The sequence below is a fragment of the Streptomyces goshikiensis genome, from assembly GCF_014650555.1.
Lineage (GTDB): Bacteria > Actinomycetota > Actinomycetes > Streptomycetales > Streptomycetaceae > Streptomyces > Streptomyces goshikiensis.
The window spans coordinates 112,735-170,405 of record NZ_BMVE01000004.1 but is presented as its reverse complement, the minus strand read 5'-3'; the positions used below and the strand labels follow the sequence as shown (position 1 = coordinate 170,405).

At 71.6% G+C, this 57,671-nt stretch carries 48 protein-coding genes and 1 tRNA gene (2 of these 49 only partly in view); 24 read left to right on the top strand and 25 right to left on the bottom strand.

The annotated features are described in order from the left end of the window. Positions 1-742: the 3' portion of a phosphomethylpyrimidine synthase ThiC gene (thiC, locus tag IE248_RS14090; RefSeq protein WP_008741692.1), read on the top strand. 1,046 nt of this gene lie to the left of the window's left edge; only the last 742 of its 1,788 coding nucleotides appear in the window; its start codon lies off the left edge, out of view; its stop codon occupies positions 740-742. Between the two features lie 152 nt (positions 743-894). After that, on the top strand, positions 895-1,962 hold the full coding sequence (locus IE248_RS14085; protein WP_190031028.1) for an aldo/keto reductase: 1,068 nt from the start codon (positions 895-897) through the stop codon (positions 1,960-1,962). Positions 1,963-2,057: 95 nt separating this feature from the next. Here the strand turns inward: IE248_RS14085 and IE248_RS14080 are convergent, their stop codons facing one another. The 3 genes from IE248_RS14080 to IE248_RS14070 all read right to left on the bottom strand — a co-directional run bounded on the left by IE248_RS14080 (position 2,058) and on the right by IE248_RS14070 (position 5,626). Continuing rightward, complete coding sequence (locus tag IE248_RS14080) at positions 2,058-2,876, bottom strand: hypothetical protein (protein WP_190030889.1); 819 nt, start codon at positions 2,874-2,876, stop codon at positions 2,058-2,060. Positions 2,877-3,025: 149 nt separating this feature from the next. Beyond that, positions 3,026-4,279, bottom strand: a complete 1,254-nt coding sequence (locus tag IE248_RS14075; protein ID WP_100581428.1) for a metallophosphoesterase — start codon at positions 4,277-4,279, stop codon at positions 3,026-3,028. A 231-nt stretch (positions 4,280-4,510) separates the two neighbouring features. Continuing rightward, positions 4,511-5,626, bottom strand: coding sequence for a LacI family DNA-binding transcriptional regulator (locus IE248_RS14070; RefSeq protein WP_008741697.1), 1,116 nt, complete (start codon positions 5,624-5,626; stop codon positions 4,511-4,513). A gap of 362 nt (positions 5,627-5,988) precedes the next feature. On the opposite strand from IE248_RS14070, the gene hisC reads away from it, so the two are divergent. The 5 genes from hisC (at position 5,989) to IE248_RS14045 (ending at position 15,354) form a co-directional block, all read left to right on the top strand. Then, positions 5,989-7,071 (top strand): histidinol-phosphate transaminase, encoded by a 1,083-nt coding sequence (gene hisC / locus IE248_RS14065; protein WP_008741698.1) that lies wholly within the window; start codon positions 5,989-5,991, stop codon positions 7,069-7,071. 323 nt (positions 7,072-7,394) lie between these two features. Further along, positions 7,395-8,900, top strand: coding sequence for a cytochrome ubiquinol oxidase subunit I (locus IE248_RS14060; protein ID WP_008741699.1), 1,506 nt, complete (start codon positions 7,395-7,397; stop codon positions 8,898-8,900). An 18-nt stretch (positions 8,901-8,918) separates the two neighbouring features. Further along, on the top strand, positions 8,919-9,920 hold the full coding sequence (gene cydB / locus IE248_RS14055) for a cytochrome d ubiquinol oxidase subunit II (RefSeq protein WP_008741701.1): 1,002 nt from the start codon (positions 8,919-8,921) through the stop codon (positions 9,918-9,920). 58 nt (positions 9,921-9,978) lie between these two features. After that, entirely contained in the window at positions 9,979-13,548 is a 3,570-nt protein-coding gene (gene cydD / locus IE248_RS14050; protein ID WP_190030888.1) for a thiol reductant ABC exporter subunit CydD, read from the top strand. A gap of 24 nt (positions 13,549-13,572) precedes the next feature. Further along, positions 13,573-15,354: a GAF domain-containing sensor histidine kinase gene (locus IE248_RS14045; RefSeq protein ID WP_164496316.1), complete on the top strand. Its 1,782-nt coding sequence runs from the start codon at positions 13,573-13,575 to the stop codon at positions 15,352-15,354. 73 nt (positions 15,355-15,427) lie between these two features. On the opposite strand, the gene IE248_RS14040 is transcribed toward IE248_RS14045, so the two are convergent. Beyond that, positions 15,428-16,312 (bottom strand): Cof-type HAD-IIB family hydrolase, encoded by an 885-nt coding sequence (locus tag IE248_RS14040; protein WP_190030887.1) that lies wholly within the window; start codon positions 16,310-16,312, stop codon positions 15,428-15,430. A 148-nt stretch (positions 16,313-16,460) separates the two neighbouring features. On the opposite strand from IE248_RS14040, the gene IE248_RS14035 reads away from it, so the two are divergent. After that, the gene (locus tag IE248_RS14035) at positions 16,461-17,363 is read left to right on the top strand and encodes an LLM class flavin-dependent oxidoreductase (RefSeq protein ID WP_124289051.1); all 903 of its coding nucleotides are present in this window, start codon (positions 16,461-16,463) and stop codon (positions 17,361-17,363) included. Positions 17,364-17,417: 54 nt separating this feature from the next. Here IE248_RS14035 and IE248_RS14030 read toward each other — a convergent pair whose 3' ends face one another. The 3 genes from IE248_RS14030 to IE248_RS14020 form a co-directional block, all read right to left on the bottom strand. Beyond that, positions 17,418-20,408 (bottom strand): ATP-binding protein, encoded by a 2,991-nt coding sequence (locus tag IE248_RS14030; protein WP_190030886.1) that lies wholly within the window; start codon positions 20,406-20,408, stop codon positions 17,418-17,420. Next, positions 20,405-22,300, bottom strand: a complete 1,896-nt coding sequence (locus IE248_RS14025) for an HSP90 family protein (RefSeq protein ID WP_190030885.1) — start codon at positions 22,298-22,300, stop codon at positions 20,405-20,407. Before IE248_RS14025 ends, IE248_RS14030 begins: the two co-directional genes overlap by 4 nt. A 191-nt stretch (positions 22,301-22,491) precedes the next feature. Continuing rightward, positions 22,492-23,031 carry an RNA 2'-phosphotransferase gene (locus IE248_RS14020; protein ID WP_073774029.1) on the bottom strand — a complete coding sequence of 180 codons (540 nt, stop codon included), beginning with the start codon at positions 23,029-23,031 and terminating at the stop codon, positions 22,492-22,494. A gap of 130 nt (positions 23,032-23,161) precedes the next feature. Here IE248_RS14020 and IE248_RS14015 point away from each other — a divergent pair, with 130 nt between their 5' ends. Then, positions 23,162-24,001 carry an aquaporin gene (locus tag IE248_RS14015; protein ID WP_229895308.1) on the top strand — a complete coding sequence of 280 codons (840 nt, stop codon included), beginning with the start codon at positions 23,162-23,164 and terminating at the stop codon, positions 23,999-24,001. A 51-nt stretch (positions 24,002-24,052) separates the two neighbouring features. Here the strand turns inward: IE248_RS14015 and IE248_RS14010 are convergent, their stop codons facing one another. The 3 genes from IE248_RS14010 to IE248_RS14000 form a co-directional block, all read right to left on the bottom strand. Continuing rightward, the gene (locus tag IE248_RS14010) at positions 24,053-24,967 is read right to left on the bottom strand and encodes a MerR family transcriptional regulator (RefSeq protein WP_008741710.1); all 915 of its coding nucleotides are present in this window, start codon (positions 24,965-24,967) and stop codon (positions 24,053-24,055) included. Between the two features lie 159 nt (positions 24,968-25,126). Then, a complete protein-coding gene (locus tag IE248_RS14005; RefSeq protein WP_073797738.1) occupies positions 25,127-26,899 on the bottom strand; it encodes an SDR family oxidoreductase in 1,773 nt (590 codons plus the stop codon). After that, positions 26,896-27,753: a M24 family metallopeptidase gene (locus tag IE248_RS14000; protein WP_037793389.1), complete on the bottom strand. Its 858-nt coding sequence runs from the start codon at positions 27,751-27,753 to the stop codon at positions 26,896-26,898. The genes IE248_RS14005 and IE248_RS14000 overlap by 4 nt, the downstream gene beginning before the upstream one ends. Positions 27,754-28,000: 247 nt before the next feature. Between IE248_RS14000 and IE248_RS13995 the strand changes: the two genes are divergently transcribed. The 5 genes from IE248_RS13995 (at position 28,001) to IE248_RS13975 (ending at position 32,235) form a co-directional block, all read left to right on the top strand. Then, positions 28,001-28,984: an ABC transporter ATP-binding protein gene (locus IE248_RS13995; protein ID WP_008741715.1), complete on the top strand. Its 984-nt coding sequence runs from the start codon at positions 28,001-28,003 to the stop codon at positions 28,982-28,984. Then, entirely contained in the window at positions 28,974-29,861 is an 888-nt protein-coding gene (locus IE248_RS13990) for an ABC transporter permease subunit (RefSeq protein ID WP_008741716.1), read from the top strand. The genes IE248_RS13995 and IE248_RS13990 overlap by 11 nt, the downstream gene beginning before the upstream one ends. Then, positions 29,858-30,769 carry an ABC transporter ATP-binding protein gene (locus IE248_RS13985; protein ID WP_008741717.1) on the top strand — a complete coding sequence of 304 codons (912 nt, stop codon included), beginning with the start codon at positions 29,858-29,860 and terminating at the stop codon, positions 30,767-30,769. The genes IE248_RS13990 and IE248_RS13985 overlap by 4 nt, the downstream gene beginning before the upstream one ends. A gap of 13 nt (positions 30,770-30,782) precedes the next feature. After that, the gene (locus tag IE248_RS13980; protein ID WP_008741718.1) at positions 30,783-31,502 is read left to right on the top strand and encodes an ABC transporter permease; all 720 of its coding nucleotides are present in this window, start codon (positions 30,783-30,785) and stop codon (positions 31,500-31,502) included. A gap of 85 nt (positions 31,503-31,587) precedes the next feature. Further along, positions 31,588-32,235: a rhomboid-like protein gene (locus IE248_RS13975; RefSeq protein WP_008741719.1), complete on the top strand. Its 648-nt coding sequence runs from the start codon at positions 31,588-31,590 to the stop codon at positions 32,233-32,235. A gap of 183 nt (positions 32,236-32,418) precedes the next feature. Here IE248_RS13975 and IE248_RS13970 read toward each other — a convergent pair whose 3' ends face one another. From IE248_RS13970 to IE248_RS13930, 9 genes are all read right to left on the bottom strand, one after another. Next, a complete protein-coding gene (locus IE248_RS13970) occupies positions 32,419-33,231 on the bottom strand; it encodes an HAD family hydrolase (protein WP_008741720.1) in 813 nt (270 codons plus the stop codon). Further along, positions 33,228-34,505, bottom strand: a complete 1,278-nt coding sequence (gene serS, locus IE248_RS13965) for a serine--tRNA ligase (protein WP_008741721.1) — start codon at positions 34,503-34,505, stop codon at positions 33,228-33,230. The genes IE248_RS13970 and serS overlap by 4 nt, the downstream gene beginning before the upstream one ends. A 527-nt stretch (positions 34,506-35,032) precedes the next feature. After that, positions 35,033-35,968, bottom strand: coding sequence for a prephenate dehydratase (gene pheA / locus IE248_RS13960; RefSeq protein WP_073797735.1), 936 nt, complete (start codon positions 35,966-35,968; stop codon positions 35,033-35,035). Positions 35,969-36,010: 42 nt separating this feature from the next. Then, on the bottom strand, positions 36,011-37,387 hold the full coding sequence (efeB, locus tag IE248_RS13955; protein WP_073797734.1) for an iron uptake transporter deferrochelatase/peroxidase subunit: 1,377 nt from the start codon (positions 37,385-37,387) through the stop codon (positions 36,011-36,013). Next, complete coding sequence (locus tag IE248_RS13950; RefSeq protein ID WP_190030883.1) at positions 37,312-39,285, bottom strand: copper resistance CopC/CopD family protein; 1,974 nt, start codon at positions 39,283-39,285, stop codon at positions 37,312-37,314. Before IE248_RS13950 ends, efeB begins: the two co-directional genes overlap by 76 nt. A 22-nt stretch (positions 39,286-39,307) precedes the next feature. Continuing rightward, the gene (locus tag IE248_RS13945; protein WP_100581308.1) at positions 39,308-39,805 is read right to left on the bottom strand and encodes a copper chaperone PCu(A)C; all 498 of its coding nucleotides are present in this window, start codon (positions 39,803-39,805) and stop codon (positions 39,308-39,310) included. Continuing rightward, the gene (locus IE248_RS13940) at positions 39,802-40,452 is read right to left on the bottom strand and encodes an SCO family protein (RefSeq protein WP_190030882.1); all 651 of its coding nucleotides are present in this window, start codon (positions 40,450-40,452) and stop codon (positions 39,802-39,804) included. The genes IE248_RS13945 and IE248_RS13940 overlap by 4 nt, the downstream gene beginning before the upstream one ends. Before the next feature lie 54 nt (positions 40,453-40,506). Continuing rightward, the gene (locus IE248_RS13935; protein WP_037792839.1) at positions 40,507-41,238 is read right to left on the bottom strand and encodes a YcnI family copper-binding membrane protein; all 732 of its coding nucleotides are present in this window, start codon (positions 41,236-41,238) and stop codon (positions 40,507-40,509) included. Positions 41,239-41,348: 110 nt separating this feature from the next. Continuing rightward, a complete protein-coding gene (locus IE248_RS13930) occupies positions 41,349-42,170 on the bottom strand; it encodes a hypothetical protein (RefSeq protein WP_008741034.1) in 822 nt (273 codons plus the stop codon). A 218-nt stretch (positions 42,171-42,388) separates the two neighbouring features. Between IE248_RS13930 and IE248_RS13925 the strand changes: the two genes are divergently transcribed. Then, positions 42,389-42,877 (top strand): ATP-binding protein, encoded by a 489-nt coding sequence (locus IE248_RS13925; protein ID WP_073774045.1) that lies wholly within the window; start codon positions 42,389-42,391, stop codon positions 42,875-42,877. Between the two features lie 127 nt (positions 42,878-43,004). On the opposite strand, the gene IE248_RS13920 is transcribed toward IE248_RS13925, so the two are convergent. After that, positions 43,005-44,471, bottom strand: a complete 1,467-nt coding sequence (locus IE248_RS13920) for an aminopeptidase P family protein (protein ID WP_073797729.1) — start codon at positions 44,469-44,471, stop codon at positions 43,005-43,007. A 102-nt stretch (positions 44,472-44,573) separates the two neighbouring features. After that, positions 44,574-46,115, bottom strand: a complete 1,542-nt coding sequence (locus IE248_RS13915; protein ID WP_078489096.1) for a PP2C family protein-serine/threonine phosphatase — start codon at positions 46,113-46,115, stop codon at positions 44,574-44,576. A 605-nt stretch (positions 46,116-46,720) separates the two neighbouring features. Here IE248_RS13915 and IE248_RS13910 point away from each other — a divergent pair. Then, on the top strand, positions 46,721-47,350 hold the full coding sequence (locus tag IE248_RS13910) for a bifunctional DNA primase/polymerase (RefSeq protein WP_073797985.1): 630 nt from the start codon (positions 46,721-46,723) through the stop codon (positions 47,348-47,350). Positions 47,351-47,471: 121 nt separating this feature from the next. Then, positions 47,472-48,113, top strand: coding sequence for a hypothetical protein (locus IE248_RS13905; protein ID WP_229895307.1), 642 nt, complete (start codon positions 47,472-47,474; stop codon positions 48,111-48,113). Positions 48,114-48,294: 181 nt separating this feature from the next. On the opposite strand, the gene IE248_RS13900 is transcribed toward IE248_RS13905, so the two are convergent. The 3 genes from IE248_RS13900 to IE248_RS13890 form a co-directional block, all read right to left on the bottom strand. After that, entirely contained in the window at positions 48,295-49,269 is a 975-nt protein-coding gene (locus IE248_RS13900) for a DUF5926 family protein (RefSeq protein ID WP_008741027.1), read from the bottom strand. A 203-nt stretch (positions 49,270-49,472) separates the two neighbouring features. Beyond that, a complete protein-coding gene (locus tag IE248_RS13895; RefSeq protein ID WP_008741026.1) occupies positions 49,473-50,075 on the bottom strand; it encodes an ATP-binding protein in 603 nt (200 codons plus the stop codon). An 85-nt stretch (positions 50,076-50,160) separates the two neighbouring features. Next, on the bottom strand, positions 50,161-50,961 hold the full coding sequence (locus IE248_RS13890) for a glycerophosphodiester phosphodiesterase (RefSeq protein ID WP_073797725.1): 801 nt from the start codon (positions 50,959-50,961) through the stop codon (positions 50,161-50,163). Positions 50,962-51,205: 244 nt separating this feature from the next. Here IE248_RS13890 and IE248_RS13885 point away from each other — a divergent pair, with 244 nt between their 5' ends. The 6 genes from IE248_RS13885 (at position 51,206) to IE248_RS13860 (ending at position 56,746) form a co-directional block, all read left to right on the top strand. Beyond that, a complete protein-coding gene (locus IE248_RS13885; RefSeq protein WP_073797724.1) occupies positions 51,206-52,810 on the top strand; it encodes a S1C family serine protease in 1,605 nt (534 codons plus the stop codon). A 79-nt stretch (positions 52,811-52,889) separates the two neighbouring features. Continuing rightward, complete coding sequence (locus tag IE248_RS13880) at positions 52,890-53,795, top strand: LysR family transcriptional regulator (RefSeq protein WP_073797723.1); 906 nt, start codon at positions 52,890-52,892, stop codon at positions 53,793-53,795. Positions 53,796-53,892: 97 nt separating this feature from the next. Next, positions 53,893-54,447, top strand: a complete 555-nt coding sequence (locus tag IE248_RS13875) for a cysteine dioxygenase family protein (RefSeq protein WP_008741022.1) — start codon at positions 53,893-53,895, stop codon at positions 54,445-54,447. Beyond that, positions 54,447-55,499, top strand: coding sequence for a YeiH family protein (locus IE248_RS13870; protein WP_073797722.1), 1,053 nt, complete (start codon positions 54,447-54,449; stop codon positions 55,497-55,499). The genes IE248_RS13875 and IE248_RS13870 overlap by 1 nt, the downstream gene beginning before the upstream one ends. 172 nt (positions 55,500-55,671) lie before the next feature. Further along, a complete protein-coding gene (locus IE248_RS13865) occupies positions 55,672-56,622 on the top strand; it encodes a trypsin-like serine peptidase (protein ID WP_190030881.1) in 951 nt (316 codons plus the stop codon). A gap of 39 nt (positions 56,623-56,661) precedes the next feature. Continuing rightward, positions 56,662-56,746, top strand: a tRNA-Ser gene (locus IE248_RS13860). 110 nt (positions 56,747-56,856) lie between these two features. Here the strand turns inward: IE248_RS13860 and IE248_RS13855 are convergent. Next, positions 56,857-57,225 carry a hypothetical protein gene (locus IE248_RS13855; RefSeq protein WP_079196200.1) on the bottom strand — a complete coding sequence of 123 codons (369 nt, stop codon included), beginning with the start codon at positions 57,223-57,225 and terminating at the stop codon, positions 56,857-56,859. 304 nt (positions 57,226-57,529) lie between these two features. Here IE248_RS13855 and IE248_RS13850 point away from each other — a divergent pair, with 304 nt between their 5' ends. Further along, positions 57,530-57,671, top strand: the start of a protein-coding gene (locus IE248_RS13850) for a DUF6344 domain-containing protein (protein WP_073797719.1). 299 nt of this gene lie beyond the right edge of the window; the window shows 142 of its 441 coding nt (coding positions 1-142); its start codon is at positions 57,530-57,532; the stop codon falls past the right edge of the window.

Here is a 57,671-nt window from a genome sequence, read left to right as displayed (position 1 = left end):
CACGTACTCGCTGGGCGACGGCCTGCGCCCCGGCTCCATCGCGGACGCCAACGACGCGGCGCAGTTCGCGGAGCTGAAGACGCTGGGCGAGCTGAACACGATCGCCAAGCGCCACAACGTGCAGACGATGATCGAGGGCCCGGGCCACGTCCCGATGCACAAGATCAAGGAGAACATCGACCTCCAGCAGGAGATCTGCGAAGAGGCGCCGTTCTACACGCTCGGCCCGCTGACCACGGACGTCGCGCCCGCCTACGACCACATCACCTCCGGCATCGGCGCGGCGATGATCGCCTGGTGGGGCACCGCGATGCTCTGCTACGTCACGCCCAAGGAGCACCTGGGCCTGCCGAACCGCGACGACGTGAAGACCGGCGTCATCACGTACAAGATCTCGGCGCACGCGGCCGACCTGGCCAAGGGCCACCCGGGCGCTCAGGAGTGGGACGACGCCCTGTCGGACGCGCGGTTCGAGTTCCGCTGGGAGGACCAGTTCAACCTGGCCCTCGACCCGGACACCGCCCGCGAGTTCCACGACGAGACCCTGCCGGCCGAGCCGGCGAAGACCGCGCACTTCTGCTCCATGTGCGGTCCGAAGTTCTGCTCGATGAAGATCTCGCAGGACATCCGCCGGGAGCACGGCGGCGACCTGAAGGCCGACGAGATCCAGGCGGGCATGGCGGAGAAGTCCGCCGAGTTCGCGGCGAGCGGCAACCGCGTGTACCTGCCGCTGGCCGACTGACCCGGCCGGCATGCGCGCGGTGAGCGCCGCACCGGGGGGTGGAGGGGACTCCCCGGAGCGGCGCTCCCGCATGCCCGGGCCCGGGCGGGACGCGCGGCCCGCGGCCCTTGCGCTGGAGTGCGCTCCAGCTCCTACAGTGCGTGCCCATGACCATGCGCTATAGAAATCTCGGTGGGACCGGCATTGAGGTGAGCGCCCACTGCCTGGGCACGATGATGTTCGGGGCGGTCGGGAACCCGGATCACGCGGAGTGCGCGCGGATCCTCCACGCCGCCCTCGATCGGGGCATCAACTTCGTCGACACCGCGGACATGTACTCCGCCGGGGAGTCCGAGGAGATCGTCGGGAAGGCGCTCAAGGGGCGCCGGGACGAGGTCGTCCTCGCGACCAAGGTCCACTTCCGGATGGGGGAGGGACGCAACCGCAGCGGGAACTCCCGGCGTTGGATCGTGCGCGCGGTCGAGGACAGCCTGCGGCGGCTGGACACCGAGTGGATCGACCTCTACCAGGTGCACCGGCCGGACCACTCGACCGACATCGAGGAGACGCTGTCCGTACTGGGCGATCTGGTGCGGGCCGGGAAGATCCGCGCCTTCGGGTGCTCTACGTTCCCCGCCGAGGACATTGTTGAGGCGCACCACGTCGCCGAGCGGCGGGCGCTGGCGAGGTTCCGGACCGAGCAGCCGCCGTACTCGATCCTCGCGCGCGGCATCGAGGCCGATGTGCTGCCCGTCGCGCGGCGGTACGGGATGGGTGTGCTGACCTGGAGTCCGCTCGCCTCCGGGTTCCTGAGCGGCAAGTACCGGCTCGGCGGGCCCGTTGACCTGACCCAGGGCCGAGCGGCGTTGACGCCGGCGCGGTTCGATCCGGCGATCCCGGGCAACGTCGCGAAGCTGGAGGCGGTGGAGCGGCTCGTCGAACTCGCCGACTTCATCGGCTGCACCCTGCCCGAGCTGGCCGTCGCCTTCCCGGTGGCGCACCCGGGGGTCACCTCGGTCATCATCGGCCCGCGGACCATGGAGCAGTTGGAGGCCCTGGTGAAGGGCGCCGATCTGGTGCTCGACGACGCGGTCCTCGACCGGATCGACGAGATCGTCCCGCCCGGCACGAACCTCTACCGCCCGGACGGGGTCTGGCAGCCGCCGGCTCTGACGGACCTGGCGCAGCGGCGCAGGCCGCTGGGGGACCGATCGGCCGGTGAGGCGGTCCAGCCGGCGTAGGCGGGCCGAGCGGTCCCCGAGGAGGCGTTCAGGCGCTTCCCGGAGGCCTCCTGGAGGCTCCCGCGCCGATGTTTCACGTGAAACAGGGGCCGGCGCTACTCCGGTTCGCGGTCCGGGCCTCCGAAGTCCGGGCTGGTGAAGTCCGGCGGTGTGTAGCCGGGCCGGGGCCCCTGTGAGGTGGAACCCGGGCTGGTGAAGTCGGGCCGGGTGTATCCCAGATCGGGGATGCGCCCGGCTCGCGGCGTACGTGGCACCGGATAGCCCGGCCCCGCGCTCGGGTCGGCCAGCGCGTCCCGCAGGAACGGCACGATGCCCCGCTCCAGGAGGGCGTGGCGCCAGGCTTCCCGGGCCCGCGAGAGCTCGTCGGGTATGGACACCGTCTCCTGCGCCGGCACCTCGGTGGAGCCGTTGCGGACGGCCGTCACCAGCAGTCCGATCACCGCGAAGAGCAGCCCGGCGACGGTGAGGGCGCCGAACAGCCAACCCGCCGTCAGCATCGTCTCCGCGAAAGCCGGTTCGGGCTCGATCAGCTTCAGGCTGTAGCCGATCAGCAGGAAGATCAGCATGGCGGTGCCGGCGAGGACCGGCGCGAGGACCGCGACGACCGCTCCGGCGCCGGCGCCACCGCCGGCGTCCAGGCCGGTGTCCTCGTCCCCCGTCGTACGGGGGGCCGACAGGGCCTCGTCGCGCAGGTCCTCACGGACCTTCACGTAGTGGTCGTACTCGGCCGCAGCCGCGGCGGTCAGAAGCGCCCGGGCCCCCATGGCCATGGTGCGCAGCTGTTCGGCGTTCAGACGTTCGCCGAGCGTGGCGAGCTCGGGCCGGTCGTGCGCGGTGCGCAACGCCTCGTCGAGGAGCCGATCGAACTCCGGTCGGTCTTCGGACAGCAGGTGCGGAGCGCTGGTCATGTGCATCCCCCGATGCTCCGTAGATGCCGGTTTGCCCGCGTAGAACCCGGGCGCCGGCACAAACGGAGGAGAGCCTGCTACGGATAGAGCGATGGTAGAGCGACCATGCCACGAGGTGACAGGGGCTTTGCTGAAATACCCCGCCCCGACGACGCTCAGTCACTCAGGGGGAGTTGCACGACGAGGAGCTTCCCGGCCATCGTCACACCGCCGTCCATCGCGATGGCGAGGCCCTGCGCGTACACGTGCGGGCCGTCCACCGCCTCCGGGCCGCGCGGCTCGTCGCCGTCCTCGGTGCCCACCTCGCCGAGCAGGTACGGGATGGGGCTGTGCCCGTGCACGACGCGGCCGCCGCCGTAGGTGTCGAGGAGTTCACGTACGGCCCCCGGGCCGGTCTCCTCGTCGCGGAAGGCGAACCGCTTGGTGAACTTGCGGAACAGGTCCCAGGTGATGTCGGCGTCGTTGCGGTTGAGCAGCTCGTGGATGGTGTCGTTGACGTCTTCGACGGAGTCGCCGTAGTCGAGGTAGGCCGTCGTGTCGGAGTGCAGCAGCAGGTGCCCGTCCTCCAGGACGGCCGCGTCGAGCCGGGACATCCACTGGAGGTGGACGTCCTCCAGACGCTCCATGTCGGTGCGCTGGCCGCCGTTGAGGAGCCAGGCGGCCTGGAAGGTGGCGGTGCCCGCGCCGGAGGCCACGGGGGCGTCGCCGAACCGCTTGGCGCCGATCAGGAGCAGCTCGTGGTTGCCCATGAGGGCCTTGCAGTAGCCGCCGGAGGCGGCGGCCTCGGCGGACAGCCGCATCACGAGGTCGATGACGCCGATGCCGTCGGGGCCGCGGTCGGTGAAGTCGCCGAGGAACCAGAGCCGGGCGTTGCCGGCCGACCAGTGGCGATCGGCGTCGATCAGGTTCTGGGCCTGGAGCTCGGTGACGAGTTCGTCCAGATAGCCGTGCACGTCGCCGACCACGTAGAGCGGCCCGGGGCCGGCGGCCGCGGTCTCCTCGGGGACGTACTGGACCTGGACGGTGTCCCCCGGTCCACCGCGGCCGATGATCGGCAGGTCGCGCTGGGTGGGGGTGTAACCCTCGAAGTCCTCGTCCTCGTCCTGGTCCGCGGACTCGGGCGCGGCGGGCGGCGCGACTGGTGCGGGCGGCACGGCTGGCGCCGGCGGTGCGGCTGGCGCGTGATCGGGCTGCGCGGGCACGGAGGCGGCGTAGCCCGGGCGTGCGGGCACGACGGGGCTCTCTCCGTAGTACGCCGGGTACTCGCCGTAGACGGGAACCTCCCCGTCCAGACCGGCGGACCCGGCGTACGGGGCGGGTTCGGTGACCGGAACCCGGAAGTCCCGCAGCGTCTCCGTCCGCATCGCGGGTCCCTGACCGGCCCCCTGAGTCATCGACCCCTCCACCACCGTCGCGCTGCCGTACACCTGCGGACCCTCCTGACCTCCGGGTCGGAGGGTCCGTGATGTCGTGCGCCCATCATAGGAATGCGGCTCGCGCTCTGTGACGCACCAGGGGTGGTGAATCCTGGCCGGAGCCGATCGTTCCTGCCGATTTCTCCCGATATCGGTATTGCGGAAATCTCGGCGGGGCCATCAGCCCCGCCTTTGCGGTGCCCAAATCCGGGTCGGAGAGGGCGGTCAGTCCTGCGCAGGAGAGCGGGGTGGGCTGACGGTCGTGCGGGTCTGCCTGCGCTGCGAGGAGGTACGGATGATCAATTCGGTCGGGACGACCTGTTCGACGGGGCGCCCCGTTCCGACCCCCTCGATGGCGTCGATCAGCAACTGCACGACGGCGGTGCCGATGCGACGGGGTTTGAGGGACAGGGTGGTGATGGGCGGTTCGGTGTTGGCGTACACGGTGGACTCGCTGCAGCAGACGAGCAGCAGGTCCTCGGGGACGCGCAGGCCGTAGCGCCGGGCGGCGGCGAGCAGGTCGGTGCCGTTGGGGTCGAAGAGCCCGTACACGGCGTCGGGCCGGTCGGGGCGGGCGAGCAGGCGGTCGGCGGCGACGGCTCCCGCACACGGGTCGTGGGCGGGGTAGGACTCGTACACGGGGTCCTGGCCGACGCGCTCGCACCAGTTGAGGTAGGCGGTGGTGGAGAGCCGGGTGTAGGTGTCGGTGGTGGTGCCGGTCAGCAGCCCGATACGGCGGGCGCCGGCGGCGGCGAGGTGGTCGAGCAGGTTGAGGACGGCGGCCTCGTGGTCGTTGTCGACCCAGGCGGTGACGGGGAGGGAGCCGGCCGGGCGGCCGTCGGACACCACCGGCAGGCCCTGGCGGACCAGCTCGGTGACGACGGGATCGTGGTCGGAGGGGTCGATGACGACGGTGCCGTCGAGGGCCACGTTGGACCAGACGTCGTGTCGGGAGGTGGCGGGGAGGATGACGAGGGCGTAGCCGCGGGCGAGCGCCGCGGAGGTGGCGGCCCTGGCCATCTCGGCGAAGTACGCGAATTCGGTGAAGGTGAAAGGTTCATCCCCGTACGTCGTCACGGTCAGGCCGATGAGGCCGGACTTGCCGGTACGGAGGGTGCGGGCCGCGGCGGACGGGCGGTAGCCCAGTCGGTCGGCGACCTCGCGAACGTGGCGGCGGGTGGCGTCCGGCAGTCGCCCCTTGCCATTGAGCGCGTCGGAGACGGTCGTGATCGAGACGCCCGCCGCGGCGGCCACGTCCCTGATGCCTGCCCGGCCCTGTCGGCCGGCGGCCCGCCGGGTGGTCTCGGTCCGGCTCACCTGATGCTTCCCTGCTGCTGTCATGGCGAGCCGATAGTAGGGCTCGGGGGGCTGGGTGGTCCGGATGCATATGCACGCGTTGACAGGCACGTTTCTGCATGGTTCGCCACCCCCAATGACCTTGGAAACAAAGGTTCTTGGTCGCCCAGGGTGATTGGGGCGCTTGTCGGCGGGTCCGAGCATGCCAAAACGGAGCGGTTTGGGGCCGGTCTCAACTCACCTGCACGAGGGATGCGCGCCACGGCGCAGGCCACCGGCGCGCGCATATATGCGTGCGCTCCCCCGCATTCCTGGCGCCCTCCATTCTCCGAACGACGGAATCCTCATAAGGTGAGAAGTATTGAGTCGACGGCGACGTCGGACGGGACGGTCGAGGAGGACCTGCGGTGAGCGAGAAGAGCCCCAAGCTGCGCGCCGAGCTGGACGGCATTCCCACCTACAAGCCGGGCAAGCCCGCGGCTGCGGGCGGGGCGATTGCGTACAAGCTGTCCTCGAATGAGAACCCCTATCCGCCGCTGCAGGGGGTGCTGGAGACCGCCGTCGCCGCGGCCGGTCAGTTCAACCGCTACCCCGACATGGCCTGCACCGGCCTGGTGAACGAGCTCGCGGAGCGCTTCGGGGTGCCGGTCGAGCACATCGCCACCGGCACCGGCTCGGTGGGTGTGGCGCAGTCGCTGATCCAGTCGACGGCCGGCCCGGGCGACGAGGTCATGTACGCCTGGCGCTCTTTTGAGGCTTACCCGATCATCACGCAGATCTCGGGTGCGACGTCCGTTCAGGTCCCGCTGACCGACGGGGACGTGCACGACCTGGACGCGATGGCCGCAGCGATCACCGACCGGACCCGGCTGATCTTCGTCTGCAACCCCAACAACCCCACCGGCACCGCGGTGCGCCGTGCGGAGCTGGAGCGGTTCCTGGACCGGGTGCCCTCGGACATCCTGGTGGTGCTGGACGAGGCGTACCGCGAGTTCGTCCGCGACACCGATGTGCCGGACGGCATCGAGCTCTACCGCGACCGCCCGAACGTCTGCGTGCTCCGGACCTTCTCGAAGGCGTACGGGCTGGCCGGCCTGCGGGTCGGCTTCGCGGTGGCGCACGAGCCGGTGGCCGCGGCGCTGCGCAAGACGGCCGTGCCCTTCGGCGTCAGCCAGCTCGCGCAGGACGCGGCGGTCGCCTCCCTGCGGGCCGAGGACGAGCTGATGGGCCGGGTCGGGTCGCTGGTGAGCGAGCGGACGCGGGTCCACGCGACGCTGCTCGCCCAGGGCTGGACGGTGGTTCCCGAGACGCAGGCGAACTTCGTGTGGATGCGGCTGGGGGAGCGGACCGCCGAGTTCGCGGCGGCCTGCGAGAAGGCCGGTGTGGTGGTCCGGCCCTTCGCGGGCGAGGGCCTGCGGGTCACGATCGGCGAGACCGAGGCGAACGACCTCTTCCTGCACACGGCGGCGGCGTTCTTCAAGGAGCTGTAGACCGGTAGGGACCTGTTGCGCCGGTTTCACGCGGACGGGATCGCCAGGCGGCGGCTCTCGCCGCCGCGGGAGACGGGCGTCGGGCCGTAGGGGAGCGCGAGGGCGTTCCCCTACGGCCCAGAACGCGACGGTGCCCGGGTCGCCGGCCTGCCGGGCGCCGTTCTGCCTAGAGGGACCCCCCCCGCGAAAGATCCGAAACCTTGTGCGCCATAATGCTTGTGAATGTGAACGCGTTCACAAGCGCGTCCTGTTTGTCCCGTACTGGGCGGGACATCACAGGCAAACTTCGGCTGTGACCGTGGCGACCCGAAGGAGACGACGACGTGGATCTGGCTCTGGCGCCGGAGACCCTGGCGCGATGGCAGTTCGGCATTACGACCGTCTATCACTTCCTCTTCGTCCCGCTGACGATCTCGCTCGCCGCGCTGGTCGCGATCCTGCAGACCGCGTGGGTGCGGACGGAGAAGGAGAAGTACCTCAAGGCGACGAAGTTCTGGGGCAAGCTCTTCCTGATCAACATCGCGATGGGTGTCGTCACCGGCATCGTCCAGGAGTTCCAGTTCGGCATGAACTGGTCGGACTACTCGCGGTTCGTCGGTGACATCTTCGGGGCGCCCCTGGCCTTCGAGGCGCTGATCGCGTTCTTCTTCGAATCGACCTTCATCGGCCTGTGGATCTTCGGCTGGGACAAGCTGCCGAAGAAGATCCACCTGGCCTGCATCTGGATGGTCTCGATCGGCACGGTCCTCTCCGCGTACTTCATCCTCGCGGCGAACTCCTGGATGCAGCACCCCGTCGGTTACCGCATCAACAAGGAGACCGGGCGCGCGGAGCTGACCGACTTCTGGCACGTGCTCACCCAGAACACCGCCCTCGCGCAGGTGTTCCACACCCTGACCGCGGCCGTCCTGACCGGCGGCGCCTTCATGGTCGGCATCGCCTCCTACCACCTGCTGCGCAAGAAGCACATCCCGGTGATGCGCACCTCGCTGCGGCTCGGTCTCGTCGCCGTCGTCATCGGCGGCCTGCTCACCGCGATCAGCGGCGACACCCTCGCCAAGGTCATGTTCAAGCAGCAGCCGATGAAGATGGCCGCCGCCGAGGCGCTGTGGGACGGCGAGAACAGCGCGCCCTTCTCGGTCTTCGCCTACGGAGACGTGGACAAGGGCCACAACAAGGTCGCCATAGAGGTGCCCGGTCTGCTGTCCTTCCTGGCCGACAGCACCTTCGACTCGTTCGTGCCCGGCATCAACGACGTCAACAAGTCCGAGCAGGAGAAGTACGGGCCCGGGGACTACCGGCCCAACATCCCCGTCGCGTACTGGGGCTTCCGCTGGATGATCGGCTTCGGCATGGCCTCCTTCGCCATCGGCGCCGTGGGGCTGTGGCTGACCCGGCGCAAGTTCCTGCTGCCGCCGGCCCTGCGGACCGGCGAGGACGAGCGGCCGCACCTGGTCCCGTTCCACAAGCCGCTCAGCCCGCGCCTGACCCGGCTGTACTGGCTCACCGCGATCTGGACGCTCGGGTTCCCGCTGATCGCCAACTCCTGGGGCTGGATCTTCACCGAGATGGGCCGCCAGCCGTGGGTGGTCTACGGGGTCCTGCGCACCCGGGACGCCGTCTCGCCGGGTGTCTCCCAGGGTGAGGTCATCACCTCGATGGTCGTCTTCACCCTGCTGTACGCCGTGCTCGCGGTGATCGAGGTCCGGCTCCTCGTGAAGTACGTCAAGGCCGGCCCGCCGGAGCTCACGGAGGCCGACCTCAACCCGCCCACCAAGATCGGCGGGGACGACAACACCGCCGACAGGCCGATGGCCTTCTCGTACTGAGGCTGAGGAGACCACACCATGCAACTCCACGACGTCTGGTTCGTACTCATCGCCGTCCTGTGGACCGGCTACTTCTTCCTGGAGGGCTTCGACTTCGGCGTCGGCGTCCTGACCAAGCTGCTCGCCCGTGACCGCACCGAGAAGCGGGTTCTGATCAACACGATCGGACCCGTGTGGGACGGCAATGAGGTCTGGCTGCTCACGGCGGGCGGCGCGACCTTCGCCGCCTTCCCCGAGTGGTACGCCACCCTCTTCTCCGGCTTCTACCTGCCGCTGCTGCTCATCCTGGTCTGCCTCATCATCCGCGGTGTCGCCTTCGAGTACCGGCACAAGCGGCCCGAGGACAAGTGGCAGACCAACTGGGAACACGCGATCTTCTGGACCTCGCTGATCCCCGCGTTCATGTGGGGTGTGGCCTTCGCCAACATCACGCGCGGCGTGAAGATCGACGCGGACATGGAGTACGTCGGCAGCCTCTTCGACCTGCTGAACCCGTACGCGCTCCTCGGCGGCCTGGTCACCCTCACCCTGTTCACCTTCCACGGCGCGGTGTTCACCTCGCTCAAGACGGTCGGTGACATCCGGGACCGCTCGCGCGCCCTGGCCACCCGGCTGGGCGTGGTCACCGCGGTGCTGGCACTCGGCTTCCTGATCTGGACCCAGCTCTCGCGCGGTGACCGCTGGAGCCTGATCGCGATGATCGTCGCCGTGGTGGCCCTGCTGGGCGCCCTCGGCTGCAATCTGGCGGGCCGCGAGGGCTGGTCGTTCGCCCTGTCCGGGGTGACCATCGCGGCCGCCGTCGCGATGCTGTTCCTGACGCTCTTCCCGAACGTCATGCCCTCCTCGCTGAACGACGCCTGGAACCTCACGGTCACCAACGCCTCGTCCAGCCCGTACACCCTGAAGATCATGACCTGGTGCGCGGGCGTGGCGACCCCGGTCGTCCTGCTCTACCAGGGCTGGACCTACTGGGTGTTCCGCAAGCGCATCGGCACACAGCACATCGCCGACGCGCACTGAGCCCCGCCCCGCACTGATCGCCGTTGCCTGATCCTTCTGCCTGACCCTGCTCTGGGGGATGTTTCACGTGAAACCGATCGACCCGCGCCTGCTCCGGTACGCCCGCTCCACTCGCCTCTTCCTGGCGGCAGTGGTGGCCTTGGGGCTGGCCGGGGCGGGGCTGGTCGTCGGCCAGGCGATGCTCATCGCCGAGATCGTGGTCGGGGCCTTCGAGGAGGGCCTGGACGGAGCGGCGTTGCGGACGCCACTGCTGCTGCTCGCCGCGGTGGCACTGGGGCGGGCCCTGGTCGCATGGGTGACCGAACTGGCCGCCCACCGGGCGAGCGCGGCGGTCAAGTCGGAGCTACGGGGACGGCTGCTGGACCGGGCCACGGAGCTGGGGCCCGGCTGGCTCAGCGGGCAGCGGACCGGATCCCTGGTGGCCCTGGCCACCCGGGGTGTGGACGCGCTCGACGACTACTTCTCCCGCTACCTGCCCCAGTTGGGGCTCGCGGTGGTCGTCCCGGCGGCGGTGCTCGCCCGGATCGTCACCGAGGACTGGGTGTCGGCGGCCATCATCGTGGTCACGCTGCCGCTGATCCCCCTCTTCATGGCCTTGATCGGCATGGCTACCCAGTCGCGTATGGACCGCCAGTGGCGGCTGCTGTCGCGGCTGTCGGGCCACTTCCTGGACGTGGTGGCCGGGCTGCCGACGCTGAAGGTGTTCGGACGGGCCAAGGCGCAGGCCGAGTCCATCCGCAAGATCACCGATGACTACCGGCAGGCCACGATGCGGACGCTGCGCATCGCTTTTCTGTCGTCGTTCGCGCTGGAGCTGCTGGCGACCCTGTCGGTGGCGCTGGTGGCGGTCACCATCGGGATGCGGCTCGTCCACGGTGAGCTGGACCTCTACACCGGGCTGGTCATCCTGATCCTGGCGCCCGAGGCGTACCTGCCGCTGCGGCAGGTCGGGGCGCAGTACCACGCGGCGGCCGAGGGCCTGGCGGCAGCCGAAGAGATCTTCGAGGTGCTGGAGACCCCGGCCGTGAGTACGGGCGGCTCCGCCGTCCTGCCCGCCGGGGCCCCGCTGCGGATCGAGCTGGACGGGGTCGCCGTCCGGTACGAGGGGCGCGGCGAGGACTCGCCCGGCCCGGTGTCGCTGACGGTGGAGCCCGGCGAGTGCGTGGCGCTCACCGGGCCGAGCGGGGCGGGCAAGTCCACGCTGCTGCACGTGCTGCTGGGGTTCGTGGCACCGACGGCCGGCCGGGTCAGGGTCGGGGGCGTGGACCTGGCGGAGCTGTCGCCGGAGCAGTGGCGGGAGCGGATCGCCTGGGTGCCCCAGCGGCCGCACCTGTTCGCCGGGACGATCGCCGAGAACGTACGACTGGCCAGGCCCGGGGCGTCCGACGCCGATGTGGCCGAGGCGCTGAAGGACGCCGGGGCGTGGGCCTTCGTGGCCGCGCTGCCCCGGGGTGTGGACACCGCGTTGGGCGAGGGCGGTGCCGGGCTGTCCGCCGGGCAGCGGCAGCGGCTGGCGCTGGCACGGGCGTTCCTCGCGGACCGGCCCGTGCTGCTGCTGGACGAGCCCACGGCGGCGCTGGACGGGGAGACCGAGGCCGCCGTGGTGGACGCCGTCCGGCGCCTCGCCGTGGGGCGCACGGTCCTGCTGGTCGTCCACCGGCCGGCCTTGCTGGCCGTCGCCGGCCGGGTGGTCACGGTGGGTCCCGCGGACGCCGGAGCGGACCCCGCCGAGCGCTCCCCCGACGCCTCCCGCCCCGCCGCCGGGGCGGCTCTCAGGACGCCGCCCGCGCGCGCGGCGGCGGATCCCGGGGAATGGATCCTCGGGGCGGCGCCGGAGCAGCCGTCCCGGGCCGCCGGAAGCGTCTCGGGCGCGGGCGATCCGCTCCGCAGGGTCCGGGACGTGGCCAGGGCCTGGCGGGGACGGTTCCGGCTCGGTCTGCTGCTCGGTGCGCTGGCCGTCGGATGCGGGGTCGGACTGATGGCCGTCTCGGGCTGGCTGATCTCGCGGGCCTCCGAACAGCCACCGGTGCTCTATCTGATGATGGCGGTCACCGCCACCCGGGCCTTCGGCATCGGGCGGGCCGTCTTCCGGTACGCCGAGCGGCTCGTCTCGCACGACGCCGTCCTGCGGATGCTCGCCGACCTGCGGGTCTCGGTGTTCCGGCGGCTGGAGCGGATCGCGCCCGCCGGGCTGCGGGAACAGCGACGCGGGGATCTGCTGGCCCGGCTGGTGGCCGACGCCGACGCCCTCCAGGACTACTGGCTGCGCTGGCTGCTGCCGGTCGGCACCGCGCTGATCGTCGGAACCGGCTCGGTCGCCTTCACCGCCTGGCTGCTGCCGCAGGCCGGGGCCGCCCTCGCCCTCGGGCTGCTCGCCGCCGGGGTCGGAGCGCCGCTCGTCAGCGGGGCCTGCGCGCGCCGTGCCGAGCGGCGGCTGGCACCCGCCCGCGGCGAACTCGCCACCCGCGTGACCGACCTGCTGACCGGAACCGCCGAGCTGACCGTCGCCGGCGCCCTGGAGGAGCGCAAGGGCCGGGCCCGCGAGAGCGACCGCACGCTGACCGCCATCGCCGCGCGCGGGGCGGCCGCCACCGGGCTCGGCAGCGGACTGACCGCCCTGGTGTGCGGGCTGACGGTGCTGCTGGCCGCGGCCGCCGGAGCGGGCGCCGTGGCCGACGGCAGGCTCTCCGGGGTGGCCATGGCGGTGGTCGTGCTGACCCCGCTCGCCGCCTTCGAGGCCGTCAACGGGCTTCCGCTGGCGGTCCAGTACCGGCAGCGGGTGCGCCGCAGCGCCGAGCGGGTCTACGAGGTCATCGACGCGCCGGTCCCCGTCGCCGAGCCGGAGCAGGCCGCCGAGGCGCCCGAGTCCCTCTTCCCGGTGCGGCTGACCGGGATCGCCGTCCGGCACCCCGGACAGGAGCGCGACGCGCTGCACGGGCTGGACCTGACGCTGGAGGCCGGCCGGCGCATCGCCGTCGTGGGCCCCTCGGGCTCGGGCAAGACCACGCTGGCGCAGCTCCTGCTGCGTTTCCTCGACCCGCACGAAGGCTCGTACAGCCTGGGCGGGACGCAGGCGCGTGCGCTCGACAGCGACGACGTACGCCGGTTCGTGGGGCTCTGTGCCCAGGACGCGCACATCTTCGACAGCTCGGTGCGGGAGAACCTGCGCCTCGCCCGGACCGGCGCGAGCGAGGGGCAGCTGCGCGACGCGCTGGCGGCGGCCCGGCTGCTGGACTGGGCCGAGGGGCTCCCGGACGGGCTGGACACCCTGGTCGGCGAGCACGGCGCGCGGATCTCCGGAGGGCAGCGTCAGCGTCTGGCCCTGGCCCGGGCGCTGCTCGCCGACTTCCCCGTGCTCGTTCTGGACGAGCCGGCCGAGCACCTGGACCTGGCCACCGCCGACGCCCTGACGGCGGATCTGCTGGCGGCGACCGAGGGCCGCACCACTGTCCTGATCACGCACCGGCTGGCCGGTTTGGAGGCGGTGGACGAGGTGATCGTGCTGGATCATGGTGAGGTCGTACAGCGCGGCGCGTACGAGGAGCTGGCCGCCATCGAGGGGCCGCTGCGCAGCCTGCTGGAGCGCGAACGCGCCGCGGACAGGACGTTGGCCGACTTTCCCCGGTAAATGGGACTAACTACGCTCAAGGGCATGTCAGTGCAGGAGTCGCAGGAATCACCCGAGCCCTCACCGGGCTCATCGGATTCACCGGACGGGCCGGACGCCGGGGAGCCGGGGGCGGCTCCGGACACGCTGGAGGCCGCCACCCGGGCCGCCCACAGCCTTCAGGGGCTGTCCACCGAGCTCACCGCCCGCGTCCCGCAGCTGCTGGAGGCCATGCGGTCGGTCGGCACCGGCCTTGAACTGCACTCCACCCTGGACCGCATCTGCGAGACCGCGGCCGAGCTCGCGGACGCCCGCTACGCGGCGATCGGCGTCGTCGACACGGAGGGCCGCGGGCTCTCCGACTTCGTCACCCACGGCATGAGCACCGAGCTGGCCCGCAAGATCGGGCACCGCCCGGACGGCAAGCGGGGCCTGCTCGGCGCACTGATCTCGCACCCCGACACGGTCCGGCTCCCCGATCTGACGAAGGATCCCCGCTCGGCCGGCTTCCCGGCGCACCACCCGCCCATGAAGACGTTCCTCGGCGTCCCCATCCGCGTGCAGGGCGAGATCTTCGGGAACCTCTACCTCGCGGAGAAGAACGGCGGCGGCGAGTTCAACGACTACGACGTCCACATGGTCCGGGTACTGGCCACCGAGGCCGGTATCGCCATCGGCAACGCCCGCCTGTACGAGGCGGCCACGCAGCGCGAGCGCTGGATCGACGGCTCGGTGGCCGTCACCACCGCCCTCCTGTCGGGCGGGGACGCGGACGACGCGCTCGCCGTCGTGGCCGAACAGGCCCGCCATCTCGCCGACTCCTCCGCCGGAATCGTGCTGCTGCCCACCGAGGACGGCGGGATGGAGATCGTGGCCGTTTCCGCCGACAACCCGGCCACCTCGCTCGGCGTGGTGATCCCGGCCGGGAGTCCGGTGGTGGAGAAGCTGCTCCAGGGCGATGCGGTCTTCGCGGACGACGCCGCTTCGGATCCCCGCATGATGAGCCCGCTGACCAGCCAGTACGGGCCCTGCATGATGCTCCCCCTGCAGAGCGGCGGGCGGGTCCTGGGCGCCCTCGTCACCCCCCGGGCCCGTGGCAAGCGACCGTTCACCGAGTCCGAGCGGACCCTGGCCACGCAGTTCGCCTCACAGGCGGCGCTCGCGCTGATGATGGCCGAGGCACAGCGCGACCGGGAGCGGCTCGCGGTGTTCGAGGACCGCGACCGGATCGCCCGCGACCTGCACGACCTCGTCATCCAGCGGCTGTTCGCCACCGGGATGATGCTGGAGGGCGCCCAGCGCCGGTCCATCGTCCCCGAGGTGCGTGACGGGGTCGGCAAGGCCGTGGACGAGCTGGACGTGACGATCCAGGAGATCCGGACCGCGATCTTCGCGCTCCAGCAGGGCCCCGCGGAAGCCCCTTCGGGGCTGCGCACCCGGGTGCTCAGGGAGATCAACATGGCCGCGGTGCCGCTGGGGTTCAAGCCCGCGCACCGCTTCCTCGGCCCCATCGACGCGGTCGTCGGAGAGCTGGTCGGCAAGAACCTGATCGCCGCGCTGCGCGAGGCCCTGTCGAACGCCTTCCGGCACGCCGAGGCGACCCGGATCGAGGTGGTCGTGGACTGTACGGCCACTCTGTCCGACGGCCGGCCCGGGGTACGGCTGGAGGTCGCCGACGACGGGGTGGGCATCGTGGAGGGCGGCCGCCGCAGCGGGCTGCGGAACCTGCGCCGCCGGGCGGAATCCCTGGGCGGCTCCAGCTCGCAGCGCCCCGGCATCGGCGAGGACGGCGGCGGCACCACCCTGGTCTGGGAAGCGCCGCTCTAGCGGATGGCCCTGTGGCCCGGGCTTACCGCCGGGGCTTACGGCCGGGCTTAGGGGCGCGGCTTACGGGCTGGGCTCAGGGCCGGGCCGCAGCCCGCTCGGCGATGATGCGCTCGATGACGACGGCGACCCCGTCCTCGTTGTTGGCGACGGTACGGCCGGACGCGGCCGCGATCACATCCGGATGGGCGTTGCCCATCGCGTACGAGGTGCCCGCCCAGCGGAGCATCTCCACGTCGTTCGGCATGTCCCCGAAGGCCACGACCTCCGCCGGGGAGATCCCGCGCTCGGCGCAGCACAGCTCCAGGGTGCTGGCCTTCGAGATGCCGAGCCCGCTGATCTCCAGCAGGGCGGTCGGGCTGGACCGGGTGATGGAGGCGTGGTCGCCCGCCGCGGAGCGGGCCAGCGTCAGGAACTCGTCCGGCGACAGTTCGGAGTGGTGCGCGAGCAGCTTCAGCACGGGTGCCGCGGTGGTGTCCGGCTCCTCGTGCAGCAGCTTCTCGACGGTCGCCACCGTGGCGCCCGGGTCCTGGAAGAAGGGCGGGTAGTTCGGCTCATAGTTGATGCCGGTGGTGCGCTCCACGGCGAAGGACGTGCCGGGGGCGGCGGCCCGGAGCGCGTTCACCACGGTCAGCGCGGTATCCCGGGGCAGCGCCCGCACCTGCACGAATTCCCGGCCGGCGTGCAGATCGACGACGGCGGCCCCGTTCGCGCAGATCGCCAGGCCGTGCCCGTGTACATGGTCGGCGACCACGTCCATCCAGCGTGCCGGTCGGCCGGTGACGAAGAAGACCTCGATCCCGGCCTCCTCGGCGGCGGCGAGGGCGGCGACGGTGCGCGGCGAGACGGATTTGTCGTCGCGGAGCAGGGTGCCGTCAAGGTCGGTGGCGATGAGCCGGGGTGCGGGGGTCTGCCCGTCCGGGCGCTGGGGAGCCGAGGTCACAGCTCCATCTTCGCCCATGGCCCCGGACCACCCGGACAGGTGTTGGCAAGATCCGTTCGAGGCTCCCGTGTTTCACGTGAAACATTCGCTTCGGGGCGCGTGTTTCACGTGAAACATCGTCGGCGTGGCGCACGGCCGGCGCAGCACGCGCCGTAGGCTCGGTGACATGAGTCTGCGTCTGAGCACTGTGATCCTGCCGGTACGTCCGTGGCGCGAGGGAGGCCGCGACCAGTGGGTGCGGGCCGAACGGCTCGGGTTCCACACCGCCTATACCTACGACCACCTCTCCTGGCGGACCTTCCGCGAGGGTCCGTGGTTCGGGGCGCTGCCGACCCTCACCGCCGCGGCCACAGCCACCGAGCGGCTGCGCCTGGGAACGCTGGTCACCTCGCCGAACTTCCGGCACCCCGTGACCTTGGCCAAGGAACTCATCTCCCTCGACGACATCTCCGGCGGCCGGGTCACCCTCGGCATCGGAGCGGGCGGCGACGGCTTCGACGCGACCGCGCTGGGTCAGGAGGCCTGGACCCCGCGCGAGCGGGCCGACCGCTTCGCCGAGTTCGTTCCGCTGCTGGACCGGCTGCTGACCGAGGGCGCGGTGACCCAGCAGGGCACCTTCTACTCCGCGGAGGAAGCCCGCACCATCCCCGGCTGCGTGCAGGAGCCGCGCCTGCCGTTCGCCGTGGCCGGCAACGGACCGCGCGGGCTCAAGCTCGCCGCCCGGTACGGCCAGGCCTGGGTGACCACCGGCGACCCGAAGGTCTTCGCGCACGGCACGCCCGAGGATTCGCTGGAGGCCATCCGCGGCCAGCTCGCCAAGCTCGACAAGGCGTGCGCGGAGATCGGGCGGGACGCGGCGCAGATGGAGAAGATCCTGCTCACCGGGTTCACCCCGGAGCGCAACACGATGCTGGAGTCCGTGGACGCCTTCGTCGACTTCGCGGGACGCCACCGCGAGCTCGGCTTCACCGAAATCGCGATCCACGCGCCCATCCCGGACTCCGACTTCGCGGCCGACGAGACCGTCTTCGAGAAGATCGCCACCGAGGGGCTCGCTCAACTGGGCTGATGGCAGGCCCCCGCCACCACGAGGTGGCGGGGGCCGGTCGCCCGCTCGCTCCGGTCAGTCCGTCAGGTGCGCGACGGTCCGCTCCGCGCGGGGCAGGATCCACTCCGGCACGCTGCCCTCGGGCCAGGTGCGGAGTTCCTCGATCAGAGCCGAGAGCCGGGCGGCGCCCGCCTCGGGGCGGCCCAGCTCGCGCTCCGTCCAGGCCGCGTTGTTCAGGCACTGGAAACGCTCCGTCAGATGGTCGCCGCCGAGGTCGGCGTAGACACCGGCCGCGCGGTCCCACAGCAGGACCTCCTCCAGCCGCAGCGCGGTCAGCTCGGCGTCGCCCAGCGCCTCCGCGGGGCCGGAGTCCTCGTCCTCGTCATCGTCCTCCTGGACGTGGACGGAGACCCACCGGTCCAGCACCTGCGCCAGCTGATGCCAGGTCTGGGCGAGCTCGGAACGCAGCTCCGGCGACTCCGGGGCATCACCCTGCGGCGTCTCCAGGATCCCGGCCGCCTCGGCCATCAGCGTCCGGGCCCGCGCCACGCCCGTGGCGCTGACCTCCTCGCGGATCGCCAGCCAGGCCAGGGACCGCAGTACGCGGACCTCGGCCACCGGCGCGTCCCCCGAGAGCCGGTGCAGTTCCAGGGCCCGCTCGTACGCGGCGACCGCCTCGGGTGTCAGCCGCGCCTCGCTCAGCTGGTCGGCGGCGGACTGCGCCAGGCCCGCCTGCGGACGCGGGTCCTCCCAGCCCTTCACCAGCTCCGCCGCCAGCAGGTACTGCTCCGCCGCCTCACGCGGCTCCCCGAGTTCGCGCAGCAGGTCCCCCAGGAACTCCCGTACGGCCAGGGCCTGCTGCTCACCGTGTTCCAGCAGGTCCGGCAGCGTCGACCGCAGCACCTCGGCCGCGTCCGCGTTGCGGTGCTGGTGCGCGTACGCCCGCGCCAGCAGCAGCCGGGCCTGGGCGCCGCCGTCGGCAGTGAGGCCGGCCTGGTCGAACCAGTGCGCCGCCGTGAGCGCGAGCTCCGCCGCCTCCGCGGCGTCGGCCCGCTCCAGCAGGATGTCAGCGAGGGTGAGCCGTACGACGGCCTGCTGCTCGGCGTCGGTCAGCTCCCCGGCGTGCGCCAGCCCGGAACGGGCGTCCTCCTCCGCCTCCTCGGGGCGGCCGAGGGACATCAGTACCCCGGCCCGCAGCACCAGCGGGTCCACCGCCTGCCAGGGCCGGCCCGCCGCGATCGCCCGGGCGGCGGCCGCGGCCAGCAGGGGCACGGCCCGCTCCGGGTCACCCTCCGACAGGGCGATCCTGCCGAGCGTCTCCTCGGCCTCCGCCACCAGGTCGGGCAGTGACTGCGCATAGGAGGCGACGAAGGCGGTGAGCTCTGCCGCCAGCTCCCCGTGCGCACGCTCCTGGCCGTGGCCGTGGCCGTGATCGTGGGCGTCGGTGGCCTCCAGCGAGCGCAGGTACGACTCCAGGCGGATCGCGCACAGTTCCGCGAGCGCGATCCGGCGGCCCCGCAGCGGCTCGTCGGCCTCCAGCGCCTCGGCGGCCCGCAGGGCCACGGCCAGCAGTTCCCGGATCTCCCCCGGAGCGGCGCCCGACTGTGCGGCCACGCTCGCCAGCCGGAGCTCCGACAGCGCCGCACGCTCCTCCTGGCCCAGCGCCCGGTAGCCGTCGCGGACCGCCGTCACCAGCGCCGCGGCGTCGCCGGCCCCGGCGCGTGCGGCCGCCAGGGCCCGGTGGTCCGCCACATCGACCCGCACCAGCGGATCCACCGCGTCGGCCGTGCCCACCCGTGCGGCCACCTCGGCCCAGAGGCCGTCCGAACCCGGATGCCCCAGGTCACGCGCCGCCCGGGCGCGCCGCACCAGCTCGGCGAGAGCGGCGCCGTCCGTGGCCGGGGCGGGAACCGGTGCCGCCACCGGCGCGGCGGCGGGCTCCGGCTGCGGCAGGGCCGCGCTGCGCACCCCCAGCGGGAGTACGTCGACCAGCGGCGCCCCGCCGATCCGGGCGAGGAACCGCTCCGAGACCCGGGTGGTGCCGTTGCGCGCGTCGAACCGCCTGGCGATGTCGAGGGCGTCCGCGCGCAGCACCTCGTACAGCTCGGCCACGGTGCGCGGCACGCCCTCGTAGGGGACGGCCGACAGGTGGCCGTGCCCCAGGTCCTTGAGCCGGCGCAGCAGGACGAGGACGCCGCCGTGGAAGGACAGCCGGTCGTCGAGATTCGCCAGCGGCGCGACGTGCGCGGCGTGTTCGGCCAGGATCTCCAGGCCGCGCGGTTCGTTGCCGGTGAGGGCGCAGAACTCGATGTGCTTGCCGACCGAGGGCAGCAGGCTCTCCTTGCCCCGGGCCATGCGGTAGCCGCGCAGGTGCTGGGCACGGGCTTCCTCGAACCGCCCGAGCCGCAGCAGTGGCAGCAGCGCGGTGGCCAGCACCCGGTGCGGTTCCTCGGCGCAGGTCTTGTCGCCGGCCAGCACCGGCTGCCAGACCTCCAGGGCCCGGGCGTCGTCGCCGCGCAGCATCGCGTAGTGGCCCTGGCCGTTGAGCTCGCAGGCGTGGCAGTCGCTCATGTCGTCGCGGTCGGCGGCCTGCCAGCGCGCGTAGGCCCGCTCGGCCCGCTCGTCGTCACCGATCACATCGGCGAACCACAGCTCGGACTCGCGCACGGGCCGCTCGCTGTAGCCCGCGATCCGGTAGCGGCGCTCCATCTCGTCCAGCCAACTGGTGGCGGACTCCAGGGGGATCTCGGGGGATTCGCTGATGGCTGTGGCCACCCACTTGAACTGCCAGAACAGGGAGTGGGCGTCCCCCTTGGAGAAGGCGCCGGGGTCCTTGTCGTACTCCTGGAGCAGCCGGGCGAAGGGCACCAGCATCTTCGTCGACTCGGAGCTGTACAAGTACGAGTTGATGAGGTTGTCCAGCGCGTCGCGGAACAGCTCGGAGTCCCCGCTCGCCTCGGCGGCGGCGGCCAGCACCTCCGCGTGCGCGTTGCGGGCGGTGCCGCCGGGCGCGAAGCGGTTCTCCTGGAGGCCCTGCTCGATCTCCTCGCGCGTCATCGTGCTCACTTCGGTCCCTCCTGGGCCTCGGCGGGGTGGGTCGCCCATTCCAGGAGCCCGAGGAAGGCCCGGTTGAGCAGGGTGGAGTCGGCGGGGCGCAGCGGCCGCTGGGACATCAGCAGGGCCTGCCCGTACAGCGATTCGACGGCGGTGCCGGTCAGGGTCTCGTCGGGCAGCGAGGCGATCCGCCGGATCAGCGGGTTGTTGTGGTTGAGGACCAGGCGGGCGCGCGGCGCCGAACCGCGCAGTGCGCCGAGGATGCCGGTCCACAGGGAGTCGGCGCTCTCCAGCGCGGCGGTGCGGTCGCGTTCCTGCCGGGCCTGCCGGTCGTCCAGGTAGAGGGCCGGGACGGAGACGGGCTGGAAGGCACGCAGCACCACATCGCAGCCCTGCGGCTCCAGGCGGGTGCGCGCGGTGGACAGGAAGGCGGCCAGGGCCAGTTCGGCCGAGCTCGGGACGGGGTCGAGGCGCTCGGTGACGGCTCCCGCGTCCAGCTCGGCGACCTTGAGGTCGGGTCGTACGGAGGGCAGCAGGGCCAGCAGGTCCGCGTCGTAGGTGTAGCCGGCGTTGATGACGCCGAGGCCGTGGGCCGCCGCGATCGGGGCGATCTGGCGGAACTCCTCGACGGTGCGCGTGAAGTGGATCTCGGTGTGGGCGGCCGCGAACTCCTCCAGGCTCATCGAACCGTCGCTGGTCTCGAACGGCAGCCAGGGCAGCATCAGGCCGAGCAGCTCCGCGTCGTGCCGGGCCAGGGACTTCACCCCGAGGTGGTGGACGCCCAGGAACGCGGCCAGGCGCTCCGGTTCGCTCGCCGCGAGTTCGGCGAGCCAGCCCCGTACGCGGGCGCCGAGGGCCTCCCGTACGGCGGCCAGGGTCTCGTCGTCGTACAGGTTCTCGCGGGATGCGGTGGGCCGCAGGGTGTCCGTGTCGATGACGGCGCGGACGAAGAAGGCCCAGTCGGGCAGCAGGTTGTCGGCCTGGTCGGTGAGCAGCATGCCCTTGAGGTGGACGCGGTGTCCGGCCCGATGGGCGGGGCTGGTCGGCTCGGGCAGGACGTACGCCACGCCGCGCACTCCGGCGACCGGCAGGTCGAGGTCGATGCTGTCGAGCGGGGTGAAGCCGAACAGCTGCGCGCAGTGGCCGGCGAGCGCGACCCGTCGGGCGGCGGGGGTGGGGTGGGGGCGGTCCCAGACGGCGGGCCGGTCGGTGATCGGGCGGGGCTCGCCGCCCTCTCCGTCGTCGAAGGTGATGTCGTACGGGAGCAGCGAGCCGTAGTCGCGGGCCAGCTGCTCGACCTTGGCCGGGGTGGTCCACTCCCAGGCGCCCGGGCGGGACTCCAGGATGACGGTGGTGCCGGGCTCCGGGCGGGCCTCGTGGGGGAGTTCGCGGACGGTGTACGAACCGTCGTCCGTGGCCAGCCATTCGACGGGCGCGGCGTGCGGGTCGCGGGCGGAGCGGGTGACCACACGGATCTGGCGGGCCACGACGAAGCAGGCGAGCAGGCCGATGCCGAACTGGCCGAGGAACTCCTGACGGGCGCTCTCCAGGCCGCGCTCCGCCAGCTCGCGGTCGCCGCGCTTGGAGCTGCGGCCGATGGTGGCGAGGAAGGAGTGGGTCTCGGCGGCGGTCAGGCCGATGCCGGAGTCCTCGATGGTGACGCGGCCGGCGGAGGCGGACAGACGGATGCGGATCCGCGCGCCGGGCTCGTGCGCCTGCCGGGCGGTGACGGCGTCCACGGCGTTCTGCAGCAGCTCGCGGACGTAGACGCGCGGGCTGGAGTAGAGGTGGTGGGAGAGCAGGTCGACCAGGCCGCGCAGGTCGACCTGGAAGGTGCCGGCGGCTCCGGCGGCTCCGGCGGATGCGGGGGCCTCGGGTGTCTCGTTCGGGGATGTGGATGTCATGGGGCGTCACCTCGCGTGCTCGCATGGAAGGTTCGGCGATCGCGAGGTACCCCCCCTCACAGATCCCGGAATGAGGACAGAGTAGGGCGATGATCTGACAATCTCCCTGTGAATTCCCCCGCCCCGGGGCATGTCGGCTGCTGCATGGCGCCACGCCGCATGCAGCCCACCGCACGCCGCCACGCCGCCCGCTAGGAGAAGCGCAGGAACTCGGGCGGTACGGCGTCCGCCAGCCACACCCCGTTGGCGCTGATCCGGAAGACGTGCCCGGCCGCCCGCATCGCCCCGGCGTCGACGCTGAGCACGACCGGCCGTCCGCGCCGCGCGCCCACCCGGGTCGCGGTCTCCCGGTCCGGGGAAAGGTGGACGTGGTGGCGGGCCATCGGGCGCAGCCCTTCGGCGCGGATCGCGTCCAGGGCGGAGGCCACGGTGCCGTGGTACAGGTACGCGGGCGGCTCGGACTCAGGGAGGTCGAGGTCCACCGCGACGGTGTGCCCCTGGCTGGCCCGGATGCGGGTGCCCTCGACGGCGAAGCGCTTCTTGTCGTTGGTCGCGACGACGTGGTCGAGCTCGGCGCGGCTGACGTGGAAGCCGTGCGCGGCGGCCGCCCGCAGCAGGTCGTCGATCTCCACCCAGCCCTGGGCGTCGAGCACCAGTCCGATGCGATCCGGCTGATGCCGCAGGTGTTTCGAGACGTATTTGGACACCTTCACGGTGCGTCTGTCGTCCATGTCCCCAGCGTGCCGGGTCGCGGGGGTTCCCGGCAGGGAATTTCCGCTGGCGCCGAGGCCCGGACCCCTCTATCGCACTTCCAAGATACGGAATACATTTTCCACTGTAGTGCTGCCCAGAGGGGGAACCATGACAGTCCGCGTATCTCTGCCGCGCCGCGCGGCCGCCGAGCTCATCGGTACCGCCGGCCTTCTCGTGGTCGTGATCGGATCCGGAATCCAGGCCGCGGCCCTCAGCCGCGACACCGGCGTCGCCCTCGTCGCCAACTCCGCCGCCTCCGCGATCGGCCTCGGCCTGATCATCACCCTGTTCGGGCCGCTCTCCGGCGCCCACCTCAACCCGGTCGTCACCCTCGCCTCCTGGTGGGGGCGGCGCAGTGGCGGTGAGGGGGTCGGCGGCGGGGAAGCCCTCGTCTACACCGCCGCCCAGACCGCGGGGGCCGTCGGCGGCGCCGTCCTTGCCGAGGTCATGTTCGGGCGCGTCCCCGGCACCTTCGCCACTCAGGTCCGCGCCGGCGGTCACCTGCTGGTCGGCGAGGTCGTTGCCACCGCCGGACTCGTCCTGGTCATCCAGGGGCTGGGCCACATCGGCCGGCCGAAGCTGATCCCGGCCGCGGTCGCCGCGTACATCGCCGCAGCGATCTGGTTCACCTCCTCGGGCTCCTTCGCCAACCCGGCCGGCACCGTCGGGCGCGCGTTCAGCGACTCCTTCACCGGGATAGCCCCGCAGTCGCTGCCCGGGTTCGTCGCCGCCCAGCTGGTCGGCGGGGTGGTCGGACTGGTTCTCGCCGGCCTCCTGTACGGGAATCCCCGCCAGGGAGTACCCGACGGCGCCGTCGGGCCGGTGCCCGTGTCCGCGGTGGCCGAAAGTACCCGCACCGACGAGGCGCACGAGCCCATCGGCCCGGACGCGACCGCGGTTGCCCACAAGGAACCCCGGGTTGTCCACAGCCGGTTGGCCCGGTTTTGATGCCAAACGCGTGATCCGCCCTGTGGACTACTGAGCGAGACCGAGCGAGCCTTACCGGCCGCCCCGGCTTGCCAAGTCGTTCATCGTCCGGGCCTGGAGTTCCCGCTCCGTCGCGGCCCGGACGAACTCCGCCACGTGGTCGGGGCCCACGAGCTCCTGCACGGCCCGCACCGTCTCGGCCGGCAACGCCACCGGCGACGGCCCGGACGGCTGCGCGGAGCCGACGGCGCCCAGGTGCCGCTGCAGATGCCGGGTGGCGAACAGGCGCATCGCCCGCGCCAGCTCGGCGTCCACCGTCTGCTGGGCCAGTGGCCGCAGTCTCCGTACCATCGTCGCCGCCTCCGCCGCGTCCGCGTCCGTCGGCGGTACGTGCCCGAGGTAGCGCGCGAAGACGTGCTCGGTGGTGAACTCCAGGAACCGCGAGGCGATGTGCTCCACCTGCCCGCGCAGCTCCCGAAGGTGCCCGGTGATCGCCACCAGCGGCACTCCGGCCGCGTACAGCTCGGCGGCCACCGCCAGTTCCTGCGGTGAGGGCACCAGGAATTCGTCCGGGCGCCCCGCGATCCGCTCCAGCACGCCCAGCTCGCACGCCTCGCCCACCGCGTCGTCGTCGGGCCTGCCGCCGAACCGCTCGTTCAGCTCGTCCCGGCTGATCCGGTCCGCCTCCTCGTCGGTCCACGGCCCGTGCACCTCGGCGACCAGCCCCAGTACGCCGCCCAGTCCGCGGCCCGCGTCCCAGGCCTCCAGCAATTCCTTGATGGAGGCCAGGGTGTAGCCGCGGTCGAGCAGGTCCGCGATCTGGCGCAGCCGCGCCAGATGCGTGTCCCGGTAGACGTTGGAGCGGCCTCGCCGTTCCGGCTTGGGCAGCAGACCGCGGTCCTGGTACGCCCGGATCGTGCGCACCGTCGCCCCGCTGTGATGGGCCAGATCCTCGATCCGGTACTCGGCTACCGCCTGATCGGACAATCCCGGCTCCCTACGACATGACGGCTCGGCCGACCGCGCCCGCCGCGGCCCGGGCGGCACGTGCAGCCGCCAGGTACTCGACGGCCTTGCGCGGCGAGCCCTCCTGCGAGGGATGGTACGACCGCCGGGAGGAGCGGGGTATGGCCGTGCCGGGCTCACTCACAGCCTGGGCTCCAGCCTCGCGAGCCGCCGCAGCGTCCCCGGCGCGAAACGGGACATCCACAGCGCACCTTTGGACTCCGGAGTCACCGGTACCACGGCCTGGTTGCGCACCACGGCGAGCACGATCGCGTCGGCGACCTTCTCCGGCGGGAAGTTGCGCAGCCCGTACAGCCGGGACGAACGCGCCTGGCGGCGCTTCTCCTCTGCCTCGTCCACCCCGGCGAACCGCGAGGTCGCGGTGATGTTGGTGTTCACGATGCCGGGGCAGATCGCTGAGACCCCGATGGACTGCGAGGCGAGCTCGGCGCGCAGGCACTCGGACAGCATCAGCACCGCCGCCTTCGAGGTGCTGTACGCGGGCAGGGTCCGGGACGGCAGATAGGCCGCGGCGGAGGCGGTGTTGACGATGTGGCCGCCCTGGCCGCGCTCGGCCATCTGCTTGCCGAAGATCCGGCAGCCGTGGATGACGCCCCACAGGTTGACGTCGAGGACCTTCTTCCAGTCCTCGGACGTGGTCTCCAGGAAGGGCCCCGACAGCCCGATGCCGGCGTTGTTGACCAGCACGTCCACGATGCCGTACTCGGCGGCGACCTTCGCCGCGAGCTTCTCCATGGCCTGCTCGTCGCTGACGTCGACGCACTCGCCCCAGGCCTCGGCGGCCCCGACGAGCCGGGCCATGTCGGCGGTGCGCGCCGCGCCCTCCGCGTCCCGGTCCACGCACACCACCCGGGCGCCGGCCTCGGCGAAGGCGAACGCGGTGGCCCGCCCGATGCCGCTGGCGGCGCCGGTGACCAGGACCAGCTGGCCGCCGAAGCGGTCGGCGTACCGCCCCGGCGCCCTCTGCTCCGGCGCGCGGGTGGCGGGCTCCTCCCGCGAGGTGACGAAGTCGGTGATCCACGCGGCCAGCTGGTCGGGCCGGGTCCGGGGCACCCAGTGCTTGGCGGGCAGGGTGCGGCGCAGCAGGTCCGGCGCCCACAGCTCCAGATCGTCGTAGAGCCGCTCGGACAGGAAGGCGTCGCCCGTCGGGGTGATCAGCTGGACCGGTACGTGGGCGTAGGCGTCGGCGCGCGGCCGGCGCATCCGCGACCGGACGTTGTCGCGGTAGAGCCAGGCTCCGTGCGCCGCGTCCGAGGGCAGCGAGGCCGTCGGGTAGGAGCCGGACGGGACCTTCTCGATCCGCTGGAGGATCTTGGGCCACCGCTTGCCGAGCGGACCGCGCCAGGCGAGCTCCGGCAGGACCGGCGTGTGCAGCATGTAGACGTACCAGGACTTCGCGCCCTGGTTCAGCAGCTGGGCGGCCCGGCGCGGGGTGGGCCGCGCCATCCGCTTCTTGATCCAGTGCCCGAAGTGGTCGAGGGAGGGGCCCGACATCGAGGTGAAGGAGGCGATCCGGCCCTCGGTGCGGGCGGTCGTCGCGAACTCCCAGCCCTGTACGGAGCCCCAGTCGTGGCCGACGAGGTGCACCGGCCGGTCCGGGCTGACCGCGTCCGCGACCGCGAGGAAGTCGTCCGTCAGCTTCTCCAGCGTGAAGCCGCCGCGCAGGGGAACCGGAGCCGTGGAGCGCCCGTGCCCGCGTACGTCGTAGAGCACCACGTGGAAGCGGGCGGCGAGCCGCTCGGCGACCTCCGACCAGACCTCCTTGCTGTCCGGGTAGCCGTGCACCAGCACCACGGTGGGCCGGTCCGCCTCGCCGAGCTCGACGACGCACAGCTCGACCCCGCCCGTGCTCACCCGGCGCTCTCGCGCCCCCGCGAATGCAGTCCCGCTCATGCCGTCTTCTCCTCAGCCCAGCGCCGCACGTGCGGCAGCTCCTCGTCCAGCCAGAACGCGCTCTCCTCGGGGTCCCGTGAGTCGGTGACGACGAGGATCTCCTCGAACTTCGCGCCGGTGCCCCGGAAGCCCAGGTGCGGCTCCACCGCCCACAGACCGGGCTGCGGCGGATGGTCGGAGAAGCGGTACGGGCTCCACAGCGGGGACCAGCCTTCGCGGTGTCCGTGCAGGACATCGCCGGCCAGGCCCTTCAGGGACTGGGTGCCGAACCCGAACGCGGTCGGCGACCAGCGCCGCTCCTTGACCCTGTCTATTTTGTGCGCGATCACACCGAAGGGGTAGGCGCGGTGCCGGTTGGCGTAGCCCTGCCGCGTCATCAGCCGCTCGACGTTCTCGTAGATCTCGCGCAGGGAGCGGCGCTCGCGCGCCTGCTCCAGGATCAGCGCGCGGTGGTGGCGCAGGTCGGACATGAGCCGGTCCTGCACCGGGTTGAGCCCGAGGCTGCCCGAGTACCCGATGTCGGCCGCGTACCCCTGGTGGACGGGCGCCATGTCGAGGATGAAGGGCATCCCCGGCTCCAGCTTCCGGTTGGTGGGGAAGAACTGGAGGGGGATCTTGAAGTTCGCGAAGGCGGTGCGGTCCCCGAACCAGGCGAACGGCAGGTGGAACCAGTCCCGCACCCCGCGCTCGCGCAGCCAGTCGCGCTGCATCCGGGCCGCCTCGCGCTCGGTGACCCCGGGCCGCAGCTGCGCCGCGACGGTCTCCGCGCACGCGTAGGCGAGGCGCTGGACCTCCCTGAACCCGCGCAGTTCGGCGGAGAGTTGCCCCGTGCGTCGCTTGGTGTCCCCAGCCATGCCAGCCGTCCGTCCGTAGAGCCGTACGCGCCCGTAAGTTGACACTGATGAATGTGACAATGACCGGAGATCACGTCAAGGGTCGTGCGCGCACCTGTGGACAAAGTTGGCCGGACCCGGCCCCCGCGCGGGCCGAAGCCACGCTGTCCCGTCAGCCTCCAGTACGGGTGTGTACGCCGGAAGGCGGAGACGGGATCCAGCTCAAGGTCTGACGATTCCCGGGGATCGCGCCGATAACGTCGGACTCGTGACTGTCATTGCGACCGAAAGCCTGAGCAAGCGGTACCCCCGAGTAACCGCACTCGACCGGCTCTCCCTGGACATCGGGCCCGGCGTTACCGGACTCGTGGGTGCCAACGGAGCCGGCAAGTCCACGCTGATCAAAATCCTGCTGGGACTGTCCCCCGCCACCGAGGGGCGCGCCGCCGTGCTCGGACTCGACGTCGCCACTCACGGCAGCGCCATCCGTGAGCGCGTCGGCTACATGCCCGAACACGACTGCCTGCCACCCGACGTCTCGGCCACCGAGTTCGTCGTCCACATGGCGCGCATGTCGGGACTGCCGCCGACCGCGGCCCGCGAGCGAACTGCCGACACCCTGCGCCACGTGGGGCTGTACGAGGAGCGCTACCGCCCCATCGGCGGCTACTCCACCGGCATGAAGCAGCGCGTCAAGCTGGCCCAGGCGCTCGTCCACGACCCCCAGCTGGTCCTCCTCGACGAGCCCACCAACGGCCTCGACCCCGTCGGCCGCGACGAGATGCTCGGCCTGATCCGCCGCGTCTACACCGACTTCGGGATCTCCGTGCTGGTCACCTCCCACCTCCTCGGAGAGCTGGAGCGGACCTGCGACCACGTCGTGGTCGTCGACGGCGGCAAGCTGCTGCGCTCCAGCTCCACCAGCGACTTCACCCAGACCACCACGACCCTCGCGGTCGAGGTCACCGACTCCGACACCCACCCGGACGGCACCGCAGCCCTGCGCGCGGCGCTCACCGCGGCGGGCCTTTCCCTGCACGAGGGCGAGGAGCAGGGCCTGCCCGGCGCCGGCCACATCCTGCTGGTCGAGGCCACCGGGGAAGAGACGTACGACCGGGTCCGCGACACCGTCGCCGACCTCGGCCTCGGCCTGGTCCGCATGGAACAGCGCCGCCACCACATCGCGGAGGTCTTCCGCGACAACGACCAGCAGCAGCTCGTCCGGAAGGGAGCCGGTTCCGATGGCGCCTGACACCTCCACGCAGATCCACAACATCGGATACCGGTCCTACGAAGGGCCCCGCCTCGGCCGCGCCTACGCCCGCAAGTCGCTGTTCTCGCAGTCCCTGCGCGGCGCCTACGGGCTGGGCCGGTCCGCCAAGTCCAAGGTCCTCCCGATGATCCTCTTCGCGGTGATGTGCGTGCCCGCGCTGATCATCGTCGCGGTGGCCATCGCGGTCCCCGGCTCCACCGACCTGCCGCTCAAGTACACGACGTACGCCCTGACCACCCAGGTGGTCATCGGCCTCTACCTCGCCTCCCAGGCACCGCAGTCGGTCTCCAGGGACCTCCGCTTCAAGACGGTGCCGCTGTACTTCTCGCGGCCCATCGAGCGCGCCGACTACGTCCTGGCCAAGTACGCGGCCATGGCCTCGGCACTGTTCATCCTCACCGCCACGCCGCTGCTGATCATGTACATCGGCTCGCTGCTGGCCAAGTTCGACTTCGCCCACCAGACCGAGGGATTCGCGCAGGGTCTCGTGTCCGTACTGCTGCTGTCGCTGCTCTTCGCCGGCCTCGGCCTCGTCATGGCCGCGCTCACCCCGCGCCGCGGGTTCGGCGTCGCCGCGGTCATCGCCCTGCTCCTCATCCCCTACGGCGCCGTCTCCACGGTGCAGGCCGTCGCCTACTCCACCGGCGCCACCGGCGCCATCGAGTGGATGGGCCTCTTCTCCCCGATCAGCCTGATCGACGGGGTCCAGGCCGCCTTCCTCAATGCCACCTCCGCCTTCCCCGGCCAGGAGGCACCCTCGACCGGTGTCGGCATCGTCTACCTGCTCGTCGTCCTCGGCCTCATCGCCGGCTCCTACGCCGCCCTGATGGCCCGCTACCGGAAGGCCGGGCTGTGACCTTCATCGACATCGACCACACCTCCCGCTGGTTCGGAAACGTCGTGGCCGTCAACGACGTCTCGATGCGCATCGGCCCCGGGGTCACCGGGCTGCTCGGCCCGAACGGCGCCGGCAAGTCCACCCTCATCAACATGATGGGCGGCTTCCTCGCCCCCTCGACCGGCACCGTCACCCTCGACGGCGCGCCGATCTGGCAGAACGAACAGGTCTACAAGCAGATCGGGGTCGTACCCGAGCGCGAGGCCATGTACGACTTCCTCACCGGCCGCGAGTTCGTCGTCGCCAACGCCGAACTCCACGGGCTCGACGACGCGGCCGCCCAGCGGGCGCTCGCCACCGTCGAGATGGAGTACGCCCAGGACCGCAAGATCTCCACGTACTCCAAGGGCATGCGCCAGCGTGTGAAGATGGCCTCCGCCCTCGTCCACGACCCGTCCGTGCTCCTCCTCGACGAGCCCTTCAACGGCATGGACCCGCGCCAGCGCATGCAGCTCATGGACCTGCTGCGGCGGATGGGCGACTCGGGACGCACCGTCCTGTTCTCCTCGCACATCCTGGAAGAGGTCGAGCAGCTCGCCTCCCACATCGAGGTGGTCGTCGCCGGCCGGCACGCGGCCTCCGGCGACTTCCGCAAGATCCGTCGCCTGATGACGGACCGCCCGCACCGCTACCTCGTCCGCTCCTCGGACGACCGGGCCCTCGCCGCGGCCCTGATCGCCGATCCGTCCACCGCCGGAATCGAGGTCGACCACAAGGAAGGCGCCCTGCGCATCCAGGCCGTCGACTTCGGACGCTTCACCGAGCTGCTGCCGCGGGTCGCCCGCGACCACGGCATCCGGCTGCTGACGGTCTCGCCCTCCGACGAGTCCCTAGAGTCGGTCTTCTCCTACCTCGTCGCGGCCTGAAGGAGCTGGCACCATGTACAACCCCACCGTCGCCCGGCTCACCTACCGGGCCCTGCTCGGCCGCCGCCGCGCGCTGATCCTCTTCGCGCTGCCCGCCCTGCTGATCGTCATCGCCGTCGCCGTCCGCGCCTTCACCGGGGTGGACGACAAGGTCGCCGCCGACCTGCTCGGCGGGTTCGCCCTCGCCACGATGGTCCCGCTGATCGGCGTGATCGCCGGCACCGGAGCCATCGGCCCCGAGATCGACGACGGCTCGATCGTCTACCTGCTCTCCAAGCCGGTGAAGCGCCCGACGATCATCATGACCAAGCTGATCGTCGCGATCGCCGTCACCATGGCCTTCTCCGCGATCCCCACGCTGATCGCCGGATTCATCCTGAACGGCAACGGACAGCAGATCGCCGTCGCCTACACGGTCGCGGCCCTCGTCGCCTCGATCGCCTACAGCGCGCTGTTCCTGCTGCTGGGCACCGTCAGCCGGCACGCGGTCGTCTTCGGCCTCGTCTACGCGCTGATCTGGGAGTCGCTCTTCGGCAGCCTGGTCTCCGGTGCCAAGACCCTCAGCGTCCAGCAGTGGGCCCTCTCCCTCGCCGAGAAGGTCGCCGGCGCCGGATACGTGGACGCCAGCGTCGGCCTGCCCACCGCGGCGGTGCTGCTCGCCGTCGTGACCGTCGGCGCCACCGTCTACGCCGGGCAGAAGCTGCGCCGCCTCACCCTGGCGGGCGAGGAGTAGGACCCGGCCCGCCCCGCCCCGCGCACTGTGCCCCGCCCGGCCCACCGGCCAGGCGGGGCACAGCCGCGCAGGCCATCATCAGTGCATGATCGAGCACCCCGAGCCCGAGCTGTCCAGGCCTCTGCGGTCCTGGATACGCTCCTCGCCGGGTACGCATCTGTGGCTGCTGATCATCGCCCTCACCAGCGTCATCGTGGTCATCGCGCCCGATCAGCTCGATCACGTTCTGCTCCACCGCAACAGCAGCAACCTCCACGAGCTCACCCGGCACCCGATACGGTCCCTGATCTCCAGCGCCTTCTGGATCGAGAACCCGGCCTCCCTGGCCCTCTACGCCGTGCTCTTCGAGTTCTTCCACGCCCCCGTCGAACGCTGGCTCGGCACCCTGCGCTGGTTCGTGATCGTCGCGACCGCCCACATCACCGCCACCCTGGTCAGCCAGCGGGTGGTCCTCTCGGCCATCCGTGACCACCGCGCCCCACGCAGCATGGTCCACGTCGTCGACATCGGCGTCAGCTACGGACTCGCCGCCGCCATCGGGGTCCTGACCTACCGGCTCCCCCATCCGTGGCGATGGTTCTACCTCGCCGGGGTCGTCGCCTTCTTCGGGATCCCGCTCCTCACCGGAGCCAATTTCACCGACCTCGGGCACGCGATCGCCCTCGCCGTCGGCCTGCTCGCCTGGCCGCTCACCCGGCACCCGCAGCCGACCACCGTTTCACGTGAAACATGAGCGGGACCGTCCCCGGGGCGGCCGCCGGATTCACCGCTGATGCGCGGAAATTCACTGGTACGGGGCCTGCGGCCGGGGCAGAGTGAGCCGTGCGGGGAGCAACAAAAAGGTCCGGAGCAGCCACTTCGAGCGCGCCTCACGGCGCGGGCTGTTCCGGACCTTTCCCCGTCCCGGGCGGAGCCGTCAGGCGGCGCCGAGCAGACGTTCCAGCACCACCGCGATGCCGTCCTCCTCATTGGAGGCCGTCACCTCGTCGGCCACGGCCTTCAGTTCCGCGTGGGCGTTTGCCATCGCCACCCCGTGCGCGGCCCAGCCGAACATCGGGATGTCATTGGGCATGTCGCCGAAGGCGATCGTCTCCGCCGCCTTCACCCCCAGCCGGCGCGCGGCCAGCGACAGGCCGGTGGCCTTCGTCAGCCCCAGCGGCAGGATCTCCACTATCCCGGCACCCGCCATGACGATGTCGACCAGGCTTCCCACGGTCTGCCGGGCCGCCCTGACGAGCTCGTCGTCGCCCAGCGTCGGGTGCTGGATGTACAGCTTGTTCAGCGGGGCCGTCCACACCGCGGTGGTGTCCTCCAGGTAGACGGCCGGAAGGCCCTCCTGCACCTGGTAGCCGGGCCCGATGAGCACCTCGCCGTCGACCCCGTCCCGGCTGGCCGCCAGCGCCAGAGAACCGATCTCGGCCTCCAGCTTGGACAGCGCCAGTCCGGCGAGCTGCCGGTCCAGGGTCACCGAGGTCAGCAGCCGGTGCGCGCCCGCGTCGTAGACCTGGGCACCCTGACCGCAGACCGCGATCCCCTTGTAGCCGAGGTCGTCGAGCACTCCCCGGGTCCAGGGCACGGCCCGGCCGGTGACGATGATGTGTGCCGCGCCCGCCGCGGTGGCCGCGACGAGCGCCTCACGGGTGCGTTCCGAGACGGTGTCGTCGCCGCGCAGCAGCGTGCCGTCGAGGTCGGTCGCGACGAGCTTGTACGGGAACGGAACCGGGCTCACTTGGCGATCGGCTCCAGAACCTCGCGGCCGCCGAGGTAGGGACGCAGCGCCGCGGGCACGCGCACCGAGCCGTCGGCCTGCTGGTGGTTCTCCAGGATGGCCACGATCGTGCGCGGTACGGCGCACAGCGTGCCGTTCAGCGTCGACAGCGGCGCGGTCTTCTTGCCGTCGCGGTAGCGGATCGACAGGCGGCGCGCCTGGAAGCCGTCGCAGTTCGAGGCGGAGGTCAGCTCGCGGTACTTGCCCTGGGTCGGGATCCAGGCCTCGCAGTCGAACTTGCGCGAGGCGGAGGAGCCCAGGTCACCGGTGGCGACGTCGATCACCTGGAACGGCAGCTCCAGGCTGGTCAGCCACTGCTTCTCCCACTCCAGGAGGCGCTGGTGCTCGGCCTCGGCCTCCTCCGGCGCGACGTACGAGAACATCTCGACCTTGTCGAACTGGTGGACGCGGAAGATGCCGCGGGTGTCCTTGCCGTACGTACCGGCCTCGCGGCGGAAGCACGGCGAGAAGCCGGCGTACCGCAGCGGCAGCTTGTCGGCGTCGATGATCTCGTCCATGTGGTACGCGGCGAGGGGGACCTCGGAGGTGCCGACGAGGTAGTAGTCGTCCTTCTCCAGGTGGTACACGTTCTCCGCGGCCTGGCCGAGGAAGCCGGTGCCCTCCATGGCGCGCGGCCGGACCAGGGCCGGGGTCAGCATCGGGATGAAGCCGGCCTCGGTGGCCTGCGCGATCGCCGCGTTGACCAGGGCGAGCTCCAGCAGCGCGCCGACGCCGGTCAGGTAGTAGAACCGCGAGCCGGAGACCTTGGCGCCGCGCTCGACGTCGATGGCGCCCAGCGACTCGCCGAGTTCCAGGTGGTCCTTGGGCTCGAAGCCCTCGGCGGCGAAGTCGCGGATGGTGCCGTGCGTTTCGAGGACGGTGAAGTCCTCCTCGCCGCCGACCGGTACATCGGTGTGGACGATGTTTCCGAGCTGGAGGAGGAGCCGCTTGGCGGCCTCGTCGGCCTCGTTCTGCTCGGCTTCCGCGGCCTTGACGTCGCCCTTGAGCTGCTCGGCCTTCTTCAGGAGTTCCGCCCGCTCCTCCGGAGAGGCCTTCGGGATCAGCTTGCCGAGCGACTTCTGCTCATTGCGCAGTTCGTCGAAGCGCATGCCGGAGGACCTGCGGCGCTCGTCGGCGGAGAGCAATGCGTCGACGAGGTCGACGTCCTCTCCACGGGCGCGCTGCGAGGCGCGGACACGGTCAGGGTCTTCACGGAGCAGCCGGAGGTCAATCACCCCTCCAGGCTACCGGGCCGGGCTTCTGGGGATCACACCGATATCACGCTGTGTGTCGCTATGCCCCAATTGAGGTGAATGGAAAAGACTGGCCCGCTGGCTGGAAGGGAGCGCCCGGCAGGTTGTCAATAAATGCGGCCCATTCCCCGAAATGGGGCAGATCGTCGAGCGGCCGTCGGCTCCTGAACAGGCTCGCAGGCCCTTCCTTGTCCACAGGAATTCCGGCGGGACCCACCTTATCCACAGGCTGTGCGCGGTATCTGTGGACACGGAAATAGATCATTCGTGACCGGTGGGTGGTCGGGGTGAATCGGGGTTCAAACCGCCCTCACACACTCATTCGGGTGGGAATGACTCGCCCCAAAGAGTTGCTCGGCGATACGGCGGTGACGCCGTTCACCTCCCGCTCGCCAGCGCGAAACCCGGGCCCCCCGACCGATTTGTCGACCTTGTCGCGCTGCTCTGTCGACTTGTCCCCAGGTCCCCATCTCGCCCTGTGGATAACTCTGTGGACAGTGGACGAGCTCCTACGCCCGGCCGTCGAGGCAACGCGTCAGCCAGTCCGACGCGGCCGTGAAGTCACCCTCCGAGGTTCCGGGCCGCGCGGGACGTACGTCACCCACAGCGACACCGGCCCTCGGGTAGGAGCCCAGGAAACGGACCTGCGGGCAGGTCCGCTTGAGACCCATCAGCGCCTCGCTCACCCGGCGGTCGGAGATGTGTCCCTCCGCGTCGACGGCGAAGCAGTAGTTGCCGATGCCCGCGCCGGTCGGCCGGGACTGGATCAGCATCAGGTTGACCCCGCGCACGGAGAATTCCTGGAGCAGTTCCAGCAGCGCACCAGGGTGGTCGTCGCCGAGCCACAGCACCACGGAGGTCTTGTCGGCGCCGGTCGGCGCCGCCGGGCGCGCGGGCCGGCCCACGAGGACGAACCGGGTCTCGGCGTTCTGCGCGTCGTGGATCTCGGTGACCAGCGCCTCCAGCCCGTAGGTGACGGCGGCGAACTCACCGGCGAAGGCGGCGTCGAAGCGGCCCTCCTGCACCAGCCGGGCCCCGTCGGCGTTGGAGGCGGCCGACTCCCACACCGCCTCGGGCAGGTTGGCCCGCAGCCAGTTGCGCACCTGCGGCTGCGCGACCGGGTGTCCGGTGACCGTCTTGATGTCCGACAGCTTGGTCCCCGGCCGCACGAGCAGCGCGAACGCGATGGGCAGCAGCACCTCGCGGTAGATCATCAGCGGTTCGCCGGACGCCAGCTCGTCGAGGGTCGCGGTGACCCCGCCCTCCACCGAGTTCTCGATGGGCACCAGTGCGGCGGCGGCCTCACCGCCCCGCACGGCGTCCAGGGCGGCCGGAACGGACACCATCGGGACGAGCTCCCGGGTGGCGGCTTCCGGGAGGGTGCGAAGGGCGGCTTCGGTGAACGTGCCCTCGGGACCGAGATAGGTGAAACGGGTGGCCGACATGCGATCAGCCTAATGCCGGGTCACCGGCCGGGGCGGGCCCGTTCACCCTTCGAGCAGCCGCTGTCCCACGTACTCCCCGGCCCGTGGTCCGGGCGGTACGGCGTACAGGCCGCTGGACTCGTGCCGGATGAACGCGGACAGCGCGTCGCCGCGGTCGAGCTTGCGCTGGACGGGGACGAACCCGCGCAGCGGGTCGGCCTGCCAGCAGATGAACAGCAGTCCGGCGTCCGGGGTGCCGTCGGCGCCGATCCCGTCGTGGAAGGAGAAGGGACGCCGCAGCATGGCGGCCCCGCCGTTCTGTTCGGGGGCGGAGATCCGGGCGTGGGCGTTGGAGGGGATCACGGGCTTGCCGTCCGCCCCGAATGCGGCGAGGTTCATCGGGGTGGTCTCGCTGCCGCCGGTCAGGGGCGCGCCGGTGGCCTTGGTACGACCGATGACCTGCTCCTGCGCGGCGGTGGACTGCTTGTCCCAGTCGTCGAGGAGCATGCGGATGCGCCGGACGACGGCGTACGAGCCGTTGCCCATCCAGGCGTGCTCGGCGGGGCCGGGGCCGACGGCCGGGACGAAGATCCGCTTGTCGAAGTCGGGCTGCGCCGGCTTGGGGTTTCCGGTGCCGTCGATCTGGCCCATCAGGTTGCGGGCGGTCATCGGGGCGCTGGTGGCTCCGGGAGTGCGGTTGAAGCCGTTCATCTGCCAGCGCACGCGCGCGGCCTCACCGGCGTCCTTCTGGAGGGAGCGCAGGGCGTGGAAGGCGACGAGCCCGTCGTCGGCGCCGATCTGGACCCAGAGGTCACCGTTGCTGCGCTGGGCGTCGAGCCGGTCGCCGGAGAAGTCCGGCAGCGGATCGAGGGCGGTCGGGCGGCGGTCGGTGAGCCCGGTGCGGTCGAAGAAGGAGTGGCCGAAGCCGAAGGTGACGGTGAGCGAGGACGGCCCGGCATCGAGGGCGATGCCGGTGTCGGCGGTCGGGGCGGCCTCACCGGCCATGAGCCGGCGAGCGGTCTGCGACCAGCGGCGCAGCAGGGCGGCCGCCTCCTTGCGGCCGGCGCCGGGCGCGAGGTCGAAGGCGATGACGTGGCCCTTGGCCTGGAGCGGGTTGGTGATGCCGGCCTGGTGATCCCCGTCGAAGGCGATCCGGGTCGCTCCGAGCGAGCTGAGCGCCCCGGCGCCACCGTGGGCTCCGGCCGTCCCCGAATCGCCCACCGCGGACTGTACGAGGGCCCCGCCCGTGGCGCCGAGCGCGAGCCCGACGGCGCCCGCGGCGCCGACCGTGCCCAGCAGCCGGCGCCGGGAGATCTCGATGTCGGGGTTGCTCTCGTTGCTCTCGTTGTTCTCGGTCACGCGGGTCAGCCGATCTTGACGTTCTTCTGGACGGTCGTCTGGTCGATGTCGGAGGTGCGGACGGTCACGTCGATGCGCCATTCGCCGGCGAGCGGCAGCTGCACGCCGGTGGCGCTCCAGTGTCCGGGCGCCGCCCGCTCCGGGGCGAGCGGCAGGGGGCCGATGTCCTTGGTGGGCAGGGTGAAGGCGACCTTGACCTCGGGGAGGTCGAGGGGCTGGCCGTCCGGGCTGTCCGCCCACAGGTGGACGGCGTTGGCGCCGATCCGCCCCGGGTCGAGTTCGAGCCGGATGGTTCCCTTGCCGGCCGGGCCGCCGGTGTCGAACGGAAGGCTGATCTTGACGGCGCGGTCGGGGACGGCCGTGGAGGTGTCGGCGCTGGTGCCGCCGGCTTCCAGTTCCGCGGTCCGGCCGGGCTCCGTGCTGGTCAGGATGGTGGTGACGGCGAGCAGGACGACGGCGACCGCCGCCTCGGCGAGGACGGAGCGGCGCAGGCCGACCCGGTCGGAGTCGGCGTCACGGACCTGCTTCTCGCGCGCGTTGGCACGGGCGGCCCGCTGCCGGGCGAGCTGGGCGGCGCGCTTGGGGTCGGCGGGGACGGTCACGGACTCTGTTTCACGTGAAACATCGCGCTGGGAGACGACCTTGGCGCTCTTCCCGGCGGGAGTCTCGGCGAGCCGCGTGGTCCACGTCCGGGAGGCGTAGGCGATGGTGACCAGGACGGCGACCAGGCCCACCTTGACGAGCAGGAGCTGCCCGTAGCTGGTGCCGGTCAGGGCGGACCAGCTGCCGACCTGGCGCCAGGACTGGTAGACGCCCGTCACGGTGAGGACCAGGACGCTGATGAAAGCGACCCGGGAGAACCGCTGGACGGCCTCGCGCTCGATCCCGGGGACCTTGTGGAGGGCGACGAGCAGCGCGGTGAGGCCGCCGAGCCAGGTGGCGACGGCCAGCAGGTGCAGGATGTCGACGGGCATGGCGATACCGGTCTGGATGCCGGTGGAAGCGTGCTCGGACAGCGCCCAGGTGGCGGCGATGCCGGCGGCGACGACCCCTCCGCCGATGCCCAGGCCGAACGCGAGGTCGTTGGTGTCCTTGGCGGTGTCCGCCCCGTTCGGGCCGCCCGAGGACCTGGCGGCCTTCGGACGTCCGGCGGCGGCGCTCTGGCTCCGCGCGTACGCCCCGAAGAGGACGGCGATGAACAGCGCGGCCGCGCCGAGGAGCAGCAGCCGGGAGACCAGGGAGGCTCCGGTCTTGGTCTCCAGGACGGCCCTCAGCCCGCCGAGGTCGAAGGCGTCGGTGAAGTTCCCGGAGCCGGTGTACGGGGTGCGCAGCAGCAGCATCGCCAGGGTGGCGACGGTGAGGGTGACCCAGGCCCCCACGACGAGCTTCTGAAGGGGACGCTCGGCCGCGCCCCGGCGCCAGCACAGCAGCAGGAAGGCGGAGGCTCCGACGAGAACGGCGAAGCCCCCGTACGCGGCGTAGCGGGCGATGTCGTAGACGACGCCGACGGGACCGCCGCCCGCTTCCTGGCCGGCCAGGCTGACGCTGGTCTGCGAAGGCGCTCCGATGGAGAAGGTGAAGGCACCGGAGACCGGGTGGCTGTCGGCGGAGACGGCCTGCCAGGCGACGGTGTAGGTGCCGTTCGGCAGGCCGGTGTGCAGGGCGGTGCCGTAGCGGATGATCGACCCGCTGCACAGGTCGCGCAGTTCACCGGTGTCGACGCGCTTGCCCTGGGGGTCCAGCACGCGGATGGAGTCGCCGCCCATGGCGACCTGTTCCGAGAAGGAGAGGTTGACCTGGGCGGGGGCCGTGGCGACCACCGCCCCGTCCTTGGGGTCGCTCGCGGTGAGTGCGGCGTGCGCCGTGGCCGGGGTGGCCGCGGTGAACAGGGTTGCCAGCAGGGCTGCGAGGACCAGCGCGAGCCGCGGCAGGAGTGCCGTGGCCCGGACGCGGGCCGTGGATGGGGCGGTGGCCGTCATGGCGTGTCAGTCCCTCGGTCCGTCAGTGGGCGGTGGAGTTCTTGGCGTTGTACGTCCGCTCCTTGACGTCCAGCTCGACCTTGACGGGGTCGGCCTTCTCGAAGCGCAGCTCGACGGTGACCTTCTCGCCCACCTTCGGGGTGTTCTTGAGCCCCATGAACATGACGTGGCTCCCGCCGCGCTCCAGATTCAGCTCACCGTTGGCGGGCACGTCCATGGCCTGGACCTGCTGCATCTTCTGGTCCTTGGTCTCGTGGATCTGGAGATCGTCCGAGAGCGGGCTCGTGACGCCGACGAGCTTGTCCGCGGTCTTGGAGCCGTTCTTGATGACCATGAACGCGCCGGCCATCTTGTCGTTGACGGGTTCGGGCATGTAGCCGCCGCTGACCGTCATCTCGGGCTTGGCAGCCCCGCTCTTGGACCCGGAGCCGGAGTCCGAGTCGGAGGAGCAGCCGGATATGGCGAGCGCTGCCGTCAGGGAGAGGGCGGCGGCGATGGTGCGGGTGGTGCGGCGGTTCACGGGTTCTCTCCCTTGACGATCTTCGGCAGGTCCTTGGTGTAGTCATCGACGGAGGTGCTCTCGCCGTAGAGGACGTAGCCCTCGTCCGTCTTGGGAGAGAACGCGATGACCTGCGCGCCGTGCATGGAGACGACGTCGCCGTTGGCCTCCTTCTTGGCGGCCTCGATACCGATGCCGAGACTGCGCGCGGCGGCCTGGATGGTGGCGAAGTCCCCGGTCAGACCGGTGAAGGCGGTGTCCTGGGACCTGAGCCACGCGCCGAGGGACTCGGGGGTGTCCCGTTCGGGGTCGGTGGTGACGAAGACGACCTGGAGCTTCTCCTGGTCGGCCTTGGGCAGTGCCTTCTTGGCGACGGCGATGTTGCTCATCGTCAGGGGGCACACGTCGGGGCAGTTGGTGTAGCCGAAGTAGATGAGCGTCGGCTTGCCCTTGGTCTGCTCGCGCAGGTTCCAGGGCTTGCCGGTGGTGTCCGTCAGGACGAGGTCCGGCTTGCTGAAGGGGCGGTCGAGCACGGTCGCGGCCCCGGCCTTGGCCTGGCCGCTGATCTGCTTGACCGAGCTGTTCTTTGCTGTCTCGCCGCCGCAGGCGGTGAGGGTGAGGGCGGCCGCCGCCGCGAGGGCGGCGACGGTCACGCGTGTGGTGCGCATGAAGAGATGTCCCTGGGATCGGGGATGCTGAGGATGTTCTACGGGTGCGGCAGGTCAGGAGGCGCGGCGGCGCGAGGCGACACCGAAGGCGATTCCGCCGAGTCCGACGACGATGCCGGCGACGCCGAGGGCGCGCGCGGTCGTGTCGGAGCCGCCCTTGGCGGCCTTGGTCTGGCCGTCCTCGTGGTTCTTGTCCGCGTTCTTGCCGCCGTCGGCCGCGTCCGTCTTCTTGCCGCCGGCGTCGTGGTGGTCGGCGTCCTTGGCGGCGGTCAGCTTCAGGACCGGCGCCGGGTTCTGCGGTTCCGCGGCGCCTTCCTTGGTCTCCTCGATCCAGCGGACGATCTCGTCGTTGTCGTACGTCTGGATCGCCTTGAAGACCATCTGGTCGGCGTCCTCGGGCAGCTTGCCGACGGAGACCGGGAACTGCTGGAACTTGCCGGGCTCGATCTTGCCGCCGCTCCAGGTGACCTTGGTGACGGCCTCGTTGATCTGCTTGCCGTGCACGGTGAGCGGCTTGTCGAGCTTGCTCTTCTCGATCTTCACGGTCCAGCCGGGGATGTCCTGAGGCATGACGGACGTGAGCGGCTGGTCGATCGGGAAGTTGACCTCCAGCTGGGTGGTCGAGGCGTTGTCGCGCTCGTTCGGGACCTTGAAGTTGATGGTCGCGTAGCCGCCCTTGGCGGCGTCGCCGGGCTGCACGCTGACGTGCGCGAAGGCGGTGCCGGAGAGGAGGAGGACGGAGCCGGCGGCAAGGGCGGCGGCGAACGAGACGCGAGAGGTCTTCATGACGGGATCACTCCACGGAAGCAGGGATGACGGTGGCTCCGGGCGCGGGCGCGCGCGGAGTTCGCGGCACCGGTGCTCTCGCCGGATGTTCCGGGGAGTGGGGTGCCGCGTCAGGCAGCGAGGGCGAACGCCGCCGCGGGCGGACCGCGCCTGATCACCGTGTGCTGGAGTGCCTCCCGGCCGGTCGGGGCCGCCGGAGCGGCCGCGGTCCGGGAACCCCGGGCGGTACGGGGCGGCGTGCCCGGAAGACCGGACACCAGGGTGCGTACGAAGGCCAGCGCGGCCCGCAGCGGGCGGACCGGGTCGGTGTCGCCGGACAGCCGGGACAGCTCGACGAGCCGGAACAGGGCGGCGTCGCCGCGCCCGAGCAGCCAGCCGGCGGCGAGTGCGGCCAGCAGGTGGCCCATCAGCATGGCCGGACTGAACAGGCCGGTCGTGGGCTCCGTGGCGGCCTGGGCGAGGTGCGCGTGGGCCGTGTGCCCCTGCGCGGCGGCCTGTCCGGCCATGGCGGCCGGGTCGAGGCCGGCGGTCTCCAGGACCCGCCGGGCGTCGGCCGGGCTGAGCGGAACGGAGTTGCCGCCGCAGACCAGCTGGGCGGCGAGCGCCGCCAGCGAGGTGTCGGCGGAGGAGGCGCCGCCCGCCGCCGGAGTGGCCGCGGCGCTGTGCTGGCCGAGGCCGAACAACGCGTGGAGCCCCAGCTGGCCGACGGTCAGCCCGGCGGCGATGCCGGGCAGCGTGTGCCGGCGTCCCGCGAGGGTGGCCGCGACCGCGAAGACGGCCAGGAAGGCGATGCCGAGGACCCACCAGGGCACGGTGGCGCAGGACGCCACGGCATGCCCGGCCGCGGACAGCACGACGCAGACCGCGGTGAACACCGCGGCCCGGATCGTCCGGAGACCGGCTCCGGCGGGCGTCGTGTGGGGGTCAGACATGGCCGGGTCATCATCGCACTGCGCTTAGGTCTCCCATACGGCAGGTCCGAAACGTCCGGTGCGTCCGTCGCCGGGCCGCTCCGGAGGCCGTCCGCGCGGCGGGTGTTGGAGCCGATCGTGGTCATACACCGGGGCCCGGGAGTGTCACATCGGCCGAATGAGGGCTGTGGCGGCCGCCGGGGGCTTACGGCCCACCGCGGGAGGCAATAGGTAACCGTATGAGCATCTGGTGGTCTCTCCACTTGCGGCGCGAAGCCGCGAGCGTCCCGCTCGCCCGGCGGTTGCTGCTGGGGACGATGGAGACCGCGGGGGTGGACCCGGACATCTCCTTCGATCTGTCGGTGGCGTTGAGCGAGGCCTGCGCGAACGCGGTGGAGCACGGCGGCCCGGCCACCGGTGCGTGCCCCGGTCCGGACGACGACCCGGCCCCGGAGGCGTGCGCGGCGTACCGCGTCACGGCGTATCTGGACGGGGACTGTTGCCGCATCGAGGTGACCGACTCGGGTCCGGGATTCCCGCCGGCGACCGTGGCGGGGCACGGGCCGGGGCCGGCGGCGCCCTCGGAGAAGGAGCACGGCCGGGGGCTGGGGCTGATCACCGAACTCGCCGATCACGTCCGGTTCAGCAACCGGCCGGGCCGGGGCGCGGAGGTCAGCTTCGACAAGATCCTCAAGTGGCGCGAGGGAGCGCTGCTCAAGGTGTCGTAACCGCCGCGCGGGAGCACTCCTCGGATGTGCGCCGGGAGCACTCCCGGGCGATGCCGCGGCGCCGCCCGGGAACGCCGATGGGCGGGACTCGCGTACGAGAACCCGCCCACCGGTCGCGCGCCGGAGGTCAGCCCTTGAGCGCCGCCATCCACGCCTCGACCTCGGCCGACGCGCGGGGCAGCCCGGCCGACAGGTTCCGGTTGCCGTCCTCCGTGACGAGGATGTCGTCCTCGATCCGGACGCCGATGCCGCGGTACTCCTCGGGCACGGTCAGGTCGTCGGTCTGGAAGTACAGACCGGGCTCGACGGTGAGGCACATGCCGGGCTCCAGCGTCCCGTCCACGTACGCCTCGGTGCGCGCGGCGGCGCAGTCGTGGACGTCCATGCCGAGCATGTGGCCGGTGCCGTGCAGGGTCCAGCGGCGCTGGAGGCTCAGCTCCAGGACCCGCTCGACCGGACCCTCCAGCAGACCCCACTCGACGAGCTTCTCGGCGAGCACGCGCTGCGCGGCGTCGTGGAAGTCGCGGAACTTCGCGCCGGGCCGGACGGCGGCGATGCCCGCCTCCTGGGCCTCGTACACGGCGTCGTAGACCTTGCGCTGGATGTCGCTGTACGTGCCGTTGATCGGCAGCGTCCGCGTGACGTCGGCGGTGTAGAGGTCGCGGGTCTCCACGCCGGCGTCGAGCAGCAGCAGGTCGCCGGGGCGGACCCGGCCGTCGTTGCGGACCCAGTGCAGGGTGCAGGCGTTAGGGCCGGCGGCGCAGATGGAGCCGTAGCCGACGTCGTTGCCCTCGACGCGGGCGCGCAGGAAGAAGGTGCCCTCGATGTAGCGCTCGGAGGTGGCCTCGGCCTTGTCGAGCACCTTCACGACGTCCTCGAAGCCGCGGACGGTGGAGTCGACGGCCTTCTGCAGCTCGGCGACCTCGAACGCGTCCTTCACGACGCGGGCCTCGGAGAGGTGGACGCGCAGCTCCTCGTCCCGCTCGGCGGTGACCTTGTCCGTCAGGGCCGTCTCGATGACCGCGTCGTGCCCGCGCAGCACGCGCACCGGGCCCCCGGCCTCGGCGAGGGCGTCGGCGAGCTCGCGGACGTCCTTCGCCGGGATGCCGAGCAGCTGCTCGGCCTCGGTGAGGGAGTGGCGGCGGCCGACCCACAGCTCGCCCTGGCCGGACAGCCAGAACTCGCCGTTCTCGCGGTTGGAGCGCGGCAGCAGGTAGATGGTGGCGCGGTGGCCGCCGGTGCCTGCGGGCTCCAGGACCAGGACGCCGTTCTCGGTCTGGTCGCCGGTGAGGTACGCGTACTCGGTCGAGGCGCGGAACGGGTACTCGGTGTCGTTCGAGCGGGTCTTGAGCCGGCCCGCGGGGACCACGATCCGCTCACCGGGGAAGCGCGCGGACAGCGAGGCACGGCGCTCGGCCGTGTGCGCGGCCTGGGCGACGGGCTTCAGGCCGTGCAGCTCGGTGTCGGCCCAGCCTGCGCGCATGCTGTCGGCGAGTTCGTCGCTGACGCCCGGATACAGCCCGTTCTTGCGCTGCTCGTGCTTCTTCTGGGGCTGCTCTTCTTCCGGGGTCTCCGGGGTGAGCTCGTCAGCCACTTCTTCTCCTCAGCTGCGACGGAACGGTTGGGACGCGGTCCTGGTGAGGACCCAGTCCATCGTAGGCGCGAGGGGAAGATAAACCACTTTATGTGTGATTGATCAGTCAAACCGGACGGCGAGCAGCACGATGTCCTCGACGGCGTCCTCCAGCGCCGCCTCGGCGACTCCCTCGGGGAGCACGTTGCGCAGGATGTGGTCGCAGATGGCGGCCGGGTCGTCCCGGGCGCTACGGGGGACCCCCGCGGCCGCCGCGTGCAGCCGGGCGTACGCCCGGTCCATGGGGTCACCGGTGCGCCGCAGCAGCCCGTCGGTGTACAGCAGCACCGTTTCTCCGGGTGCGGGTTCGATCTCCACGCTCGGTGCTTCCCAGCAGGCCAGCATCCCGAGCGGCGCGGAGAGCGAGGTCTCCACGTACTCGGTGCGGCGCTCGCCGATGAGCAGCGGCGGCGCATGCCCGGCCCCGGCCAGGATGATCTTGCGCTGGGCGGGCTCGCAGTACGCGAAGAGGGCGGTCGCCGAGCGCGCCGGCTCGGTCAGGCGCAGCAGCAGCTCCAGATCGGAGAGGACCGCGACGGGATCCTCCCCCTCCATGACGGCGTACGCGCGCAGCGACGCCCGCAGCCGCCCCATCGCGGCGACGGCGCTCGGGCCGGCCCCGGTGACGGAGCCGACGGCGAGGCCCATGGCCCCCTCGGGCAGCGGCAGCGCGTCGTACCAGTCGCCGCCGCCGAACGGGCCGGTGTGGTGGCGGGCGGCGAGCTGGACGCCGGGGATCCGGGGGAGCCGGCTGGGCAGCAGCTCCTCGGCGACGCTGGCCAGGCGGGAGCGCGAACGGTCGATCTCCACCATCCGGGCCAGGTGCTCGGAGCCGTGCCGGACGTACAGCCCGACGAGGTCGCGCTGGCGTTCGCTGGGTTCGGCCTGCTCGTCGTAGAGCCAGACGGCCGCGCCGAGCCGCCCGGTTGCCTCGGCGGTCAGCGGCAGCGCGTAGCTCGCGGCGTAGCCGAGGCGGGCGGCGACCTCGCGGTGACGGGGGTCGACGGGGGCGCCGTACCCTCCGGCGCCGGGGGGCGCGCCGGGTTCGGGGAGCACCTCGGAGCCGCCCCGGGCGTCGGGGAGCCCGTCGAGGATGCGGCCGTACGAGGTGGCGCTGCGCGGCACGGTCTCGATGTGGCCGAGGTCGGCGCGGCCGAGCCCCAGGCCGACGGTGGTGCTGGGGCCGAGTCCGTCGGAGGGCTCCAGGACGATCAGGCCGCGGCGGGCGCCGACGAGTGCGGCGCCGGCGCGCAGGAACTCGTGCAGCGAGGAGTCGAGGTCGCCGGCCCGGGCCAGCCGCTCGGTGAGTTCGTTGAGCGTGGTGAGGTCGGAGACCATGCCCGCCAGCCGGTCCTGGATGAGGGTGCCGGCGGGAGGGGTAGGGGCGGGTGCGGGAGTGGTGCGCGCGGGTGCGGGCGCCGCAGTGTGCGGCGACGCGGTAACTGCTGGATCGATTCCAGCCACTTTCGGCAGATGCGGCGCGCTCATGGCGTCCGCCTTTCCACCTGGTGCGATTCGCCACGTAGCATCGCAAACCCCCAGATCGTGCTGCGCCGCCATCATTGAATCCACATCTACACGCACACGAGGAGCGATGTCCAGCATTGCCCAGGTGGGAATCCTGGTGTCCGTGAGACGGCAACTCACCGTCGAGCCAAGGCTAGAACTTGGCCGGAAAAAGCTGGAAGCGGGCTGTTTTTGCGATCGACTGAGCGGGCGTCGAAGTCGCTCCGGGTACGTAATCGGTGATGCCCAGGGAGAGTTGACGCGGTCCGGCACCCGCCGGGAACCGCCCGGCACGGGCCGTCGTCCTTAGCGGCGGCAGCCGGTCTGGGTATCGGCGCGGGTTGCGCTCCGCCCCGCCGGACGTTTCATGGACCCGTAAGAAACCGGCACGAACCGTGTGAACCTGCTTCAAGGCGGACAGTGACGCGAAACGTGCACGTGTGGTGAAACACCGCATACGTGGTGTGATGTGGCCCTCGGCGTTCAACGGAAAGGAACGAGCGCTCATGCGCGAGATCCTCGGAAGGCGTCTCCAGCGGCTCCGCGATCGTCTGCGGTCCCTGTGCTCGGCCGCCCGGTTCCCGGGCTCCCGCGCGGCGGACGGCCGTACTCCGACGACCCGTACCCCGGCGGCCCATGCCCCGGCGACCCGTACTCCGGCCAAGCGAACCCCGACGACGCGAACCCCGGCGAACCGCCCCCCCGTGACCCGTACCCCGACCCTCCTCGACGCGGCGCTGACCTGCGCCACCGCCTGGCAGTGGCCGGTGCTGCCCGGAGTCGGCCGCTCCGGCGCCGACAGCGCGCGGTGCGCCTGCCCCGACCCCGACTGCGTGGTGCCCGGGGCGCATCCCTTCGATCCGGGGCTGCTCGCCGCCAGCACCGACGCCCGCATGGTGGCCTGGTGGTGGGCCAGGCGGCCCTCGGCCCCGGTGCTGCTGGCCACGGGCGGGTCCGCCCCCTGCGCGGTGAGCCTCCCGGCGGTCGCCGCCGCGCGCGCCGTCGTACGGCTGGACGCGCAGGGCATGCGGCTCGGCCCGATCGTCGCTTCGCCGACCCGGTGGTCGCTGCTGGTGGCTCCGTACTCGCTGGAGCGGCTCGGCGAACTCCTCTACTCCAAGGACCACGTGCCCTCCTCGCTGCGCTTCCACGGCGAGGGCGGCTATCTGCTGCTGCCGCCCTCCGCCGCGTCCGGCGGCGGTCAGGTGCACTGGGAGCGGGAACCGGTGGCCGGTTCCGACGGCTTGTGGCTGCCGGAGGTCGAGGACGTCGTGCACGCGCTGGTCGAGGCGAGCAGCGGGGCGCCCGGCGGCGGCAGCCGGCTCGCGTACTGATCGTTCTCCGCGCGACAACCCATTCGCCAGATCACTCGTACGGGTGTCAGCGGGGCGAGTTTCCAAGGGAATTGGGCGCGGGGATCTCCGGGCCCCATTCCGGCGTCGCTATCTTCGGCGAATGAATCTCCGCTTGGTCGGTATCGGTGCCGGTGTGCTGGTCATCTTGTCGCTTCCCCTCGCGGGAGCGATCGCCGGGCCGGATTTCGCCGGTCAGGATGACGGAAAGGGCGGGGGGTTGCTCACCTCGCTGGGACTGTCCGATCCGGCGGACTCCACGCGTGCGTCGGGTGGGGCGCGCCCGGACCAGCCCGGTCAGCCGGGGCGTTCGGGCCGTTCGGGCGAGTCCGCCGATTCCGCGTGGACGGCCGGCCGGGCCGCCGAAGCGGGATCGCCCGGTCCGTCGGAGCAGCCCCGTACGGCATCCCAGTGCGGCCCCGAACTCTCCTCGCCCCAGGGCGTGGAAGCGCAGACCTGTGTGCTGGTGGGCGAGGGCCGGACCTGGGGCCGCAGCTACTACCGCAACACCAGCGGCCGTCCGCTGGACGCGGTGTTGACGGTGATGGGACCGGCGGGACGCACGGTGCAGATCCGCTGCGGGATCAACGCGGGCGACGAGCCGGGGCTGTGCGAGACGCCGCGCGAGGCAACGACGGGAACGCCGGACGACTACTCGGCTGTTGCGGAGTTTGCAGTTCCGGATGATGAAGGGGCGCTGCTGCTGCGGTCCGGGAGCAACTCACCGGCACCGCGAGATGGTTGAACAGCGTTGGAAATATGAGGGCCCGGTCGCTGGCGACGGGGGATGCACCAGCGACCGGGCTACAAGAACCGTAACAAGAGATCGCCTGTTCGCAAATTCGATCTCTGATATTCAGACACCGATTTGCAGGCGATTAGCGGGAGTTGTGACCCCAGTCACCGGACCCGCGCGTGTGCGGCCGTCAGCTCAGCGTGACCTGGCGGTTGGTCAGGCCACCGCGCGCCCGGCGCTCTTCGGTGGTGAGCGGGGCGTCCGCGGCGAGGGCCGCGACCAGCCGCTCGGCGAACTCCGCGGCGGGCTTCTCGACGTCGTCGGCGGTGACCCCGGTGGGCAGGTCCCAGACGGGGACCATCAGGCCGTGCGCGCGGAAGGAACCGACGAGCTTGGTGCCTTCGCCGAGGGAGGACGTGCCCGCGGCGTGCAGCCGAGCGAGGGCGTCGAGCAGCTTCTCCTCGGCGTGCGGCATGACCCAGCGCAGGTGGTTCTTCTCCGGGGTCTCGCACCAGTAGGCCGCGTCCACGCCGGCCAGCTTGACCGTCGGGATGGCGGCCGCGTTGGCGCGCTCCAGCGAGGCGGCAATCTCCGGAGAGGAGTTCTGGGCACTCTCCGATTCCGGAATCCAGAATTCGAAGCCGCTGTGCACAACCGGCTCGAAAGCGCCGTCCGTGTCCAGGAGATCCTGAAGTCGGGGACCCTCGGCGGGAACGCGGCGGGCCGGAACCGGAGTTCCCGGCTCCGCAACGAGCGCGCGCTCCAGGGTGTCGGCCATGTCCCGGGAGAGGTCCCCGGTGGTCGAGTCGTTCTGCAGGCCGAGCAGGACGGAGCCGTCCTCACGGCGCAGCGCCGGCCAGGCCATGGGAAGTACGGTCACCAGCGTGACGGACGGGACGCCCTCGGGCAGTCCGCCCTTGAGGGTGAGCGGGATGGTCGCCGCCGGGACGAGCTCGCGCAGCGCGACCCAGTCGCACTCGCCGGGCAGACCCTCGAACGGGCGCTGGACGTGCTCGGTGACGGCGTGCGCTGCGGCGGCGCCGTGGCAGGCCTTGTAGCGGCGGCCGGATCCGCAGGGGCAGGGCTCGCGGGCGCCCACCACCGGGATCTCCCCGTTGTTGAGCTGCGGCTTTGCAGTCTTCGCTGCGGGGCGCTTCTTGGCCATCGTGGGTGTCTCCCGGTTGCGGCGGTACGGCGTTGTGTCTGGCGCGAGCCTAGCCGTTCGTACCGCCACAACCGGCGGGGTGCGGCCGGGAGCACGGTCGGCGTGCGCTCCCGGTCGGCCGCGTGTGGAATCGCGAGCGGATTCCGTCTGGGTTCAGTCCGAATTCCGTCCGGATGCCCGAGCGGATCCCGAGCGGAATCCGGTCAGGGACTCAGATCGTCGAAGGCCGTGGCGAAGTCGATCGCCGGGGGCGCAACGCGCGTAGCGAAATCCTCGTGCCGGGCCCCGCACGCGACGATCACCCATACGGTGACCTCGCCCGACGCACCGTCCCGGACACCCCAGTCCTGGGCCAGGGCGCTGATGATGTTCAGCCCCCGGCCGCCCCGCGCGGTGACCGAGGGCGTGGCCGGAACCGGGCGGGTCGGTCCGCCCCCGTCCGTGACCTCGACCGTCAGCCGTCCCGCCCTGTCGACGCGCCAGGCGGCGCGTATCTCCCCGTTCCCGATCTCCCCGGAGCCCAGCGGCCGGCCGTGTCGGCAGGCATTGCTGAGAAGTTCGGAAAGGATCAGTACGGCGTCGTCCACGACTGATTCGGACACCCCGCTCATGCGCAATTGCTCGCGCATGCGGTGCCTCGCCTCGCCCACGCCCGCAGGACCATGGGTCACGTCCATGCACGACGACGTGGGCACTTCTTGTGCCACCACCAACGCCACCCCCGGAACCTCCTTAGCCCCACGCCATGGTCTGGATGCCCCCCTGGCCTGGACCGGAAACCGCCGAAACGGAGAGCTCTGACGCATTCATGACCACTGAACGCGGAGCGGATGCGCCGGGGCACACCCTGTGACGGACGGGCCCTGCGGGGCGGGTGCGCAAACCGGGATGTCAGCGCCCGAGCTGTGACAGAACCTGTCGTGGTCTGTTCGTAATGATCGCTTCGACACCTAGATCAGCGCAGAGCTGAACGTCTTCTGGCTCGTTTACGGTCCACACGTGTACGGAGTGGCCCGCGGCCTGGAGTTTGCGGATGTAGGCGGGGTGGTTGCGCACGATCCGCATGCCCGGTCCGGCGATCTTCACACCGGCCGGCAGCCGCCCGTCCCGCATCCGCGGGGAGATGAACTGCATCAGGTAGACCGTCGGGATCGTCGGCGCGCCCGCCTGCACCCGGTGCAGCGAGCGCGCGGAGAAGCTCATGACCCGGACCGGGTGCGGGCCGTCGGCCGGCGGAGCGTCCAGGCCGAAGCGCTTGAGGAGGAAGAGGAGGCGCTCCTCCACCTGTCCGGCCCAGCGGGTGGGGTGCTTCGTCTCGATCGCGAGGGCCACCGGGCGCCCGGCGTCGGAAACCAGCTGGAGCAGGCGCTCCAGCGTGAGGACGGAGGTCCGCTCGGGGTCCGCGTCCCAGTCGGGGGACTCCTCGCGGTCCTTCCAGGAGCCGAAGTCGAGGGCGGCGAGTTCCGCGAGCTCCAGGGCGGACACGGCGCCGCGGCCGTTGGAGGTGCGGTTCACCCGGCGGTCGTGGACCAGGACCAGGTGGCCGTCCGCGGTGAGCCGGACATCGCATTCGAGCGCGTCGGCGCCGTCCTCGATGGCCTTGCGATAGGCGGCCAGGGTGTGTTCGGGGGCGTCCTCCGAGGCACCGCGGTGGGCGACGACCTGGATGGGGCGGGGCGTTGCGTGGGTCACCGGGTCATGGTGCCACCGAGCGGGTGCCGTACGCCGGGGGGAGCCCTGGGGATGCGTCCGAAATGCCGGGGATAAAGGATGGGGGGTGACGCACAGGTCCGGCTTACAGTGCTCTGACGGGTGATGGGAAAGGCTTGCTCAGGAACTTGTGCGGAATGTCGCACGTTCAGCTTGTCCGACATCGCCCCGATGGTCCCGATAGTGCAGAAGCCGTGTGTGTTGTGTGTGACGAGGAGAGAGCGCTGTGAGCACCGAGAACGAGGGCACCGCGGCCCCTACGCCCCCCGCGGCCCCGTCCGCACCCCCAGTGCCGGTGGCCGCTCCCAACGCCGACGCGGCCCCGGCCGCCGAGACGTCCGCGGCGCCCGCGCCGACCGCCGTACCCGCTGACGCGGCGCCCGCCGAGGGCCCCGCGCCGGCCGCCGCCGAGCCGGTGACCCAGCAGATCCCGCCGACCCCGGCACCGGGGACCGAGCCCACCCAGCAGATCCCGCCGACCCCGGCCTACGGCCAGCAGGGCCCGGCTCCCGCCTACGGCCACCCGGGCCAGCCCGGCCAGCCGGGTCACCCTGGTCAGCCGCCCGCGCCGCAGGCCCCGGCTCCGGCCGCGTACGGCGCCGAGGGCTGGCCTCCGGCCCCGCCCACCGTCCCCGCCTACGGTGGCGGCGGCCACGGCGGCTGGGGCGCTCACCTCGCGGCCGACGGCCAGCCGGCGCCCAAGCCGAAGGGCCGCGGCGGCCTGCTCGCCGCCGTGCTCGTGGCGGCCCTCCTCGCGGGCGGTGTCGGCGGCGGCATCGGCTACTGGGCCGCCGAGCGCAACGACGCGGGCGGCAACGGCATCGGCTCGACCACGATCACCGCCGGCAACACCCCGAAGGACCTCAAGCGGGACTCCGGCTCCATCGCGGGTCTGGCCGCCGGCGCGCTGCCCAGCGTCGTCACCATCGAGGCTTCCGCCGGCGACGGCGAGGGCGGCACCGGCACCGGGTTCGTCTACGACCAGCAGGGCCACATCCTCACCAACAACCATGTGGTGGCCTCCGCCGCGAACGGCGGCAAGCTCTCCGCGACCTTCTCCGACGGCAAGAAGTACGACGCCGAGGTGATCGGCCGTGCCCAGGGCTACGACGTGGCCGTGCTGAAGCTGAAGAACCCGCCGTCCGGCCTCAAGCCGCTGCCTCTGGGTGACTCCGACAAGGTCGCGGTCGGCGACCCGACCATCGCGATCGGCGCGCCGTTCGGCCTCTCCAATACGGTCACGACGGGCATCGTCAGCGCCAAGAACCGCCCGGTGGCCTCCGGTGACGGCTCCGGCAGCAAGAACTCGTACATGAGCGCCCTCCAGACGGACGCCTCGATCAACCCCGGAAACTCCGGCGGCCCGCTGATCGACGGCCGCGGCGCGGTCATCGGCATCAACTCCGCGATCCAGTCCGCCGGCAACGGCGGCTTCGGCGGCGGCCAGGCCGGCTCCATCGGCCTCGGCTTCGCCATCCCGATCAACCAGGCGAAGAACGTCGCCGAATCGCTGATCAAGACGGGCAAGCCGGTCTACCCGGTGATCTCGGTCTCCGTGGACATCCAGTCCAAGGCGGAGGGCGCCAAGATCTCCGACAGCGGTGCCTCCGCCGGCGACCTGGTCGACCCGAACGGTCCGGCCGGCAAGGCGGGCCTGAAGCCCGGCGACCTCATCACCCAGTTCGGTGGCAAGCAGATCGACAGCGGCCCGAGCCTGATCAGCGAGATCTGGACGCACAAGCCGGGCGACGTCGTGAAGCTGACCTACGTGCGCGACGGCAAGCCGAACACGGTCGACATCACGCTCGGCTCGCGGGTCGGCGACAAGTAGAGAACCGTGGCTTGATGGAGAGGGGCCGTGGGCGGGAATCCGCCTACGGCCCCTCCCAACGTCCGCTTATGATTCCCCCGTGTTCGATTCGCGGCACATACGTACGTTTCACGAAGTGGTCGCCTCGGGGTCGTACTCGGCGGCCGCTCGCGTTCTGGGCTACACCCAGCCCGCGATCACCCAGCAGATGAAGGCGCTCGAACGCGCCGTCGGCACTCCGCTGTTCACCCGCGTGGGCCGCAAGATGCAGCTCACCGAGGCCGGGGAGTCCCTGGCCCGGCACGCCGAGTCCATCCTCGGCAGTCTCTCCGCCGCCGAAGCCCAGCTGAAGGCGTACGCCCGGCTGCGCACCGGCCGGGTCCGGCTCTGCGGCTTCCCCAGCGCCAACGTCACCCTCGTCCCGGAGGCGCTCAGCGGCCTCGCCATGAACCACCCCGGCGTACAGGTGGAGCTGCTGGAGGGGGAGCCCCCGGAGTCGCTGCGGCGGCTGGAGCGCGGGGAGTGCGACATCACCCTGGCCTTCACCTACCCGGGGCTGCACGAGGAGATCCCGGACGAGGTCGCCGAGGTCAGACTGCTGGAGGACCAGCTGACGGTGCTGCTGCCGACCGGCCATCCGCTGGCCCGGCGCCGCGCCGTGAACCTCGGCGACCTCGCCGAGGAGCGGTGGATAGCGGGCTGCCCGCGCTGCCGGGCGAATCTGCTGCACGAGTGCGCCGAGCTGGGCTTCGTACCCGACATCCGGTTCGCCACCGATGACAACCTGGTGGTGCAGTCCCTGGTCGCCCAGGGGCTCGGCGTGGCCATGATGCCCGCCCTGGTGCTGCCCTCCCTCTCCCTGAGCCGGGTCTGTGGGCGTCCGCTGCAACCCGCCGCGCGCCGCCACATCGCCGCGTACGTGTACCGGGACCATCTGCGGATCCCGGCGACCGCGGTGGTGCTGGACGAGCTGAAGCGGGTCGCGTCGAACCGGGTCGGCTGCTGACCGGGCGATCCCGCCGGGGCGATCCATAAGCGGTGCTTGGGATTTCGGGTCAGAACTGTCGTTGGACGTGATGGATTGACTGTTCGACGCTGCCCATATGACCACCACCACCCAGGCCCGCACCACCGCGAGGATGGCCGCACTCGTCAGTGAGATCCGCACGGTCGTGGACCGGGGCCTCGCCCCCGATCTGACCGCCTACCTGGTCGGCGAGCGCGTGGCCCCGCACCTGGGCACCCCCGACCTGCTCACTCCCGAGCAGCGGGTGGGGCACGCCGACCGGTACCGCCAGCACGTCCTGCACGCCGAGCCGGACGGCAGCTTCTCGGTGGTGGCGCTGGTGTGGCTGCCCGGTCAGGAGACCGCCATCCACGATCACGTCTCGTGGTGCGTGGCCGGTGTGCACGAGGGCGAGGAGAGCGAGCTCCGCTACCGGCTGGCCCCCGCCACGGGGTCCGTCGGGGCCCGGCTGGTGGCGACCGAAGAGGTGGTCAACGGCCCCGGTGACGTCTGCGGGTTCGCCCCGCCCGGCGACATCCACAAGGTCCGCAACTCCTGTCGTACGACGGCGATCTCCCTGCATGTCTACGGAGCCGACGTCGCCCGCCTCGGCAGCAGTGTCCGCCGCGTCTACACGCTCCCCACCGACTGATGGCGCTGCTGAACCGCCCTACCCACCAGGTGGTGCGGGCGCCTCGTGTTTCACGTGAAACATCCACCTCCTGGCCGGGGTTGGCGCTGGCGACGGCGGGCGCCGTCGTCGCGTGGAGCATCCACTGGCTGGTCCCGGCGGTGCCGATGCTCACGGCCTCGGTGGTCCTGGGCATCGCGGTGGCTCACCTCCCCGGCATACGGACCTTCGTGCGCGGCACCGCCCGCCCCGGGCTCTCCCTGGCCGGACGACGGCTGATGCGGATCGGCATCGTCCTGCTGGGCCTCGGACTGGGCCTGGACCAGGTGCTCCGGCTGGGCTGGGCGACGGTCGCGATGGTCGTCGCAGTCGTGGCGGCCACCTTCTTCGGAACGCTCTGGTTGGGCCGCAAGCTCGGTCTGCCGGGGGACCAGCCACTGTTGATAGCCACGGGCTACTCGATATGCGGGGCCTCGGCGATCGGCGCGGTCAGCGAGGTGTCCGGCAGCGACGAGGAGGACGTGGCCTCCTCGGTGGCACTGGTGACGCTGTGCGGCACCCTGGCCATCGCGGTACTTCCGCTGCTCCAGGGGCCGTTGGGCCTCTCCGACCTGGCCTTCGGGCGCTGGGTGGGCGCGAGCGTCCACGACGTCGGGCAGGTGGTGGCCACCGCCCAGACGGCCGGCCCGGGGGCGCTCGGCGAGGCGGTGCTGGTCAAGCTGATGCGGGTGGCCCTGCTGGCCCCGCTGGTGGCCGCCGTGGCCTTCTCCGTACGGGCCCGCCGGCGCGGGGTGCGCACGGCCTCGGGACGCAGGCCGGCGCCGGTGCCGCTGTTCGTCGCCGGGTTCCTGGTGGCGGCCGGACTGCGCGCCACCGGGGTACTGCCGGAAGCGGCGCTGGAGTGGGCGCACACCGCGCAGGAGGCACTGCTCGCGGCGGCCCTGTTCGGTCTGGGGAGCGCGGTGCACCTGCCGACGCTGGCCCGGACGGGAGGGCGGGCCGCGGTACTGGGGCTCGGGGCCTGGGTGGTGGTGGCCGGGGTCTCGTACGCCGGAGTGGCACTCACCGTATGAGGCCCGGAGGGAAGGGAGTTGGCCAATTCCTGGCCGGAACCGCCCGAACGTTCTGACCGTCCCCTGACATCTCACGTCCTGCGTGCGACCCTGCAGCCGATCCGCACCGACAGCTCTTCACCCCCACCCTGCCCGGCACCGACCGGACCGGGCACGGCAGAAGGAGTCCTGCGTGAATCGTCATCGCACGGCAGCATCGGTCCTCCTGGCGGCGGGCGCCCTGATCGCGGGCGCGCTGACGGCGGCCACCCCTTCGGCGGCCGCCCCCGCGGACTCGGCCTCGTTCCGGCAGCAGCACACCCGGGGCTTCTGGACCGCCGAGCGGATGCGCAACGCCACCCCGCTCGATGTGACGGCGGCCCCGGGAGCCCTCCGTACCGGGGCCACCGCGGTGGACCGGCCCACGGCCATCGCCCCGACGGCAGCCTCCTCCCCCACGGCCTTCCCACAGGCGGGCGGCGCGTGGACGGGCGGCGGCGCGGTGGTGAAGACCTCCGGCCGGGTCTTCTTCACCATGGGAGACCGGACGGCCTCCTGCTCCGGAGACTCCATCACCAGCGCCAACGGCAGCACGGTGATCACGGCCGGGCACTGCGTGAAGTACCAGGGCGCCTGGCACACCAACTGGGTCTTCGTCCCGGCCTACAACAACGGCAACGCGCCCTATGGCCAGTGGTCGGCCACCAAGACCTTCGCGACCGACCAGTGGGCGGCCAGCGAGGACATGAACATGGACGTCGGCCTGGCCGTCGTCGCCCCGCTGAACGGCCAGAAGCTCAGCCAGGTGGTCGGCGCCCAGGGAATCCTCTTCAACGGCGGCTACAACAAGAAGATGTACTCCTTCGGCTTTCCTGCCGCGGCGCCCTACGACGGCACCAAGCTGGTCTACTGCAGCGGGAACACCGGTAAGGACTTCCTGCTGACCAAGGACCACAGCCTGGGCTGCAACATGACCGGCGGCTCCAGCGGCGGCCCCTGGCTCCAGGACTTCAACGAGGCCACCGGCCTGGGCACCCAGGTCTCGGTGAACAGCTTCGGCTACAGCTTCCTGCCCAACCGGATGTACGGGCCGTACTTCGGCAACGAGGCGAAGGCGGCCTACGACAAGGCCCAGAATTCCTGACCCGCCCGCCCCCCACCTGCCGGTACTCTGTACCGGCCAGGTGGGTTGCCCGAGCGGCCTAAGGGAACGGTCTTGAAAACCGTCGTGGCGCGAGTCACCGTGGGTTCAAATCCCACACCCACCGCACCAGGCCGGCGCATGCGCGGGCCGAAGGGGCGCCCCTCGTGAGGGGCGCCCCTTCTTCGTCTCCCGGCGCAGTCGCTAGCGGTGGCAGAAGCGGGGCAGAAGCGGTGGTCAGAAGCCCTTGCACACGGCCGAGGCGAACGCTCCGGAGGCCGTCGCGGTGATCGGGCGGGCGTCGTCGACCGTCACCGAGCAGGTGGCGGTGCCACCGTCCGGGCCGAGTGTGACGACCAGCGCCCCGCCCTTGAGGAAGCCCTTCGTGTGGATCTCCTTGGTCCACGGCAGCCTCGCGTCGTTGTCCTGGTTCACTTCCAGGTTTCCGTCGCGCCAGGTCGAGTAGGTGATGTCCACGTCCTGCGTGTTCCCGGCGGCCGCGTACGTGATCCGCACGGTGCGCGATGACTCCTTCGAGACCTTGTCGACGACGACCCCGATGACGGCCACACAGCCCCCGACCAGCAACAGCGCGAGGACCAGCACGACCCACGGCCAGCGCCTGCGTCGGCGTGGCGCGGGGGGTCTCGGGCCCCAGGGCTGCTGTGGTGGGCCGGAAGGCGGTGGCGGGTCCGGTCGTGACGCGCTCATGGAATCAGCGTCATGCCGATCGCCACGGGGCGCGAGTCCAGGGGCCCGGAGGCGTCGGTAGGCCTTCCGGGTGGTGTTTGTCGGAAGATCGGCGCGCGTGGTGGGAGCGCTGCGGTTGCGAACACATCATGACGAATGTATGCAGATCCGCCCGTCGGAACATCGTCCGTCGGACTATCGAGAAATGAGGCACGCCGCCATGGCTCACCGCAGCACCACGTCGATCTGGACCACTGTCCTCGCCGCCCTCGTGGCCTTCTTCGCCCTCCTCGGCTTCGCCCGTAAGACGGCCCCGGCCGCCGCCTCCGCCGCCGGAGTGCCCGTCGCCGCCGCCGTTCCCG

What these genes read in the sequence shown, in the direction of transcription:
- IE248_RS13905 (WP_229895307.1), top strand. Translation starts at nt 47,472, where the DNA reads ATGAATCTCCGCTTGGTCGGTATCGGTGCCGGTGTGCTGGTCATCTTG.
- IE248_RS13895 (WP_008741026.1), bottom strand. Translation starts at nt 50,075, where the DNA reads ATGCGTCAGAGCTCTCCGTTTCGGCGGTTTCCGGTCCAGGCCAGGGGG.
- cydD (WP_190030888.1), top strand. Translation starts at nt 9,979, where the DNA reads ATGTTTCACGTGAAACCGATCGACCCGCGCCTGCTCCGGTACGCCCGC.
- cydB (WP_008741701.1), top strand. Translation starts at nt 8,919, where the DNA reads ATGCAACTCCACGACGTCTGGTTCGTACTCATCGCCGTCCTGTGGACC.
- efeB (WP_073797734.1), bottom strand. Translation starts at nt 37,387, where the DNA reads ATGGCGCATCGACGTGACCGTCCGCACCTCCGACATCGACCAGACGAC.
- IE248_RS14025 (WP_190030885.1), bottom strand. Translation starts at nt 22,300, where the DNA reads ATGACATCCACATCCCCGAACGAGACACCCGAGGCCCCCGCATCCGCC.
- IE248_RS14000 (WP_037793389.1), bottom strand. Translation starts at nt 27,753, where the DNA reads ATGGCTGGGGACACCAAGCGACGCACGGGGCAACTCTCCGCCGAACTG.
- IE248_RS13950 (WP_190030883.1), bottom strand. Translation starts at nt 39,285, where the DNA reads ATGACGGCCACCGCCCCATCCACGGCCCGCGTCCGGGCCACGGCACTC.
- IE248_RS13900 (WP_008741027.1), bottom strand. Translation starts at nt 49,269, where the DNA reads ATGGCCAAGAAGCGCCCCGCAGCGAAGACTGCAAAGCCGCAGCTCAAC.
- IE248_RS14085 (WP_190031028.1), top strand. Translation starts at nt 895, where the DNA reads ATGCGCTATAGAAATCTCGGTGGGACCGGCATTGAGGTGAGCGCCCAC.
- pheA (WP_073797735.1), bottom strand. Translation starts at nt 35,968, where the DNA reads ATGTCGGCCACCCGTTTCACCTATCTCGGTCCCGAGGGCACGTTCACC.
- IE248_RS14015 (WP_229895308.1), top strand. Translation starts at nt 23,162, where the DNA reads ATGACAGTCCGCGTATCTCTGCCGCGCCGCGCGGCCGCCGAGCTCATC.
- IE248_RS13935 (WP_037792839.1), bottom strand. Translation starts at nt 41,238, where the DNA reads ATGAAGACCTCTCGCGTCTCGTTCGCCGCCGCCCTTGCCGCCGGCTCC.
- IE248_RS13925 (WP_073774045.1), top strand. Translation starts at nt 42,389, where the DNA reads ATGAGCATCTGGTGGTCTCTCCACTTGCGGCGCGAAGCCGCGAGCGTC.
- IE248_RS14020 (WP_073774029.1), bottom strand. Translation starts at nt 23,031, where the DNA reads ATGGACGACAGACGCACCGTGAAGGTGTCCAAATACGTCTCGAAACAC.
- IE248_RS14005 (WP_073797738.1), bottom strand. Translation starts at nt 26,899, where the DNA reads ATGAGCGGGACTGCATTCGCGGGGGCGCGAGAGCGCCGGGTGAGCACG.
- IE248_RS14080 (WP_190030889.1), bottom strand. Translation starts at nt 2,876, where the DNA reads ATGCACATGACCAGCGCTCCGCACCTGCTGTCCGAAGACCGACCGGAG.
- IE248_RS13875 (WP_008741022.1), top strand. Translation starts at nt 53,893, where the DNA reads ATGACCACCACCACCCAGGCCCGCACCACCGCGAGGATGGCCGCACTC.
- IE248_RS13980 (WP_008741718.1), top strand. Translation starts at nt 30,783, where the DNA reads ATGTACAACCCCACCGTCGCCCGGCTCACCTACCGGGCCCTGCTCGGC.
- IE248_RS14040 (WP_190030887.1), bottom strand. Translation starts at nt 16,312, where the DNA reads ATGGGCGAAGATGGAGCTGTGACCTCGGCTCCCCAGCGCCCGGACGGG.
- IE248_RS14070 (WP_008741697.1), bottom strand. Translation starts at nt 5,626, where the DNA reads ATGACAGCAGCAGGGAAGCATCAGGTGAGCCGGACCGAGACCACCCGG.
- IE248_RS14045 (WP_164496316.1), top strand. Translation starts at nt 13,573, where the DNA reads ATGTCAGTGCAGGAGTCGCAGGAATCACCCGAGCCCTCACCGGGCTCA.
- IE248_RS13870 (WP_073797722.1), top strand. Translation starts at nt 54,447, where the DNA reads ATGGCGCTGCTGAACCGCCCTACCCACCAGGTGGTGCGGGCGCCTCGT.
- IE248_RS13990 (WP_008741716.1), top strand. Translation starts at nt 28,974, where the DNA reads ATGGCGCCTGACACCTCCACGCAGATCCACAACATCGGATACCGGTCC.
- IE248_RS13940 (WP_190030882.1), bottom strand. Translation starts at nt 40,452, where the DNA reads ATGCGCACCACACGCGTGACCGTCGCCGCCCTCGCGGCGGCGGCCGCC.
- IE248_RS13975 (WP_008741719.1), top strand. Translation starts at nt 31,588, where the DNA reads ATGATCGAGCACCCCGAGCCCGAGCTGTCCAGGCCTCTGCGGTCCTGG.
- IE248_RS14035 (WP_124289051.1), top strand. Translation starts at nt 16,461, where the DNA reads ATGAGTCTGCGTCTGAGCACTGTGATCCTGCCGGTACGTCCGTGGCGC.
- IE248_RS13930 (WP_008741034.1), bottom strand. Translation starts at nt 42,170, where the DNA reads ATGTCTGACCCCCACACGACGCCCGCCGGAGCCGGTCTCCGGACGATC.
- IE248_RS13915 (WP_078489096.1), bottom strand. Translation starts at nt 46,115, where the DNA reads ATGCTGGACATCGCTCCTCGTGTGCGTGTAGATGTGGATTCAATGATG.